Origin of the sequence: Bifidobacterium sp. B4142 (assembly GCF_026537325.1) — a bacterium.
GTDB lineage: Bacteria > Actinomycetota > Actinomycetes > Actinomycetales > Bifidobacteriaceae > Bombiscardovia.
Map to the genome: position 1 here is coordinate 57,672 of NZ_JAFNMJ010000004.1, position 57,671 is coordinate 115,342.

Genomic DNA, 57,671 nt, shown 5'->3' on the forward strand with positions numbered 1-57,671 from the left:
AGGAGGTCCGGCCGAAACGGTTCGGATCCGCCCATCCGACCCGTTGGGCCCGGGTCGAACAGGTCCGGGACTGTCGCAACCCCATGTTGCGGAGCGCTATGTGCAGTGTCACAGACAGGCAACCCGCCTGGATTCCGCCTGAGCGGAACTGGCCGGAACCGTCGTCATAGGGCTCTCAGGTCAGTCCAAGGAAAAGAGCAGTTATGGCGACCAGGCAGGGCGGAAAGGACAGCCCCTCCGCTTCCACCGACCGGGTTCAACGCAACCTTAAAACCCGACACGTCACCATGATCGCCCTGGGCGGCTGCATCGGCACCGGCCTGTTCATGACCTCCGGCTCCACCATCGCCAAGGCCGGACCAGGAGGCGCGCTGGTGGCCTACGCGGCCATGGGCCTCATGGTCTATTTCCTGATGACCAGCCTGGGCGAGCTGGCCACCCACCTGCCCACCTCCGGCTCCTTTGCCGCATACAACGCCCGCTATGTGGATCCGGCCCTGGGATTCGCCATGGGTTGGAACTACTGGCTGAACTGGGCCATCACCGTGGCTGTGGACATCTCCACCGCCGCCCTGCTGATCCAGTACTGGCTGCCCAACACCCCAGGATGGGTCTGGAGCCTGCTGGTCCTAGTAGTCATCTTCCTGATCAACGCCCTGACCGTGTCGGCCTTCGGCGAGGCCGAGTTCTGGCTGGCTCTGATCAAGGTGGTAACGGTGATCGTCTTCCTGGTCATCGGTCTGGCCATGATCTGCGGCATCATGTTCCGCCCAGCCGTGGGCCTGGGCAATTTCACCTACAAGGACGCCCCCTTCGTGGGAGGATTCCCCGCCATCCTCAACGTCTTTCTGATTGCAGGCTTCTCCTTCCAGGGCACTGAGCTGATCGGGGTCACGGCCGGCGAGTCCGAAAACCCTGGCAAGGCGGTTCCCAAGGCCATCAACGACGTCTTCTGGCGGATCCTGCTCTTCTACGTGCTGTCCATCTTCGTCATCGCCGCCCTGATCCCCTACACCAGCTCCAATCTGCTGAGCTCCGCCGAGGGGGACATCGCCATGTCACCCTTCACCATGGTCTTCCAGCGGGCGGGCCTGGCCTCGGCAGCCAGCGTCATGAACGCCATCATCCTGACCTCGGTCCTCTCGTCCGCCAACTCGGGTGTCTACGCCTCCACCCGGATGCTCTACGCCCTTGCCAAGGACCATTACGCCCCCGCCTTCTTCGGGCACACCACCCGTCACGGCATACCCATGGCCTCGCTGATCGCCACTCTCGTGGTCTCCCTGGCCACCTTTGCCGCCAGCATCTTCGGCCAGCAGATGTACATGTGGCTGGTGGCCGCCTCGGGGCTGACCGGATTCATCGTCTGGGTCGGCATCGCCCTGAGCCATTACCGCTTCCGTCGCGCCTGGGTGGTCCAAGGCCACCGGGTTGAGGAGTTGCGCTACCATGCCAAGCTCTTCCCCCTGGGGCCCATCCTGGCCCTGATCCTGTGCATCATCGTCATCGGCGGGCAGAACATCGAGGCCTTCGTCAACTGGAACTGGCAGGAGATCGGCATCACCTACATCAGCGTGCCCCTGGTGCTTGCCCTCTACCTGGGTTACAAGATCCGGTACCATACCCGGATCGTGCCCCTGAAGGAGATGGATTTGAGCGGGGATCCGGAATCGCTATGACAGATCTGTCAACTACCATGACACATTGTGACCACGGGAGCCGAAAGGCCATACCAATGGCATAGACTCCCTAAGCGTTCGAGGACCGGCTCAAGGACCCGGCCATATGAATCCATTCCGGCATCCAGCCGGCATATCAGGAATCGCAATTTCAGTACGACCCCGGACTCCCCGGTGCGTCGCCCAGCCAAAAGGAGGAGGATCATGACGCAGAACACCAGCAATGCAGCGTCGAACACCAATCAATCCGACCGGGCCGGGCAAGAGCATCATGGCTACGGCAGCGTCAAGCGCAACCTCAAGACCCGCCACATCTCCATGATCGCCCTGGGCGGCTGCATCGGCACCGGCCTGTTCATGACCTCCGGCTCCACCATCTCTACAGCCGGCCCCGGCGGCGGACTTCTGGCCTACATAGCCATGGGCGTCATGGTCTACTTCCTGATGACCAGCCTGGGCGAGCTGGCCACCCACCTTCCAGTGTCGGGATCCTTCGCCGCCTACAGCGCCCGCTATGTGGATCCGGCCCTGGGATTCGCCATGGGCTGGGACTACTGGCTGAACTGGACCATCTCGGGTGCCGTGGACATCTCCACCGCGGCCCTGCTGATCCAGTACTGGCTGCCCAACACCCCAGGATGGGTCTGGAGTCTGCTGGTCCTGGTCATCGTCTTCCTGATCAACGCCCTGACAGTCTCCGCATTCGGGGAAACCGAATTCTGGCTCTCACTGATCAAGGTGGCCACCATCATCGTCTTCCTGGTCATCGGCATGGCCATGATCTGCGGCATCATGTTCCAGCCGGCGGTCGGCCTGAAGAACTTCACCTACAAGGACGCCCCCTTCGTGGGAGGATTCCCGGCCATCATGAGCGTCTTCCTGATCGCCGGCTATTCCTTCCAGGGCACCGAGGTAGTGGGCGTGACTGCCGGTGAATCCGAAAACCCCGGCAAGGCGGTCCCCAAGGCCATCAACGACGTCTTCTGGCGGATCCTGCTCTTCTATGTGCTGTCCATCTTCGTCATCGCCGCCCTGATCCCCTACACCAGCCCCAACCTCCTGGGAGCCTCCGACGGGAACATCGCCATGTCGCCATTCACCCTGGTCTTCCAGCGGGCCGGCCTGGCCTCGGCAGCCAGCGTCATGAATGCTGTGGTGCTGACATCCATCCTCTCGGCCGTCAACACCGGGGCCTACGCCTCCAGCCGCATGCTCTACGGACTGGCCAAGGATCACTATGCTCCGGCCATCTTCGCCAAGACCACCAAGAGGGGCATCCCCCTGGCAGCTCTGGTGGCCACGGTATGCATGTCTCTGGCCACCTTCGCCTCCAGCATCTTCGGCCAGTCCTTCTACATGTGGCTGGTGACCGCCACCGGACTGACCGGATTCATCGCCTGGATCGGCATCGCCCTGAGCCACTTCCGCTTCCGGAGAGCCTTCAAGCTCCAGGGGCACGACCTGAGCGAGCTCAAGTACCACTCCAAGCTTTACCCGTTCGGCCCGGTCCTGGCCATGGTGCTCTGCGTCATCGTCATCGCCGGACAGGACATCCCCTCCCTGATCAACCTGAACTGGTCGCACATGGCCATGACCTACTTCAGCGTGGTACTGGTCCTGGTCCTCTACCTGGGCTTCAAGTTCGTCAACCACACCAAGATCGTGCGCCTCAAGGACATGGACGTGTCCGGCGCCGAATCCGCCCGCTGAAGCAGCAGGACACGGCGGACACCTTGTAAAAGTGCCCCGCAGATGATCTGTTCCATCTGCGGGGTACCATCGGGCCAAGCTCAAGCCTAGGTCAACGACGATAACATCGACCTTCTGACCGGAATGGCCACCATCAAGGCCAGCGAGACCATGAGCAAAGCCGCCAAACTTACTGCAGCGACATCCGCCCCGGTGGAGGACAAACCACCGCCCCCGACCGATGCATCACGGACAGGGTCGTGACGACCATGCCCGCTGGCGCCGGCAGAGATCAGACTGGTACCTTGTCCTATACTGCCGTCCTGCGTCCCGTTTCCGCCCGGTCTGCTGAGGGGAACCAGGGCCTTGACAGCCTCCTGAAGACCCTTCAGCGCCTCATTAACAGCAGCCTGGTCGGCATCGGGATCGTCATAGACAGCCTGTGCCCGCATTCGAGCCGCAGTGAAAGCCATCCAGGAACCGGACTCATATTTGCCTTGATCCAAACCATCGGCCTTCTTCAAGGCAGCAGAAAGACCGGATTTGTCGACCTTGGCTATGGAATCAACCACCTTGACCCGGACTTTCACATCAGGGTGGGCGAGTTCTTCATCCGCATCCATGTCCAGCACAGGCAGACCATCCGCTGCCCAATGTACTCGGCGCACGAAAGTATCCCGCCCGGAATAGTTGCGGTAGCCATCCGTCTTGTTGGCGTATGCGTGGAAGACGTAGATCTGATTGCCGTCCTCGTCCTCGCTCCACATGCCATGGCCCGTGCCCAGCTGCCATTTTCCGTTGAAAATGCCTGAATTCTGGATGGGATAGTTAAGGTTGCTCCAACTGGCTGGATTGGTCAGATCGGTATTGCCTGATCCGTCGGCCACGGCCATGCCCGTGGTGTAGGTCTTGCCGACCGAGGAACCGGAGTACATCAGATAGAGCTTGCCCTGGTGCAGGGTTACATTAGGCCCCTCGGCGATTGTGGCGTTCCAGGCGTAATCTGGGGCGACAATCCTCACCGGGTCGGCTGTGACGTGAGCAGGGTCGGCAGGATTCATCCTGGCCAAATAGGTGGCGCCCAACTGCTGCCAGACATAATAGGATTGTCCCTTCTGATCCTGGAAGTAGCTCATATCCAAGGACATGCCGACACTTCCATCAGCGGCAAGGGCCAGGGGACGCCCGTCGGAACGAGTCACGGCTTGCGGCCGCTCCCAGTTGGAAGCAACGGTCGGGTCGAGGTCATGACCTCCGGCATCCTGCTTGAGCTGCATATAGACGGCCTTGCCATTGGTCCACTGGTTTCCGTATCCCGCCATGAACAGGACTGTCAACCTGCCGTTGATCTCGTGAATCTCGGGCGCCCAGAAGCTGTGCATGATCGGCTGCCCCTCTGCATCAGGATCCCCCGCCTTAAGGATGATGTGTTCCTTGGCGTTGTACCCGTTGGCATCAATCAACCCGGAATCCTGGCCAAGGGTGTCAGCCAGATCGGCGATGGCATCGGCCATCCGCAGGGGCATATGGGGACTGCCATGCTGCCAGGTGCAGTCTCCTTCAATGTCGTTGGTGGCGATCATGAGGTACTTGGTATCCACCCGTTCATGACCGTCCACCTGCCGCTTCCACTGCCACTTATAGATGGAGGGGTCAGCGCGCTCCTCAGCGAAAGGAACTCTGTAGGAGGTCTGGCCAATGGTGCCGGTGACCTCATATTCCCCGACTTTGTTCAAGTCAAGATGCGAGGTATCCCAGTCTTTGATGGGCAGTGAACCTGTGGAACCATCGGAATAGGTCAGTCGAGCGGTTTTCGGCAGCTTCAATCCGTTTGCTGAACTCCCCTTGGTCACGGTGATGTCCTTGAAATCGTTCACGCCGGTGTTGGCCAGACGACCGAATCGGGTTTGCAGGGCCTTGACACGGTCCTGATCAATGACGATGGACGAACCGTGGCGATAGTCATCAATACCCTGAACCTTTGACGCCGGTTGGCTGCCGCCGACTGTGGCGAACCGCCCAACATGAACAGGCCCATGCGCGGAATCCTTGTCCTTGAGCTCAGCGAAACTGGTGTACTTGGGCACTCCGTTGTCGTCATACCACCCGATCATGGTGGTCTTGGACGCCGTATCGTAGACCCCGTAGGGGCTGTTGACCCCGTTGGTTTCGCCCAGGTCAATCAGGCCTGCGGAATTCGGGGACTCCTCATAGGCAAGCAGGTCAGCAGACCGGGCAAAAAGCAGATGACCGGGACTGTCCGGCACATCCGTCCCCCGGTTGGTGCGCACGGAGAGGATACCGTAAGACCCATCCCCCATCATGAAAATCGAGGGATCCTTGAGGCTGCGCGCGTAGTCCCTGGTGTTCTGGTTGACGGGCTGCGAGGCGTAACCCAGTGGGAAGAAGATGCCATAGTTGCCGTTGTAGGGCTGGTACCGCCCCGAAGCTTCGTCCTTGAGGGCCAGATGCATGCTGTGCGCGATATCGCCGTTGTTGGCAGTATCCGCCGAGGTCGCATTACGGTCGTAGGCAAGGAGGGTGCTGGCCTTCGACTTGGGAAGGACTTTCACCTCGAAGTCTTTGACAATAGGTTCAGCAACTCCCGCAGCTGTGATTGTGGCAGTGATCCGTCCAGAGACAGGTTTGTCGCCAGCTATGGAGACCAGTCCCCCGTCTTGGATGGAGATGCCGGAAGCGGCCTTCAGCTGCAGAGTCGTATGATCCGGAGCCACAGGAAGCTTGGTCCCCGAGGCGATCAGGGGCGGGATGACGTAACCGTCAGCCGCCTCCTGCAACCTCTCGGCCTTGGTCTTCGTACTCGGTTTTACGGTGATGCGGTAGCTCTTGCTGCCGGTCAATCCACGCACTGTGGTGGTAGCCGTCATGGTTACCGTTTGATCCTGAGCGCCGGAGGGCGGCTGGTTGACCATACCTGTATCAGTGATGACCGAAGGATCCGATGAGGACCAGGTTACCGTGCCTCCTGCTGTGGGAAGTGCCAGGTAGTCGCCGTCCACGCTCTGGTCATGGAAGCCCAGGGCATCGATGCGTCCGTCCACCAGTTCGCTCCTGTGGATGTTGGCGTCGACAGTGCTGATGCTCTTGACCTTTCCAGCGTCCAGAGCCCTGCCGTAGACGCGGAAGTTGGCCACCTGGCCCTTGAAATTCACATCCTTCCAAGGCGAGTGGCCGATGGTGTTGAGGCTCTGGTCGCCAATGTCGGCAGTCGTGACGGGAACCTTGCCAGAGGCGACCTCCTCGCCATCGACATAGAGCTTGGCCATACCGTCCGACCCGTCCAAGGTGGCCGTCACCGACATCCACTGGTCGGCCCGGACTGCACAAGAACCCGACTGGACCAGATGCTCGGTCCCCTTCGCCTTGATGCCTACCAGGGGCTGGCGTCCGAAGGCGCAATTGAGGGAGCTGAACAGGTATTCCTGGTTGGAGGCGTTGCCGATGTTCCACATGAAGTGGAAGCTCTTCAGCATGTCGGGATCCGCCTTGACCTCCATCTGGACGGTAGCGGAGGACTTGCCGGAAAGCAGATCCGCAGGCAGCCGAACCCAGCTGCCCCCTCCGCTCCAGTCCCCACCGGAGAGGAACAGCGATTGATCCTTCCACAGATCGTCTCCCGGATTCTGCACCTGGGCCTCACCAAAGGCGCTGCCAGAGGCGGTATTGGCGACCGTGTGCCCGTCCGATGGCTTGCTGGCAAAGGAGTACTCGGCCAGCAAATCCTCGGTGGGCAGGGTTTCAACAGCACTTGCTGCTGCAGGGATGAAAGCCAATCCGGCCAAGGCGGTCAGAATCGCCATCATCCAGGCGATCATTCTTCCACATCGTTTCACTTCTGCTCATCTCCGTCCATGGCTGTTGCCGGCCCCTGTCGACGGACGAAAAACCTACAGACGGCAATGAGAACCAGCCCCAGGCTTGCTGCCAGCAGGAGACTTGGAACCTTTGACAGGTCCACACCTGTGGCGGAGAGGGAGGGGCGAGCCTGTGCCTGCGGGTTCGCAGTACCGGATGGATTGCCGGATGATGAATGCCCCGGCTTCTGAGTGTTGTCTTTGTCGGGTGCAGGCTGGGCGCTGCGAATCTGGGTCAGTTTGACCTTGTAGGTCCTTGTGGTGGCCTTATCGGCTGCTGTGACCGTGATCGTCAGCATCCTTTCAGCTGATCCAGAAGAGTCCAAGGTCAAGGCGACAGTAGCCTGATCATCCGTGGCGAGAGCGGCGATGTCAGTCTCAGTCAGTCCATGCAGGTCGGCGAGCGCCAGCGTGGCAGTACCCGCCAAGGCCTGCGCCAGGTCCACTGGTTGGCCGGCCACGGTCAGAGACTTGAGGCTGGCGTCATTGGAGAGGACCTTGACCGTGACCTCCACGGGCATCCGAGAAGCATCTGCAGCGATTCCGCTCACTCGGAAGGTTCCGGGGTGGTTGTAGGAGGACGGATCCACGGCATCCCAAGCCACCTTCACCTGCTCCTTGCTTCCGTCAGCCTTGGTCAGCTCCACCTGGGCAGGAAGATTCGGCGTGGGATCCTGACCGACCTTCGTCTCTACAGACATGGCCGGAACCGAGGCGACCGCCACATGGGGCGCATAGGCCTCCAGGACCTTCTGATACTGAGCCCTGGTCACTGGCAGGACAGTGCCGTGCCGTGGTTTGCCGCCGTCCGTATTGGTCGGGAAGTTGGCCTCGGGCATCTTGTCGCCGATCACCTTCCACTGGTCGGCCTTGGATATATTGTTCGTGGCCATCGGCACATAGTGGTTGGGGCCACCGTGGTAATTGGGCTGATCGGCAAAGAGGTAGTACTGATATCCGTTGACATCCCCATCGTTCGCCCGGAAAAGCGATGGGCCTTCGCCGGCGCTGAAAGTACCGCCGTAGCCGTTGGCCTGCCCGCCGCCGATGCGCTCCCCGACCAGGGACCAGTCGTTGGCATCACCGGATGCGGCAGTCGGATAGGATCCGGCAACCTTGGCCAGAAGGTCCTTGGACTTCTCCTGACGCAGGGTCATGGTCTTCTCGTCCTTGTAGACGCGATAGTAGTTGCCATCCTTCTTCTGCACGGTGGCATCGATGGATCCCGAGCCGGGCTGACCCCTGCGGTCTGCATCGATCCAGACCTGGGGCTTGGAGAAGTTGATGAAATCGTCAGTGGTGACATACATCATCCGGTTGTAGGTCAGCGCGGTCCTTTCAGCCGGATCGGTGCCCGGATACAGGTTGGAGGCCCAATAGACCACGTACTTGCCGATCTCGGCATCGTAATAGGCCTCAGGCGCCCAGGTGTTCCCGGCATAGTCGGTGCTCACCTTGACATGCCGCTCCTGGGACCAGTGGGTCAGATCATCCGACTCCCAGATCTCGATGTATTTGGATCCGTTGGCCTGGGCACCCATGAAACCGCTCAGGCTTCCGGGCGCATTGGGACGTCCGGATATCTTCAGATCGGTGGCCAGCATGTAGAACTTGTCACCTTCCTTGGACCTCATGATGAAGGGATCGCGAAGTCCCTGCTCGCCCTTGCTTGAGGTGAAGAGTGGCGAACCGTTGTTCAGCGTGTTCCAGTCCAAGGCATTGTTGCCCTTGGATGCAGCCAGACTGATCTTCTCGCCGCCGACGCCCTCGCCGGTGAAGAATGCCCAGACATAGGCCTGATCCTTGGAGTTGTCGGCAGGCATGGGCTGCACCTTAAGGGTGAACTCCTTGACCAGCCTGCTGTCGCCATGCCTGACCTCCAAGCTCAGGACCACGGTTGCAGCCGGCTTGCCAGCGGCGGGACGGTTGACCTTTACCGTCTTGGAAGAGCCGTTGACGCCATCGACAATGACCGCGCCGGCCGTTCCCGGATCCTTGACGGACCAGGTGAAGGTGGAGCCGTGCTCACCGAGCGTAGGTATGGAGACATTGGTTCGCACATCGTCGGCATTCTCAATGCCCACGGCATCCAGATCAGCCTGCGCCTGCTCCTGATCACTCGGAAGATGGGGAACTAAAACCTGATAGGCCTTGGTGCGAGTGACCCCGTTCAGGCTGAAAGTGGCCGTCAGAGTCACCTGCGCGTCCGGCTGCCCGGAAGCAGGCCTGTTCACGGTGACTGACCCGTCACCAGCTACTGCCAGGGCCGGTGAATCGGATGCCCAGTCCAGATGCACGCCCGAGAGATCCGTGGGAAGGGTGAAGTTCTCACTCGCCTGAGCAGGGACCGCTACCGTCGGCATGATCTTCTCCAAGGCCTGGCTGGTATAGAGCCCCTTGACCGCAGCGGAATCCATGGCCTGATCGTAGATGGCGTAATCATCGACCTCGATCTTGCTCTTGGGATCGGGATAGGAGGATTTGCCCAGGTAGGCGACCAGATCCCCGTAATTGCCGAGACCGCCTTGAGGTATGGAGTAGGTGGAAGAACCCAGCGGAGCGCCATTGAGATAGGAGCTCATCGTTCCTGTGGAGCCGCTGATGACTGTGGTGTACAGGGCCATGTCACCAGTGGATTTGGAGCCGGATGAGGGAGCCCCGGTGGATCCCGGACCCACTTCGGTGCCCCATGGGGACTGGTTGGGCTGATTGGCGGTCGCCGTGGTCATTACCGCCTTGACCCGCCCCGCAGGGTTGGACGAGTTGAGCAGGAAATACCCTTTGGTGGTATCTGCGTTCCCTATGTAGGCCGCTGAAGTGTTCATAGATCCGGAATTATTCTTCAGCCAGATCGAAACAGTAAGGTCCTGCTTATCCTTCAAGGCACCGGTGGGAATGACTACGTCCTGGGTGCCGGTCAGCACGAGGCGACCATCCTTGACGGAAGCATCGCCTTCCAGAGTGGCGTCACTGTGACCGTCAGAGCCCTCGTTGGCTATGGTCCGGCCGCTGGGGGCAACATCGAAGGAATAATGGATCAGCGGTTTCTCTGCCTCCTCACCCGATGCGACAAGGGGCAGCAACAACCCCGATGCCAGTGTTACACACCCTAGGAGCAGCCCCAGGGCCCTCTTTCCATGTCCGTTCATTAACGGGCCTCTTCCTGTGTAATGCCATCACATCATTGCGGTGGCTCTTGAATGCTCCCAAGAACAGCTGATTCCAGGAGCCTTTTGTCTTGGACTGCCAATGCCGGCCATTCCTCGAAAACCCATAGGAACAGCCGGTCAGAACAGTCATCGCCTGGATGCCGACCTATACCCGGCCGATCGCAACCAGCAGATTGCCAGGACTGCGCATGCGAGCGCAGCCAAGGCAATGACGCCAACGGATGCACCTGTTTGAGAAAGCCCCGGATGCTGTGAAACCGACCCAGCACCTCCTGCCTTGACTTGTTCAATGGGAGATGTCTGGGAGGGGTGGGTATCCGACGTGCCAGGCACGCCAATGTCTGCAGCCTTGGTGACAAGCCCGGTCACCTTGGTCGAGGATGGCTTGACCAGCTTGTCGGTGTACCCCTGATAATCGACTCTGATATCTCCGGAAACCTCATCCGGCACAGTCAGCGCCGCCTTCCCATCGGCCCCCAGTTTCACATCGGCCGTCCAGGACTGACTCAGCCTTGATGCCGGGCTTTGCGTGATGCTCACGGTGCCAGCCACATCACCCTGGTCTTCGGCCTTGACGGTCACGCTCAGCTTGCGGCTGTCCGGGGCATAATCAGCCTGGGTCGTAGAGGCGACCGGTTCCAGATGTGAGGGATTGGCTGTGGTGTACCTATGCATGGCTTCCAGAACATTCCGAGGCACGGCCACGAAAGCCCCATGCCTCTTTGGGGTGGGCATGCCACCATCCGTGACATACCCGGTGACGCCCTTGCCGGGCTTCTTCTGAGTAAACCATCCCGGCGTCTGCGAAAGCCTGTGGGACCAGTCTGTTTTGCTCAGATCCGTCTTGCTGGTCATGAAGGGTTGATAACCCCCCGAATCAGCCATGATGACCATGGCGTCACCGGCTTCGTTCTGGTTGACGTCATCCTTGTTCAGAGCTATGGATTCCGGCCCCTCAAAGGGAAGCAGCCGCTGGTCGAGCAACCGCCAGGTGCTGGTCTCATCAGCATCGGGATCCGAACTGGACGTGGTGCAGGTCAGGCACTTCGACCGTTCCAGGAAGGTGGACTTGCCATCCACCACGTAGGATCCTGCGGCACCGTTCTCCTCGTTTTTGGTCATTCGGTAGTAGTAGCTGCCGATTTTGAAAACCGTGGAGTCAATGCGCGAGTATCCGGTGTCCTGCCAGTCCTTGGCGGGGGTGAAGGTCTTGAAGTCCCTGGTGATGGCATAGCGCACGATGTTGTACGGGGAACCCTTCTTCCCGGTGACGGCCGTCGAGCGTGAGCCGTCGGTATAGGCCCTTGAGGAGAAGAAGACCACATAGGCGTTCAGCGCGTCATCCCAGAATGCCTCAGGAGCCCAGGTCATCCCCTGGTTGGGGGAGTTGACGACGATGCCTGCATCCGAACCGTCCTCGGCGTTGGTCCGCGTCCAATTGACCATGTCCTTGGATTTCCAGGCTTCGATCTTCAGCGAACCATATTGCTGGTTCTGACCCCAGCCCTGGCGCGAGACCTTCAGATCGGTGGCGATCATATAGTATTCGTCGCCATCATGCGAGCGCAGCACATATGGATCGCGCAGGCCGGTGGTGTCCGTCTTGGAAGTGATGACGGGGTCACCGTTGTTAATGGGGCTGAATGAGAAGAAGTCATTGCGCTTGGTAGAAGTCGCCGATTCATACAGAGCCTCGCCGATCTTTCCTCCTGTCTTGTCCGCGTCAGAGAGAAAAGTGACCGCGGCGTACCCGACATTCGGCGCAGACCGTGGCTTCTCCTTGACCACGACATCAACGCTGCGCGATACGGTGCGCCCATTGCCCGCCTTGGCGGTGGCCGTCAGACTGACCTTCTTGGAATCGCCCTGCCCATAAGAGGGTCGGGTGACGATTCCGGCGCCCCGATAGGGGTCAGCTGCACCATTGGCTGGTGCCTGGTAATTACTGTCCGTCGGACTGATACGACCAGGATCGGAAGAGGCCCAGGTGACGTCAACATCATGTCTAGGTCCCTTGGCCAGCAAAGGCAGGTTCCCTGTCGCCTGGGACGGAATCCCGGCGAGCAGAGCATCCACATCATCTTGGGCGGCCGTTTCCGGATCCAGGGGTTTGACGGTTACGTCGACTGAACTGACCAGTCTGCCAGCCCGGCTGGTGGCGGTAATGGTGCTGGTTCCAGCCTTCACAGCCTTGACCTTGCCCTTGGCATCGACCGTGGCTACAGAGGGATTGGACGAGGCCCAGCTCACCTCCTGGCTGATGGCATTCTCAGGCGTGATTGTTGCGGTCAGCTGCCGCTCATCGTTCTCCGTCAAGGCCAGGGATCCGTTCACCAGGCCGGTTCCGGTCACGGTTATCCCAGTCGGCATGACCAGATCGGCCCCCTTGTAGATCTTCAGGTCATCAATAGCGCCATTCCAATAGGCATCGCCCTGATAGAAGGATTTGCCGATGTAGGTGGTGGAGCCCCCCAGATCGGAGAGCTTGATACCGGTCTTGGCCTTGATTCCCACCAACTTATTGTCCCTGAGCAGGGCCATGGAATCATCCTTGATGATGATTCGGAAGTCATGCCAGATTCCGTCATTGTTGTCGAGCTGCTCCTTGAAGGAGGGCTCATTGTGCCAGCCATTTTCCGCAACAGCCAATTTGGCGCTGGTCTTGCTCAGATAGAAGAAAAGGTAATGCGAAGCATCCTTGCCGATAGCCAGCGAGAAGTAATTGCCATCGTCAGCATGCCTCGACTTGGCAGCGAAGTCGATGGTCGCCTCGTTGCCTATAGACTCGAAGATCTCCGAAGGCAGCTGAGCATATTGAACGTTTTTTGAAGCATCCGACTGACCGTTCTGCAGATTCAGCGCCTCGTTTCCGTTTCGGTCTCCGAAGGCCCCAATGGATGCCCCGCCGTGAAGAGTCATGGCATAGCCATTGACTGAATCCGATAAGTTTCCCTGGCTAAAGTCATAGGAGGCAACCGGGGTCAGTGATCTGGTTTCCTGCCCTTGTGCCTCAGGACGCTCAAGGGCATATGCCGTACCTCCCGCGAAGGACAGCAACATCGGCAGGGTCACCATGACCGACACCAATGTTTTCATTTTTTTCATGCACTCCACCACCTTTGGCTCATCGGGATACCACAATCCCGCCTGCAGTGTCATGCCGACTACTGGCTTGGCTTCGATGACTACCCTTGAGCCGACACGACAAGTATTCATAGATGGGTCATGACTCATGATTGATCATCACGTCAGCACCTATGCCAAAATCCATTCTGGCATCTGCGATTAGCCACTGTCCCTGAAAAGAATAACGATTCAATAACAATAGATTCTCAGTATTAGCGAATACGAACAGCAGGCATTCCCCTACCGTACGGATCGAGGAACCATGCAACTGGGGCTCGACGCTGAAACCCGATGCCTCAAATAAAAAAACGCCGCAGACCGGATTCATATCGAATGCTGGTCTGCGGCGATGCCAGGAAAATAGCAGCCGATACTCAGAACCTAGCGGTCACTGCACCTGGGAACGGGCAATCTTGCCGGTGAAGGACTGGGCCTCGTCGGCATCCTTGACGTCCTTATTCCAGGAGAACATGGCACGCAGCTTGGGGCCGACCTCCTCGATCTTCTCGTGGGAGTACTTCTCTTGGAGCTCCTTGAACTTGGGGGCACCGGCATCCTGATCATCGATGAACTCCTTGGCGAAGGAGCCGTCCTGAATGCGTTGCAGCTGGTGACGCATCCTGTCCTTGGTGGACTCATCCACCACGGTTGAGGTGAAATCGCCGTACTGGGCGGTGTCGGAGCAGGACCACCGGGCCTTGTTCAGGCCGCCCTCGTTCATCAGGTCGACCAGCATCTTGAGCTCGTGGCAAACCTCGAAGTAGGCAATCTCCGGCTGATAGCCAGCCTCAGTCAGCACCTCGAAGCCAGCCTCGACAAGGTGGTTGACCCCGCCCATGAGCACATCCTGCTCGCCGAAGAGATCGGTCTCGGTCTCCTCCTTGAAGGTGGTCTTGATGGCGCCGGCGCGCAGGGCGCCCAGAGCCTTGGCATAGGCCAGGGTGATGTCCCAGGCGTCGCCGCGCGGATCCTGCTCCACGGCCACAACCACGGGCACGCCACGACCAGCGACATACTCACGGCGGACGATATGGCCCGGACCCTTGGGGGCCACCATGAAGACCGGATGGTCCGCACTGGGCTTGATGTAGCCGTAATGGATGTTGAAACCGTGCGCGAATCCGACTGCCGCGCCCTCTTTGATGTTGGGCTCGATGTCGTCCCGCCAGATGTTGCGCTGGTACTGGTCGGGGGCCAGGATCATGACGATGTCGGCCTCCTTAGTGGCCTCGGGCACGGTCTTGACCTCCAGCCCCTGCTCCTTGGCGAAGGGCACCGACTTGGAATTGGCACGCAGGCCGACCACCACATCTACACCGGAATCACGCAGGTTCAGCGCATGAGCATGTCCCTGGGAACCATAGCCGATGATGGCCACCTTCTTGCCTTCCAGAACCGAAAGGTCCCCATCCTTCTCATACCAGATCTGTGCTGCCATTATCTACACTCCTTCATGTGCGGTCCAACCGGGCCGGTTCTTCCAGGCCGGGGACTCAAAATACTGTGAATTCCTGTCGTTGTTCCAGGCGGACGATGCTCTTTCGACCGGGGCAACGGATTTTGTCCTTGGCCCCGATCCGTACCCAATGGATACGGTATGCCTCCAACCATACTCGTGATATGGCCAGATGGACTGTCCGCAATTCGTTGTTTGGACACCGGCGCAATGCGAAGAAGCAGCCGGCGGGATGCGTCCATGGCTTACTTGGTGAAGTCCACATCCTTGGTTTCGTGGCAGGTCAGCGCTGCCACCAGGCAGCAGACCGCCATAACGGCCAGGTAGAGCCCGACCGAGCGCACTCCCCAGTGGGAGGAGAGCCAGGTGGCGATGGTAGGCACGAAGGCCGCGCCCACAATGGCCGCCAGGTTGTAGCCGATGCCGGAACCCGAGTAGCGCACATTGGCGTCAAAGAGCTCCGGCAGGAAAGCGCCGATAGGCCCGAAGGCGATGCCCATCAGGGCGAACCCGACGCAGAGGAAGACCATGACCTGGAAGGTGTTGTGATGGGCCATGAGCAGGTAGGGGAAGACCAGGCTGAAGACCACCAGCATGACTGAGCTGCCGATCAGCACCCGGCGACGGCCGATGCGATCCGCATAGACGCAGGCCAGCACGATGAAGAGGGCGAAGACCAGGATGGAGACCATGAGCATGAGCAGGTACTCCTGGTTGGTGAAGCCCAGTCCGCCGCCGCCCTGAGACTTGGGCTTGGTGCCGTAGGCCAGGGACCAGGTGGCCAGGGTGTAGAAGAGGGTGTAGGTGACCGCGACCAGGAAGGTGGCCTGGAGCACCTGACGCCAGCTCTTGCGGAAGACCTCCAACAGCGGGGTCTTGACGACCTTCTGCTGGTCCAGAGCCATCTGGAAGATGGGTGTCTCCTGCATGGAGACGCGCACGGCCAGCCCTACAACCACCAGGATGGCGGAGAGCAGGAAGGGCACACGCCAGCCCCAACTCAGCATCTGCTCGGGAGTGCAGAACATCTCCAGCAGGAAGTAGGTCCCGTTGGCCAGGAAGAAGCCGATGGGAGCGCCCAACTCAGGGAAGGAGCCGTAGAGAGCCCTCTTGCCTTCCGGGGCGTTCTCAGTGGCCACCAGGGCTGCACCGGACCACTCGCCGCCCAGGCCTATACCTTGCACGAACCGGCACAGGCAGAGGACCACTACGGCCCAGAGCCCCCAGGTGGCGTAGGTGGGCAGGACGCCGATCAGGACTGTGGAGCAGCCCATGGTCAGCAGGGAGACCACCAACGTGGTCTTGCGCCCCTGACGATCCCCGAAGTGTCCGAAGACCAAGGACCCCAAGGGCCGCGCGATGAAAGCGATGGCGAAGGTCAGCAGGGATGCCAGCAGGGCCACGGTCGGATCGGTCTTAGGGAAGAAAAGCTTGGGGAAATAGTTGGCCGAAGCCGTCCCGTAAGCGTAGAAATCGTAGAACTCGATGGCCGTGCCGACCATGGAGGCCCCGATGACTGTGCGGACCGAGCTGCGGGTCACACGGGTGCTACCGGACGCGGACGCTGCCGGGGTCGGGGAAGCAACACTGACGTCGTTTGCCGTCACTTCATCTCATCTCCTTATAGAAAAACCCCGCTGTCGGCAGGGTCTGATGCGATGAAGCCTATGCGTCCAACCCCGCCTTCCGACGGGGTCGAACAATAAAGATTGTCGAGTCAGTCCGCCGGTGAGGACGGGCTAATAATTCGTGCGGACACGGTGCCGAATCGGCGGGTGTCTGTCAAGCTGGTCATCACGGCGAACCTCCCTTCATCATTCACGAATTGGATGTGTGCTCTGCACATCTGCATTGGTGCCGACCATAGGCCTGGCATCGGCTTGCTCAACGAGACAGGTCCACTATGTGGACGGATGGATGTTGGAGCCCATGAAGAACCGACCTGGAAATTCGTGGGAGATCACAGCCCGTCGGTCGGCATACATCAGGGCGCAGGAGAAAGGGAACCGGGCCGCCAACGCATCCGGCGGCACCAGGAAGAGGGCGGTGGCCAGCCCGTCAGCCAGGCCCGTGGGATACTCGTTGTTCTTTTCGCCGATCACTACCCAGGAAGCCAGCACGCGGTCGACCGGACGACCATCGATGGCATCCACAATATGGTGAAGCGCTGTCAATCCCGCCGCTGCAGCATCCTCGGACCGGTCGGTCCAATGGCGACGGCTGGGTGCCGAGGCACACAAGGAGCCGCAGGACAGCTCGATCCGACCCACGCCTGCAGACAGATCAGCAGGGTCCTCCATGGCGATGGAAATCGGACGAGAGGTCCGCATACGCATGTCGCCGCCGGCATCGATCAGGTACTCTTTGACCCGCGGTTCGAGCAGATCAGCAATGAGGTCTACCAGATAGCCCTTGCCAACTGCCCCGAAATCAAGGCTGACCGGACCGGTAGTCATAAGGACGGCACCCTGACGCCTGAGGTCATCACCCCAGGTGGGTCGCCCATGGATCCGTCCCAGATGACCGGCGGCGTCGACCTGCAACCGGAAGGTGGGCTGTCGGCCGTAGCCCAGACGGGTCAGATCCTCGCCCACCATGGGATCCAGGGCCCCGTCGGTGACGGAATACAGCCTGTCATATAGATCAAAGAGCCCTTGGCAGTAGTCCGGAAAGACGAACCTTCCCCCATGACAGGCCTGGGCCATTTGCGCAGGTATGGCATCCTGCCTGAACCGTGACAGGGCACCTTCGTAATCCTCGATCAGACCAGCGATAGTCCCGTGCAGTCGTTCTCCCAGAGGCCTGTCCGTGGAGATGATGATTCCCGTACCCACCGCCCCGGGGAAGGCGGTTAGGCAGGGCAGCCCCATGGAACTTCCCTACTCGATCAGAGAATGGATCTGCACGATCTGGTCGCGGCCCGGGCCCGAGCCGACGGCCGAGATGCGGCAGCCGGACAGGTCCTCCAGACGATGGATGTAGTCCTTGGCCTTGGTCGGGAACTCCTCGAAGCTCTTGGCGCCGGAGATGTCCTCGCGCCAGCCCGGCAGCTCCTCGTACACCGGCTGGGCCGATTGAAACTCGGCCTGGTCCACGGGCATCCGATCCACCCTGACCCGGGAGCCGTCGGACCGGGTGACGTCGTAGCCCACGCAGACCGGGATGGTCTCCAGGCCGGAGAGGACATCCAGCTTGGTCAGCACGATGTCGGTCAGGCCGTTGATCTGCACCGCATAGCGGCTGACCAGCGCGTCGAACCAGCCGCAGCGGCGGGAGCGACCGGTGGTCACCCCGTACTCGTGGCCCTGACGGCGCAGCCATTCGCCCTGCTCGTTGTCCAGCTCCGTGGGGAAGGGCCCCTCGCCCACGCGGGTCACATAGGCCTTGGCCACGCCGACCACCCGGTCAATCTTGGTCGGGCCCACGCCGGTACCGGTGCAGGCGCCCCCGGCCGTGCAGTTGGATGAAGTAACAAAGGGATAGGTGCCATGATCCACGTCCAGCATGGTGGCCTGTCCTCCCTCGAAGAGGACGTTCTTGCCCTGCTCCAGGGCTTGGTTGAGCATCAGTGAGGTATTGGCCACGTAGGGCTTGAGCTGCTCGGCGTATCCCGCCAGCTCTTCAACGGTGGCTTCCACCTCAATGGCCCTGCGGTTGTAAAGCTTAACCAGCATCTGATTCTTCTGATGAAGGCTGGCCTCCACCTTGTCGCGCAGATGGTCGACATTGAACAGGTCGTGCACGCGAATGCCCACGCGGTTGATCTTGTCAGCGTAGGCCGGGCCGATCCCACGGCCTGTCGTGCCGATCTTATGCTTGCCCAGAAAGCGCTCGGTCACCTTGTCCAGTGTCCGATGGTAGGGGGCGATGACGTGCGCAGACTCGCTGATCCTCAACCGGCTGCAGTCCACGCCGCGGGACTGGAGCCCGTCGATCTCCTCGAAGAGGGCGGCCGGGTCGACCACGACGCCGTTGCCGATGACCGGAGTGATGGCCGGGTGAATGATCCCCGAGGGCAGGAGGTGGAGGGCGTACTCCTGGTCGCCCACGACCACGGTATGGCCGGCATTGTTGCCCCCGTTGAACCTGGCGACATAGTCCATATGCTCGCCGATCAGATCCGTTGCCTTGCCCTTGCCCTCGTCGCCCCACTGGGCCCCAACGATCACGATTCCAGGCATACGATGCTCCTTATCCACTGGTCGCCATCCAAGGAAATGACGGCAGACCATCCATAGACGAGCCTAACCCTACGTATGGAGCGCAAGACCGACCGACCCAGGCACCATAAGGCCTGAACGGGCTCAGCAGCCAATCGTGGCTTCCACGCCCGCAAGATCCTCCTGGTACGGCCGGTTGTCAGTCATCTCATGGCACGTCCCGCGCTGCCCAACTGCTGGCAGGCCTCGACTACACGAGCCGCCATCCCGTCCTCGGCCTGGCGTCCCCAGGAACGGGGGTCGTACTCGCTCTTGTCGCCGACCTCTCCATCCACTTTGAGGACCTTGTCGTAATTAGCGAACATGTGCCCTGCCGCGGCCCTGGTGAAGGCGTACTGGGTGTCGGTATCCACATTCATCTTGACCACGCCATGAGCGACGGCGGAGGCGATCTCCTCCGGCTGCGAACCAGAACCACCATGGAAGACCAAAAGGAAGGGCTTATCGGCAGGGGAGCCCGGGGAGGGTATGCCGCCAACCTCTCCCTCGGATACGGCTCTAGCGGTCCTGGCTTGGATCTGCCCCAGCAGGTCGGGCCTCAGTTTGACCACACCGGGCTTGTAGGATCCGTGCACGTTACCGAAGGTGAAGGCCACCATGTAGTGGCCGCGCTCGCCCAGACCCAGGGCATCAACCACCTTGAGACCGTCCTCGGGCGAGGAATAGAGCCGCTGGTCGATAGCGGCCGAATGACCATCCTCCTCGCCACCGACAGTGCCTACCTCGATCTCCAGAATGGTGTGGGCGGCCCGGGACTGCTCCAGCAGCTCTGCCGCCGTGGCCAAATTCTCCCGCAGAGACAGGCTGGAACCGTCCCACATGTGCGACTGGAAGAGTGGATCCTGACCGTGGGCCACCTGGTCCTTCTCGTAGGCCAGCAGAGGCCGAACCCATTCGTCCAGGTACTTCGGGGCACAGTGGTCCGTATGCAGGGCCACGGTGATGCTCGGATAGCGGGCGATCACCTCATGGGCGAATCTGGCAAAGGCGATGGAACCAACCACCCGGTCGGCCAGGCGCTGTCCGGAGAGGTAGGCGGCACCTCCCACCGAGACCTGGATGATCCCGTCGGACTGAGCGTTATCCAATCCCTGCAGGGCCGCGTTCAGAGTCTGCGTGCTGGTCACATTGATGGCGGGATAGGCGTAGGACCCCCGTCTGGCCGCATCGAGCATCGCCACATACCGTTCAGGAGTCGCTAAAGTCATACCCTCATTATCGTCGGCTGCAAGGAAAATCGGCAAAAGACCCGCTGCCGCAGACACCACCGATAGATCGCAGGTCTCTGCCCTGATGGCGAACACACCACGACGCACTTTGACAAGCCTCCAAGCCGCGGGTAGTTTAGCTCCGTACAGTTTGATGAAACGTTACATCAAACAGGTTGTTTGTTTCACAGCAGTAACGAATCAGCCTAGGGAAGGCACGACATAGGTAAGCAGAAGGTTGGTGCTGCCCATCCTTCTGGGAAGGAGACCAACGTGTCAGCAAGTAAGGAAACCGTCCGCAAGATCATTCTGGATCTGGACACTGGCATCGATGACACGCTGGCTTTGTCCTACGTCCTGGGTTCCCCGGATGCCGAACTGATCGGGATCACCGGCACCTACGGCAACGTGGTGCTCGACCAAGGCGTCGACAACGATCTGCGGCTGCTGGCCATGTACGGCAGGGAGGATATCCCCGTCTTCAAGGGGATCGACCACCCCAGCACGACCGACTCCTTCAGCGTTCCGCCGGACTCCGAGATCTTCCACGGGGCCAACGGCACTGGAAATGTTGAAATCCCAGCACAGACCGATCGGCAGGCCAGCCAGCAGAGCTCGGTGGACTTCATCATCGACGCAGTCCGCCGTTACCCCAAGGGCGAGCTGGCCGTGGTGCCCACCGGCGCCCTGACCACCATCGCCGCCGCCCTGGAAAAGGCCCCCGACATCGTCGACCGCATCAGCATTGTTATGATGGGCGGCACTCTGACCCAGCCTGGCAACGTGGGACCCTTCGCAGAAGCCAACATCAACCAGGATCCTGAGGCAGCCAACCGGGTCTTCGCCACCACCGCAGACATCACCATGGTTGGTCTGGACGTGACCACCCAGGCTCTGATGAGCCGCGAGGACACCGAGGCCCTGCGCGCCACAGGCACCAGCGCCGGCCGCTTCCTGGCAGACATGACCGACTACTACATCGACATCAGCGAAAAAGAGAGCGGGGTCTACCTGGGGGGCTGCAACCTGCACGACCCCCTGGCCGCCGCCGTAGCCATCGACCCCAGCCTGGTCACCACCTTCGCCACCAACCTGATGGTCGAGACCGAAGGACCACAGCGGGCCCGTACCATCGGTGACCCCAGCAGGCTCCTGGACACAGTCAAGAACACCAAGGTTGCCCTGTCGATCGACACCGAGCGGTTCACCCGGCGCTTCATGGACAGGCTTCTGACCCTGGTGCGCAAGACCGAGAACGAACGTTAGAAAGACGGCAGTCATGAGCGAATCCATCACCACCGAGACTACCGAAGCGACCGTTGATGAAAACCGCCGCAGCACTAAGCGGGCCCTGCCGGCCCTGCTGACCATCTTCCTGCTGGGCACACTGATGATCCAGGCCTTCAACCTGGTCTTCCAGAACGTGGGCGACTCCTTGGGAATGTCCGCCAACGCCTCGCTGATCAGCACCCTGCCTGGCATCGTCCTGGGCGTGGTCTGCATGCTCTACGGAACCCTCTGCGACTACATCTCCCCTCGGAAGATGACCCTGTTCGGCGTGGGCGCCCTGATCATCGGCAGCCTCCTGGGCTTCTTCGGCGCATCGAATTTCTGGGCCGTGGTCCTGGCCCGCATGATCCAGACAGCGGGTGGCCAGGTGGCCGGCTCGGTCTTCCTGGTCATGGCCATGAAATACCTGAGCGACAAGGAGCGCGCCTTCTATCTGGGTATCTTCAACGCCGTCTACTACGCCTCCTCTGCGGTGGGCATCTTCGCCGGCGGCCTGATCACCTCCATCGATTGGCGCTACCTCTTCCTGGTACCGCTGGTCTCCATTCTCCTGATCCCTCCGGTGCTCAAGTACACGCCTGACACCGGCATCAAGGGTGAGCGCATCGACGTCTTCGGCATCGCCCTGTTCGCGCTGATCGCCGGGTTCGTGGCCGTCTACTTCTCCTTCCCAGCCACCTGGATGCTGGGGGTGCTGGCCGTCCTGATCCTGATCTTCGCCGGCTATGTCTGGAAGGGCGCCAACCCCTTCCTGAGCCGAGGGTTCGTGACCAACGGCGCCTACATGGCTGTCCTGCTGGCCCTCTTCGTCTTCTACTTCTTCAACTTTGCCTGCGTGCCCATCTACAACGTGATCGGCGACCGGATCTACGGGATCTCCCTGAGCCAGGTCTCCCTCTGCCTGACAATCGTCTACATCGTGGCCACCCTGGTGGGCTGCCTGTCCGGAGTCATCATGAACGCCATGGGACGCCTGCCTATGCTGATCCTGTCCGCACTGCTCATGATCGCCGGAGCCGTAGGGTCGGCCCTTTCGCTCACCTCGGGCTTTTGGGTCCTGACTGCGCTGGCTTCGGTCTTCATCGCCGGCATCACCATGTCCTACACACCCCTCTACGATTCCTTCTCGGCCACCCTGCCCGTGGACCAGAACGGACGCGGCATCGGCATTGGGGATCTGATGATGAATACCTCGGCCTCCATCGGCATGGCTGTCTACAGCGGACTCATGGCTAATCCCCAATTCGGGTCACATGCTCTGGGGGGTGTCAAGACCGGCATCCAGGCTCAGGTGGCCAACATGTTCTGGGTCATGGCGCTGACCGCCCTGCTGGCCCTGATCATCGTGACCGTCTTCCACAAGGCCATGTCAGCCAAGGCTCCCCAGGAGTAAGGCTGGTGTGACACATACATACTTGGTCGGATAGCTGCACGGCCCGGTCCGCTCTTCCCAGTCTTGGGAATGAGTCAGGCCCAGACCCGGCACCCGGCCGCGCGAACCGGGGAGGGAGCGGGGTTCGGACTGCTTTCGGCATTGTGATAGTCCCCCTCTTCCCTCAGCCGCCGAAGGCGAGAAGTTCGCCGTCCCTCCCCCCGGTGGAGAACCCCCGTCATAGCCATAACTGACGGGGGTTCTTCCATATCGTCGGCCCCTACCTTCAATCCTTTGCCTATAAAACACAACTTATACAGACGCCAGAGAAGAGGAGTCCCAGAATGCGGCTCCATGAAACTTTTCATCCCATTTTGGTATCCGTCAACCTTTCGTCTCACATCCAGAGAAGCAGAAATCCAAAGGGCAGATGACCGGCCCAGCCAAGCACGAAGCGACTCATTGATTTGCAGGACTCATGGGTTTGCAAACGCCTGACCGTCCCGCAATAGACCTTAACGAGCTCAATCGAGCCATTGGCCGTGCGGTTTCACGTGAAACGTCGACACACTGATACTTCCCCACAATGAAGAGAACCCGACGGTGCGTGAACATCGCCGGGCGAGAGAGAAGAAAGGGAAATCAGTTGTCGGACGGAGGTCAGCCGCCCGTTCGGTTTTTGAGCCGACATTTATAGTAAAGAATAGCTACCTTATGGCGACGATAGTGTTATCTGAGAATTCTCTGTGAATCCAGCGAGATCAGAAGCGGGCATAGGGCCGGTTAGACTGGATTTCGGATGGTTTCCCGCCCAAGGAGAGACCCTCGACGAACGAGCCTAAAGGAGATACCTCGGCATGTTGCTCAGCGACCATGACATCCTGGATGCCCACCAGGCAGGACATCTGAATCTGGACCCGTGGACACCTGCCATGGTTCAGCCCTCCAGCGTGGATGTGCGCCTGGACCGCTACTTCCGGGTCTTCAACAACCATCAGTACACCTATGTGGATCCCGCAGAGGACCAGGGTGCACTGACTGAGCAGTTCGAGGTGCCAAAGGACGAACCCTGGATTTTGCATCCAGGCGAGTTCGTTCTGGGATCCACCTGGGAGTATGTCAAGCTGGACTCCACCCTGGCAGCCCGGCTGGAGGGTAAGAGCTCCCTGGGCCGTCTGGGCATCCTGACTCACTCCACTGCCGGTTTCGTTGATCCCGGCTTTGAAGGGCACATCACCCTGGAGCTGTCGAACGTGAGCACCCTGCCGGTCAAACTCTGGCCAGGCATGAAGATCGGCCAGATGTGCTTCTTCCAACTCTCCTCCCCGGCCCAGTACCCCTATGGATCCAAGCACAACGGCTCCCATTACCAGGGCCAGCGCGGTCCAACCCCTTCCCGCTCCTACGTCAACTTCTACAAGGCCGATGTCTCGGACTGACGAAGCAACACGACTGAACTTGCATGAAGTCTGCATGGCGCCATTGACGTAAAGAGCCAGAATGCCGCTACATGAGCTCAACGGCCTGTTCATGCATGGTTTTCATAAGGCTCACTCATTGGGATTCAAATACGTCCTCCAGTTATGGGGCGTATGAGCAAGGCAGACATAGACCCGCGTTTTCTACGGACTCGTCCGCAGAATAGAATCGGCATCTCACTCAACGAAGTACCCGGCTTGCCCGATATCTCACTTGAGAATTGCATACAATCTGACCATGCAGAAGGCTAATGAATTGCGGCCAGGCTTCAGGCTGGAGAGGGATGGCGCCAAAGACCTCGCCCATGTTGGAGCAGAGTGGTAGCGCAGGAACTTGCAGATATCATTGAAAATGCCGCAGTCCTCCCGCACAGCCTTGACAATGTCCTGGTCCTGGCCATGCCCACGTCACTTGACTTCAAGCCCACTTGAAGGCGTACAGATAAAGAGACGATTTACCACAAACAACTCGCCACGGGAGAATGGATGACCAATCTGCTGATACTGGGCGCCAACGGTCGTATAGCCCGCCTGGTCCGGAAGGACCTGCTGACCGGTGAAAGCGACACGCACCTGACCGAGTACCTGCGCATCGCCGACCGACTGCCCGTCCTTGACCCGACCAGGGAAACCACCATCGAGGGGGACGTGAACGACTATCCCCACCTTGTTCATGCAATGCAGGGCCAGGATATCGTCCTGGCCGATCTTGGCGGGCAATTCGAGCCCATGGCCGACAAAACGGTCCGGGCCATGGAACAGGCAGGGGTCAAGCGCCTGATCTGGATTACCGGACTCGGGCTCTACCATGAGGTGCCGGGCGAATTCGGCCGTTGGGTCGAGGAGTCCTGCGGCCATGAGGTCATGGAGGACACCCGTCGGGCAGGACGTCTCATCGAAGATTCCGACCTGGACTACACGATCATCCGCGCCGCCTACTTGGATGACCAGCCCGACCGTGACTACGAACTGACTGAGAAAGGTCAACCGTACAGAGGGACGACCGTGTCCCGGAACTCTATAGCGGACCTGATTGAAAAGATCCTGGCCGACCCGGCCGAGCACAGCCGAGCCAGTCTGGGCATATCCCGACCAAGCACCGATGGCGACAGGCCGGTCTGGGTGGGCTGACGGCGTTCCAAACATCCAGGTGCTCTGACCCGCAGCAACCAAAAGACCCGAATATCGTAGATATGCCAAAATGACGGCGGACATGAAAGAAGGAGAACTATCATGGCAATCAAACAGACGGCTGGGCACGATCAGCTCGGCGACTTCGCACCCCTCTTCGCCCACTTCAACGACGACGTGCTTTTCGGCCAGGTTTGGTCCCGCGAGGAGGAACTCTCGGCCCACGACCGGAGCATGATCACCTGCGCCGGGCTGATGGCCATGGGCCTCTTCCCCCAGCTGCAGAGCCACATGAACCTGGCCAAGCGCAATGGGGTCACCAGATCCGAAATGGTGGAACTGATCACCCAGCTAGCCTTCTACGCCGGCTGGCCCAAGGCCTGGAGCGCCTTCAACCTGGCCAAGGAGATCTTCGGCGATGAGGAAGCAACGGCGGACGCAGGCCGATCAGAGGCCATGAACCAGGCAGACGTCCTGCCCGACTCCGGCTTCTACCCCCTAGGGGACCCTGCCGATGGCCCCAACTTCACCGGTCATGCCTGGCTGTACCACCTAACCGAACCAGATGTGGAATGCTCAGCAGGCAACGTCACCTTCGCCCCCGGCTGCTTCAACCGCTGGCACACCCACCCACATGGCCAGCTCCTCCTGGTTACGGCCGGTTTGGGCTGGGAGCAGGAAGAGGGCCGGAAGCCTCGGCAGCTCAAGCCAGGCGATGTGGTCTTCTGCCCCGCAGGCGTCAGACACTGGCACGGGGCATCGAGGAACTCATCCATGACCCACGTCGCCGTCACCCCGACCCGGGAAGGCCAGTCACCGGTCGAGTGGCTGGACTTCCCCGATTCCGAACAGGTGGCCGCCCTGGGTTGAACCGCCTTATAAATAAACCTGGGTGGATAATATCTCCAGCGGGAAGGACGATAATTCCAACCGAATCATTGCTGTTTCACCCTTACTGCACGACCAGGCCATACTGCAGCTGATAGCCGCCGTTGGCTCAGCCGGTACCGACGGACACGTGGCGACGGCAGACGCTCCACCCAGCCTTTCGGCCGGGCCATCTTGGGCTCTTCGGACGAGGACAAATCCAGCAGCGTATCCGCAGGAACCTTCAGATGGCCTCCCTTCTCACCTTCCGGCGCGTGGATGCAGGAATGCGAGGTTGGTTGGCAGACCGGCCGGTTTCCGCCTGCCCCTAGTATGGAGAGCATGGCTAACAAGAAAGGCCCGACCAAGGGTTCGGGCGGCAAGCACCGCAACAAACTGCGCGGCCGAGGGCCTACCCCCAAAGCTGAGGATCGCGTCTACCACAAGGCCTACAAGGCCCGGCAGGCGGCCCAGCGCAGACAAGCGGCCGATCCACGTCTGGCTGCCCGCCGCCGGGCCGACCGATTCACCTCTGATTCCGACGATCTGGTTATCGGCCGCAACGCAGTCCTGGAAGCCCTGCGTGTAGGCGTCCCGGCCAGCCAGCTCTATCTGGCCGCCCGGATGGACCATGACGATAGGACCAGAGAGATCGTGCGACTGGCCGGGCAGGAGGGACTCAACCTGCTGGAAGCCGACCGCCTAGAGATGAACCGCATCGCCCGGTCCAGCAACCACCAAGGTGTGGTCCTCAAGGTGCAGCCTTACCAGTACGCCTCCCTGCAGAGCCTGGTCGACAGGGCCGAAAAGCACGCAGCCGCCCTAGACGGGGCCGACCAGGAGACCAAGGTTGCCGCCCGCCCGCTGTTCATCGCCCTGGATGGAGTAACCGATCCGCAGAATCTAGGGGCCGTGATCCGTTCAGCCGCAGCCTTCGGAGCCTCGGGAGTGGTTCTGCCCGAGCGCCGCAGCGCCTCGGTCACAGCTGCGGCCTGGAAGGTGTCTGCCGGAGCCGCCGCCCACCTGCCCGTGGCCCGTGTGGTCAATCTGACCAAGGCCATTCAAGGGCTTAAAGAGCGCGGCTACTATGCGGTTGGCCTGGACGGCGCAGGCAGCGCCATAGTAGGCGAGACTGGCTTCGAGACTGATCCTCTTGTGGTGGTCCTAGGGTCCGAGGGCAAGGGGCTGAGCCGCCTGGTCCGAGAGAACTGTGATGCCTTGGCCTCCATCCCCATCTCCAGCTCGGTGGAATCCCTGAACGCCTCGGTTGCAGCTGGCATCAGCCTTTACGCCGTAGCCATGGCACGCCGACGGTCCGCGCACCAAGCCAAATAGCCCTAGGTAGGCACCGGCAATCTGAAGACGGACAGTCCCAAGCGGCAACAGTCTGCGTGCAGCGGCCGACATGCAGCGGACCCTTGCCGCACAAACTCAAGAGTCAGCTGGAGGCCCAGACCGCGTCATCCTGGTCATCCTGGTCGGCAGCCGCATCCAGGCTGCCGGGGGCGTAGACCGATCTCAGCGAGCTTCGACCGCCATTCGTGTCTTCAAAGACTGGTTGCGACGGCACCTCCTCGCCTGCCCGGTCACGGTCCTTCTGCGTGCCCGCTCCGGTCTGGCCTCCAACATCGGTTTGTTCAGTCGCCCTTGTGTTAGCTGCGTCATGGCCTTTCACTTCATGGCCATTTGCATCCTTGTCGGTCTGATCACGGGTGACTTGCTTACCCTGACCAGCCTGGGCATGGGCACCCTGCCAGTTCATCTCGTCATCGACCACGCCGGCGTCCGCCTCTTCGTTGATGGTCTTCATGTCCTCGGAATCCAGCCGGTACTCTGGCAGGGACTCACTGATGTAGCTCTGCACGGCCTCGGCCATGGGCACGTCGTGGCCGGCCTTCTCGGCCATCAGCCAGCGGTGGGTCAGCACCTCGTGGAAGAACTGGGCCGGTTCGATCTGCGATCGGTATTCCGGTGGAATCATACGCACAGTGGGCTCGAAGACCTCGCGCATCCAGTCGGTGGCCACGATCTCCAGGTCCTCGCCCTGCCGCCAGGTAGATGCCCGGTAAGCATCCAGATCGTTGAGCAGCCGCCGGGCCTGATTCTCCTGCACATCCAGGCCGGTCAGCCGCAACAGCTTGCGGGAGGCGTAGCCGGCATCGACCACCCTTGGGCGCACCAACACCCGGTTGCCGTTCTCCTCGGTCTTCATCTCCAGCTCGTCCACGTCAAAGCCTAGATCGTTGAGCCGGTTGACGCGGCGCTCGATCTTCCACATCTCGTCCGGATCGAAGCTGTCCACGTCCGTCAGAGCGCTCCAGAGGGAATGGTAGCGGTCCACCAGCCGGTTGCCCACGCCAACCTCGTCCACCTCGCCGGCCAGAAGATTGCCGGAGTCCAAATCCATGAGCTCGCCGATGATGTTGGTCCTGGCCAGGTCGATGTCATACTCGCGCTGGCCGTCAGTCAGGCTGGGGTGCAGATCACCAGTCTCGGCATCGACCAGGAAAGCCGAGAAGGCGTCGGCATCACGCAGGAAGAGCACATTGGACAGGGAGACATCGCCCCAGTAGAACCCTGCCAGATGGAGCCTCACCAGGAGGACTGCAAGGGCATCGATCAAACGCTCTGCCGTATCCGGACGCAGATTGCGGGCGAAGAGGGCGCGATAAGGCAGCGAGAACTTCAGATGCTGAGTGACCAGCATGGCCTCAAGAGGCTCGCCCTCACGAGTGTGGCGACCGGTGACCACGGCGATGGGATTGACCGTGGGCAGCTCCAGTTTTTGCAGCTTGCGCAGGAGCTCATACTCACGCTCAGCCACCCGCTGGGTGATTTCCTTCATGGCGTAGACATCATCGCCCACGTGGACGAAGCGCACCACGTGCCGGGAGATGCCTCTGGGCAGGTTGGCCAGCAGATCCCGGGGCCAGGTGGCCAGCGGCCGCTCCCAGGGCAGGGTAAACATCCTGGGGTTGGAGCTGGTGGCCGTGATGTGCAGGGCGGCCGGCTCCTGCTCGGAGGAGGGATCGGCCGTGGTCTTTATCGAGGTGGCTTTCATGGCGCGAGGGTCCAGAGAGGAGGCCGTCGCCCGGTTGATGTTCACGCTAGTCATGCTTCATCCATCCCATCGCCGCCCATCCTATACGGGAAGAGCCCCGCACGGATCCGCCGCGCGGGGCTCCTGGTCACCCGGTCAACAAGGAGAGGAAGGAAAATGATATCAACAATCGATACGGGCCCTGCGGATCGGCGGGAAACCATGGCCGAGCCACAGGGTCGCAGGGACGCTCAGTTCAGCCGGAGCTCGCTGGCCGGGGAGAACAGATGCATCTTGGCGGGGTCGATGTGGATCTTGACCACGTCGCCCACCCTGGGCAGGTCGCGCGGGTTGACGCGGATGGTGGTCAGCTTGTTCTGGTCGGACATGACGATGGCCTGCTCAGCCACGCTGTTGTCGGTCAGGATGTTGCCGTAGATGTAGCCGTCGGAGCCCAGATCCTCCACATTGGCAACCTTCAGAGAGAACGCTTCAGGCTCGTCTGCACCAGCCAGGGAGGCATCCTCGGGACGGAAGCCGACGACGATCCTGCCTTGGTCCTCGGGGGTCAGCTTGTCCACAGCCTCGCGGGGCAGGCTGATGGTGTCCTCGCCGATCTTGGCCTGCCCATTGGCCACTGGGTGGATGTTGATGTTCATAGAGGGCGAGCCGATGAAGCCGGCCACGAAGACATTCTCCGGCCGGTCATAGAGCTCGGTAGGCGCCCCCACCTGCTGCAGGACACCCAACTTGATGACGGCGATCCTGTCGCCCATGGTCAGAGCCTCGGTCTGATCGTGGGTCACATACAGGGTGGTGACGTTGAGCTGACGCTGCAGAGCGGCAATCTGAGTACGGGTCTGAACACGCAACTTGGCATCCAAGTTGGACAGAGGCTCATCCATCAGGAAGACCTTGGGCTGACGCACAATAGCGCGACCCATGGCCACACGCTGACGCTGGCCGCCGGACAGAGCCTTGGGCTTGCGGTCCAAGTACTCGGTCAGATCCAGCACCTCGGCGGCCTTCTCCACCCGCTGGCGAATCTCATCCTTGGGGGTGCCGGCGATCTTCAGGGCGAAGCCCATGTTGTCGGCAACGGTCATATGGGGGTAAAGGGCGTAATTCTGGAAGACCATGGCGATGTCGCGGTCCTTGGGCTGCATGGTCGTCACGTCCTTGTCGCCAATCATGATGCGGCCCTTGTTGACCTCCTCCAGGCCGGCCAGCATGCGCAGGGTAGTGGACTTTCCGCAGCCGGAAGGCCCTACCAGAACAAGGAATTCACCGTCTTTGATGTCCAGACTGAGGTCACTGACCGAGGGCTCATCGTTGCCCGGGTAGATACGAGTGACGTGGTCGAATACCACTTCTGCCATTGTTCATCCTTTCATCGGCAGGTACGTGCCGAACGATCCGTAGTGAAGGGTTGATTTTCACTGTGGTTTCCGTCCCGGGGCCAACACCGACATCGGCATGACCATACGACGGTTTTCTATTTTTGGTTAAGAGAAACTCTCCCTTGAGCCAGTGCCCACTATACACCAAAGACTGAATTCGGCGTGCGAACCCTTGCCGGCTCAATCCTTGGTCTTGTCGGAAACTTCGGAGCTGGGCTCGAAGACCGTCCTGGCCACGTTGATCGCGTTGATGACACGCGGGAATCCCACGTAGGGAGCGCATTGGAGTATGGCTTCGACCACAGCCTCCTTGCTCAGCCCGACATTCAGAGCTCCCCGTATGTGAACAGCCAGCTGCGGAGCCGTGTCACCCTGCGTAACCAGACTGCCTATCGTGACCAGCTCACGCTGCTGAAGATCGAGCCCTTTCCTGGTGTATATGTCGCCAAAGGCGAACTCGACAATCCAGCGACCCAGGTCCGGCGCTATATCCTGAAGAGAGTCGATGACAGCTTGGCCTCCCTTGCCGTCAATGGCAGCCAAAGCTTTAGATCCCTTTTCAAAGCGCGAAGCTTCCATGAAGCCCCTTCTTTCTGTTGCTTTGCATATTTCCCAGCCGAGAATATTGTATCAACGCCTGTTTACGCATTATGCCGCCGGCAGTCGAGCCATCTGCGACGATCACGGACGCGAGGAAACGGCAGAGGCCGCAATCAGGCCCTTTTCAACGAGTCGGAGCACAATGGGAAGCATGAGTGATCTTGAGGGACTGGATCTGGGGCCGGGACGGCTGGTCGGGGGCTACACCCTGATTGAGCCCCTGGGCGGCGGCGCCATGGGGTCCGTCTGGCGCGCCCGGGATGGCGGTGGCCAGGACTACGCCATGAAGATTCTACGGGAATCCCTGGAGGAGGACCAGATCTCGTCAGACAGCCTCGACGAACGTGACCGCGCCTCGGCACGCGAGCGCCTGCGACGCGAGGCCCTGGCCCTGCAACGGATCCGTCATCCAGGCGTCTGCCGAATCGTGGATATGGAACTTGATGATGCTCTGGCTTTCATCGTGACCGAGCTGATCGAGGGGCGCAACCTGCACGACGACGTGGCTGTCAACGGTCCCTATCGGGGCGACGACCTGGAGCGGCTGGCACACAAGCTGACCGATGCCGTCGCAGCCGTCCACCGGGCGGGCATCGTCCACCGGGACATCAAACCCACCAATGTCATGATCTCGGTCTCGGGGCCGGTGCTGGTGGACTTCGGCATCGCCATGGGCCAGGGGCAGAGCCACGTGACCCGGACCGGGCTGGTCATGGGGACCCCTGGCTTCATCGCCCCGGAGATCATCGATGGAGCCGAGGCCGACCAGGAAACCGACTGGTGGAGCACGGCAGCCGTTCTGGCCTATGCAGCCACCGGACGGGCGGTCTTCGGCGACAAACCCATGATGGCGGTCCTGGAGCGGGAGGCCTCAGGCAATGCTGACCTGTCCGGGCTACCCATGGGCACCATGAGAGCCCTGCGCTCGGCCCTCTCCCCCGATCGAGGCGCGCGTTGCACACCTCAGGAGCTCCTGGAGGCCATCGGTCGGGATGCCATGGATCCGCAGGCCTGGCAGGGTGAGCAAGACGACCATGATGCGGGAGGGCAGCAGACCGGCAAAGGCAGCCAGGAGACGATGCGCCCTTTTGGCGGCGGCTCTTCGGAAGCTGAGGGGCAGGCCGACTCCCCCACCATGGTCGTTGAGCCGGCCACCATGCCCATGCCGCCGATCGCGCGGGCCGATCCAGACAGTCCGCGGACGGCCTGGTCACAACCCCCCGCAGACAGCGAAGCAGATGAACAGACGACCCTCCTGCCCGACTCGGAGCAGCCCATCAGCCTCTTGGATCCCCTTCCTGCAGCCGAGGAGCAGCAAGAGCAGACACAGACCTGGCAGGATCGGCAACCCTTAGCCGATCGCCAAGATCTTCAAGCCACCGCCGTTCAGGATTCGCTACCGCCGGCACAGCCCCTGCCCAGCGGATACCGCAACGAGGCGAACGCCCACTGGCTGGGAGACCAGCCTCCCGCCCAGATGCGACGTCTGCGCTACCTGAAAGCGGGAACTCCCTGCCTGGTCTTGCTGGGAATCCTTCCCGCCCTGCTGACAGCACTGGCCCCGGTCTCGGCTCTGGCGACCGCCGGAATCCTCCTCTGGGCCCTGAGCACTACCGGATGGAGCATAAAAGCCCAGATCGAACGCGAGCTGCGCCGTAACGGACCTCGGCGGGGCACCGATCGTCTGCTAAGCGCAGCCGCCCTTCCCTGGCACCTGCTCAAGGGCCTGGCAGCCGCCCTGCTCCGCCTGCCGGGCATGATCCTTGTCCAAGTCCTAGTCGCCCTGCCGCTGACCTGGGCGGGCGCCCTCACAACCGTTCGCGCAGGCCTGACCCTAGGCGAGCATCTGCTGACCTTCCCCCTGCCAGCGGCCAGGCCCCTGTCTGTCGGCGGACTGGCCATGGCCCTGGCAACGCTGGCCGGATGGCTGTTGGCGACCCTGCCCACACAGGACCGTTCAACCCCCAAAGCGAACAGCGGCAACATGGTCCTACGTCTGGCAGCGGGCCGTATTCCCCTTGGTCGTCAGGATCCCGAGGCGCCGAGCAGCCCCTGCCGCAGGTGGATTCTGCTCCTGATCTGGCTGCTGATTACTGCCGTCCTCCTGGCCGGGCTGATTGCCCAGCCCTCCATGGACTGGGCCCCCATCCACCTCCTGCGCGCCTAAGACCGACCTCCACCCCTGGCGGCTACACTATGCTCAGTATGCCAAGGAAAGGATCCAGGTCATGTCCAAGGGCAAGCAGAACCGCAAGGCCGCGCTCAAGGCCCAGGAAGAGGCCCGGCGGCTCCAGGAGGCCAAGGAGCGCCGCCAGCAGACCATGATCGGCGTCATCGTCACCGTGGTGCTCATCGCACTGATCGCTCTGGGCGGATTCCTATACTGGCGCAGCCATCGCCCGGTCAAGACCCAGGACCTGGAGCAGGCCCGTCAGGCCGTCGCACGAGTCAAGGAAAAGCCCTCGGCCGCCAATGACCAAGGCGGCTTCCTGATCAGTTCCAAGGGGCTGGGCAAGCCGGTGGCCAAGGCTCCGACCGTGGAGATCTACATGGACTTCATGTGCCCAGGCTGCGGCGCCCTGCATCGCGGGCTGGACTCCACCCTGACCAGTCTTGTGGACGCCGGGCAGATCAACCTAGTCATCTACCCCATGAGTTTCATGGACCGGCTCTCCACCGACAACTACTCGAGCAGAACGGGCACGGCCACCATCTACGTGGCCCAGCACGACCCCGACCACCTGCTGCCTTTCATCGCCAATCTCTACGCCAAGGACTTCCAACCGGATGAGTCCGACTATCACCCCATCAGCAACGACAAGATCCGCCAACAGGCCATCAAGGCCGGGGTTGATCCCAAGGTTGCCGATCAGGCGGTCAAGGGTCACTACCGGGCTTGGATCAAGGCCATGGATGCCTATACGCCCCTGCGCAAGGAGCTCTGGAATCCCTCCGGATCCAACAAGGGGCAGATGACCACGCCTACGGTTCGCATCAACGGCAATTACTGGGAACTGGGCAACCTGTCCCAGGCGGGCTTGGACTATCGTTCGGGCCTGCTCAAGACTCTGGGCCTGGACCAGTCCAAGGTGGGCGTCAAGGGTGCCATGCCGGCCATCGGCGCCTCCGGCCAACCGCGCTCGCTGAACTGAACCGGACAGGTCGAGAAGAATTTCGCGCCCAGCGTCCCCTTGGGGACACGGTGATGGTAGGATATCATTCCGTACCGCGGCCTGGAATGCTGTCATGGACCACCGGGACCGCCTCCTTAGCTCAGTTGGCCAGAGCAGCCGCCTTGTAAGCGGCAGGTCGTCAGTTCGACTCTGACAGGAGGCTCTACGCCAGGAATGAACCCCCTATTCCACATATTCAGCTTCGTCTCGGGACAGGCTATAATAATGGACATTACCTGGATAATTACAAATACTTCCCTCGAGTAAGTCATTTCGGAGGCTCGTTCTCCGAAGTACGAACGGAGCTTTTTCCCCAACCATCTCCGTTCGTATTCGAGGACGGGATCATTCCCCTTCATTCCCGTCCTCTTGACGTTGATCCGCCGGCCCAAGGCCCGGGTCTTGAGAAGCCGACTGACCGATGACGGCCAGGTCGGCTTTTTTGTTGCCACCCATCTGTAACAAATGTGGATGTTTGCCCGACCTTGCGGATTGTCTGGCTTAGCTCCATGCCCGCGCCGCTAGAATTACCAGGTACAGACAAGGCAGGAACGGGGAGGCGAGCACATGGCCAGACGCTGGACGCCGCGGCGTTTTGTCATGCTCAGAAGGATCCGCGTGGCCTCCTGCGCGATCCTGGTCGTTCTGGCCATGGCCTTGGCCTTCGGCATCACTGCACGCAAGAGCGTGGCTTTAAGCGTCAACGGGCAGACCAAAACGGTGACCACCTACGCCTACAGCGTGGACGGCCTGCTGCGCCAGCAGGGAATCAAGGTCAAGACCCACGACCTGGTCGATTCCACCTCCGGAGGCCAGCTGAACAACCATGCGGCAGTCACTGTGCGTTCCGCCTATCAGACCACCATCGTCATCCAGGGCCAGCGAGTGCCTTTCTGGACCACAGCCACCAGCATGGACCAGTTGCTGGGATTCTTCGAGGAGAACCGCAAGCAGGCCATGAAGGTCACCGTGGATATAGGCAACGTCTACAACCAGCTGACTGGCGGTCTGGTCATCAACCAGGCGGGGCCGGTCACGGTCGTGGCCGACGGGAAGACCTCGGTGGCCCCTGACGGCAAGCTTCCGGCTGCCTCCATCCTGGACTCCAAGGGCATCGTGCTGGGCAAGGAGGACCGCGTCAGCGTGGAGCACGACCAGGGCGCCACCGTTCTGCGTGTCCGACGGGTCACCCACGGGAACACCCAGAAGACCATCCCCTTGGCCTTTGCCACACGTACCGTGGTCGACCCGAACCTGGCGCCAGGCCAGACCCATATCCGACAGGAGGGCGTAGCCGGCCAGCGTCTGCAGACCATCCAGGTCACCTATGTGGACGGACAGGCAGAATCGGAGCAGGTCGTCAAGGAGGAGACCGTGGCCATGCCAGTGGATCAGGTGGTGGCCGTCGGCCCCGACAAGCCAAAGGAGGGGCAGAGCAGCGGGCAGCAGTCCAAGGACAAGGGGTCCGATCACGCCAAGGACACCTCCTCTCCAAGCTCCTCGCCAAGCAAGGATGCGCAGTCGGGAAAGACAACTACCACGCCCTCGCAGACATCACAACCATCAGGCTCGAATACAACGCCCAAACCAGACCCCCCGAGCCAGAACGAAAACACACCAGCCCCGTCGCCAGCACCAAGTCCATCTCCAAGCGGCCTCTGGCATGCCAGCGCAGAGCTTGCCCAGACCTATGCCTCGGGCGCAGCTGCTCAGCGCGGGTGGACAGGTTCGCAGTTCGCAGACCTGGTGAAACTCTGGAACAAAGAATCAGGATGGCAATGGGATGCCGAAAACCTCTCCGGTGCCTACGGCATCCCCCAAAGCCTGCCGGGCTCTAAAATGAGTAAGTTCGGTGCCAACTGGCATGACGATGCTGCCATCCAAATCGATTGGGGCCTCTGGTATATCGCCCAACAATACGGGAATCCCAGCACGGCCTGGCGTCACTCGGAACAGTACAACTGGTACTGACTCCCTACTACATTCACGAGCAGCGAACCGACATGAACACGAGAACCGAGAACGACCGCCTTCTGGGCGCCGCCGATATCCGACGCATTGCCGACCAGGCCGGCATCCATCCCACCAAGCGCCTGGGCCAGAACTTCGTCATCGATCCAGGCACTGTCCGCAGGATCGTCCGCCTGGCAGAGGTGAAGCCCGGTCAGTCCGTCTTGGAGGTGGGTCCAGGTCTGGGATCCCTGACCCTGGGGCTACTGGAGGCAGGCTGTCTGGTGACCGCCGACGAGATCGACTCCGGGCTGGCCCGGCGCCTGCCTCAGACCGTCAGCCAACGCATGCCGGAAGCCCTGGACCGGCTGACCGTGATCAACCGGGATGCCCTGACCCTGACCCCTCAGCTGGCAGGCGACGCGGGCAGAACCGCCGACCTGACCCTGGTAGCCAACCTGCCCTACAACGTGGCCACTCCCATCATCCTGACCCTTCTGGCCCGGTTCGCCAATCTGAACCGGTTCCTGGTCATGGTCCAGAAGGAGGTAGCGGATCGTCTGACGGCTGGCCCGGGTTCCAAGGTCTACGGCACCCCCAGCCTGAAACTGGCCTGGTACGGCCGTGCCACCCAAGCGGGAAGGATCGGACGTCACGTCTTCTGGCCCGCTCCCAATGTCGACTCGGCACTGGTCTGCTTTGTCCGTAACGAGGAAGGACACATCGGCGAGGACGAGCGAACGCGGATTCGGGTTTTCGCTCTGATCGACGCTGCCTTCGGCCAGCGCCGCAAGACCCTGCATGCTGCCCTGAAGGGCCTGGTGTCTCCCGAGGCCTTCAAAGCGGCAGGTATCGATCCGAGCCGACGTGGAGAGACCATGACCATTGCGGAATTCGCCGCCCTGGAGCGGGCCGACCGCGAGGTGGCCGCGTGAGCCCGGCCGTCGGCAGGGAGGGGATCGCCCTGGACTGCCCGGCAAAGATCAACCTGCTACTTCGGGTAGGACCCGCCCGAGCGGACTGGGGTGGCCGTCACCGCTTGGACACCATCTACAGCGCCGTAAGCATCCTTGACAGAGTGGAGCTGCGTCCAAGAGAGCCTGGCAGCGGTTTCAGGCTGCACATGGAAGGCGAGCATCTGGGTGATCTGGCTGACAATGACGCCGATCCCCATGCAAACCTGGCCGTCAAGGCCCTCCTAGCCATGACCCAGGCCACCGGGCATCAGCCGGATGCGGACATCCGCATCATTAAGCGAATACCGGTGGGTGCCGGTCTGGCCGGGGGCTCCACGGATGCGGCCGGAACCATGCTGGGCCTGAACCGGCTCTGGGAGCTCGGGCTGAGCGCAGCTGAACTGGATGAGATCGCCGCCGGGCTGGGCGCAGACCTGCCCTTCTGCCTGCATGGTGGTCTCAGCCACGGCTCGGGTTTCGGCCAGGTTCTGGAGCCTTTGGATCCGGCTGGCGCAGAGGCTCGAAGCTTGCGCAATGCCGGACTGACCGGTCGCCTGCTGATCGGCGCCTATGAAGATCAGCTGAGCACGGCCCAGGTATACAAGGCCTTCGACGCGATCGGCCCCAGCCCCGGCGACCTGAACGACCTGCAAAAAACCGCCTGCGCTCTTCACCCACGCTCGCTCCTGGCTCTGGATCTGGCCCGGCGGGCAGGGGCAGGGCCAGCTTTCGTCTCGGGATCTGGCCCATCGGTGGTGGCTATGGTTCCTCACTTGGACCAGGCGGCAACACTGATAAGACTCTGGCGGGAGCAGAATGCCGTGGACAGAATCATTGAGGCTGACTCGCCAGTCCTGCCCAGGATGGTTCCCCTGCGAGTCACCCATGGACAGTAGAGTAGGCAACATGACGAATCCCGAACCACTCGACGAACGCGAGGCCCGCAGGCAGTTCGTACGACGGCGGCAGAAGATGGTCTTCACTATAGCCGTCAGCGCCCTAGTGGTCATCCTGGTCATCTGTGGTCTGATCATCTTCGGATCCATCGGGCATACCGCCAAACACGCCACCATCGCCAAACCCAACTATGGGGTCGCCGTGCCCTGTCCGCCCGACAAGTCCAAGCTGGTCAACCACCCCGACATCCGTGTGCGGGTGCTCAACGGAACCAACAAGTCCGGTCTGGCCACTGCCCTGGCGTCGGCCCTGCGCAATCGGGGATTCAACATGCAGGATGTGGCAGACTATCCGGGCAAGACCGAGACAGCGCGCACCCAGATACGCTTTGGCGCCTCGGCCATTGATCGCGGCTACACGGTGGGGTCCCAATTCAACGATGCCGTTCTGGTCATGGACGACCGCGGCGACGATCTGATCGACGTGGTCATCGGGGCCACCTTCACCGATCTGAACGACGAGGACAGCACCTCGGGCGTTGGCCGCAGGATCCAAGCCGTCAAAGGCTGCCTGGCCGACCCCTCCTCCCTGAAAAACCTGCCCAAGGCTCCCAAGGCCTGACGCCGCAGCAATGTTGCTGGCCTGGCATACCGCCCAGGAGCACGGACCCGGCTGTTGCGGAACCATCAACCGGAGGCGTTTGCGCTTGTAGTACAACGACAGGCACAACACCAGGCGTGGTGACACCCGGCGGCAGGGAGGGATGTTTGCGCGCGTGATATGGTAGTCGGTGCAACGCCTTTGGGTTGTGGGTGTTCGCGCGCTTGTTACAGTTTTGAGTGCGATGTCCGGGGGAATGCTGTAGCAGGCTCTGCGAAGGAAGGAGTCAGCTCATCATGCGTCAGCGTTTGGGCATGGTAGCCGCCTTGGCCTTTCTTCTCGCCTTGTCCTGTACACCCGCTTTGGCTGGGGGCACCAGCAGCCCAGACGGCACCGCCGTGCCCGCTACCCTGGACAAACAGCAGGGGGAGAACCCTTACAGGGATGATAGCCCGCAGGCTGCATCGTCATCCTCGCCTCTGGCCACGTCCTCACCCCTGAGCCACACGACCCCAAGCCCAGCCGCCGCGCCCGCCAGGACCGGCCTGACCGACACCACAGGCAGCCGGCCGCAGGCCCAATCCTCCCAAACCTGGACGGTCAGCTTCGACCCGGCCGGCGGCAGCAGCATCGGCGGGCAGACCATCCCCGACGGGGGGCAGGCCAGCCGGCCCAGCCCCGACCCGTCCAGGGACGGGTACCTGTTCGACGGCTGGTTCCAAGGCGATGTCGCCTACGACTTCAGCCAGCCCGTCACCGGGAAAGTCACCCTGACCGCCCGGTGGACCAGAACGGACACACAGCACTGGACCATCAGCCCCACCCAAGGACCCGCAGCCGGAGGCACCAAGGTCACCCTCACCCCACCCAAGCCAAGAGGCATCCGCTTCAGCCAAATCAGTCTGAACGGCTTTCACTCCGCTGCCATCAGATCCGACGGCAACCTCTATACTTGGGGAAACAACAGCAGCGGCCAGCTGGGCGACGGCACCACCAGCAACCAGAAAAGGCCAATCCTGGTCGACAAGCCCGCAGGAGCGCCGAACGGATTCACCTGGAAACAAACCATCCTAGGCAGCTATTATTCCGCGGCGTTCGGCTCGGACGGCAACCTCTACACCTGGGGAGACAACAGCAACGGCACGCTTGGAGATGGCACCACCACCGACCGGAGCAGGCCAGTCCTGGTCGGCAAACCCGCAGGCGCGCCCGACGGATTCACCTGGAAACAAGTCAGCTTAGGCGCTTGGCATTCCGCAGCCATCGGCTCGGACGGCAACCTCTACACCTGGGGAAGAAATAGCAACGGCCAGCTGGGCAGGGACACGAACATCACGCCCGCCAACCGGCCAGGCCTGGTCGGCAAGCCCCAAGGCGCGCCCGATGGATTCACCTGGAAACAAGCCAGCCTCGGCTGGTTTCATTCCGCAGCGATCGGCTCCGACGGCAACCTCTACACCTGGGGAAGAAACGACTCCGGGCAGCTGGGCGACGGCACCACCACCGACCGAAACAAGCCAGCCAAACTCAACGGGATCACTTGGAAACAAATCAGCCTAAACAACAATTTTTCCGCAGGGATTGGCTCCGACGGCAACCTGTACGCGTGGGGAGGCAACAGCAGCGGCCAGCTGGGCGACGACACCACCACCAACCGGAGCAGGCCAACCCTGATCCGGAAGCCCACAGACGCACCCGACGGATTCACCTGGAAACACATCAGCCTAGGCGAGACTCATTCCGCAGCTTTGGGATCGGACGGCAACTTATTTGCCTGGGGGCGCAACAACACTGGTCAGCTGGGCGACGGCACCACCACCAACCGGAACCGGCCGGTCATGGTCGTCTTCCCCGGCGCCACCACGCCTACTGATGTCCTGTTCGGCCAGGCCAAGGCCATGGGTGGGATCACGGCCAACTCTGACGGCACCTGGCAGGCGACCACGCCCGCGCATGCCCCGGGGGCCGTGGACGTGACGGTCGTCTGGAACAGGAACGGGCCGCAGCCGGACGCGCACCTGCGATACACGTTCATCGCCCCCGAATACCAGGTCGGCTTCACCTCCAAGGACAGCTCCTGCCCCGCCCCCACGGGCATGCCCCCCAGCCAGGCCGTCACCCAGGACGGACAGGCGGAACGCCCCCAGCCGGACCCGAAGGCCGACGGCTGCCTGTTCGACGGCTGGTTTCAAGGCGATGTGGCCTACGACTTCACCCAGCCCGTCACCGGGAAAGTCACCCTGACCGCCCGGTGGACCAAGGGAGACGGCCGCTGGACCATCAGCCCCACCCAGGGGCCCGAGACCGGCGGCACCGAGGTCACCCTGACCCCGCCCGCACAGCGAGGCATCAGATTCAGCCAGATCAGCTCAGGCGAATACCATTCCGTGGCCATCGGCTCGGACGGCAACCTGTACGCGTGGGGCGACAACCAGTACGGCCAGCTGGGCGACGGCACCAACACCAACCGCAGCACGCCGGTCATGGTCGGCAAGCCCGGAGACGCGCCAGACGGATTCATTTGGAAACAGGTCAGCTCAAGCTTCCGGCATTCCGCGGCCATCGGCTCCGACGGCCAGCTGTACGCCTGGGGAAGGAACTACTACGGCCAGCTGGGCGACGGCACCACCACCAACCGGACAAGGCCAGTCAAGATCGGCAAGCCCCAAGGCGCGCCAGACGGATTCACCTGGAAACAGATCAGCATGGGCAGCGACCACTCCGCGGCCATCGGCTCCGACGACAACCTCTACACCTGGGGATGGGAGGATGCCGGCCGACTGGGCAGGAGCACAAGCATCACGCCATATGACCGACCAGGCCTGGTCGACAAACCCACAGGGGCTACTGACACGTTTGCTTGGAAACAGATCAGCATGGGCGGCCACTCAGCAGCGATAGGCTCCAACGGCAACCTCTACACCTGGGGATACAACGCTTATGGCCAGCTGGGCGACGGCACCACCACCGACCAGGCCAGGCCAGTCAAGATCGGCAAGCCCCAAGGCGCCCCCAACGGATTCACTTGGAAACAAGTCAGCTTAGGCAGGTGGTATTCCGCAGCATTAGGCTCCGACGGCAGCCTCTACACTTGGGGAGACAATGCTTACGGCCAGCTGGGCGACGGCACCAAGGTCGACAAGCACACGCCGACCCCGGTCCAGAAGCCCCAAGGCGCGCCAGACGGATTCACCTGGCAAAAAGCCAGCCTAGGCTACAGTTCCAGCGATGGACATTCCGCGGCCATCGGCTCGGACGGCAACCTGTATTCCTGGGGGAGCAACGGCAACGGCCAGCTGGGGCGCGAGCCCGCTGAAGCCTGGCCGGCCAGCCGGCCCGGCCCGGTCGGCTTCCCCGGAAAACCGCAAGCCACCAGAATCTGCTTCGACCAAACCCGGCAGCAAGGCGTCTGCTCCGCCGCCGGCAAAAACCTGACGCCCAACCCCGACGGCACCCGGAACGCCACCACGCCCGCCTACACGCCAGGCCCCGTCCCTGTGGCCATCGACTGGACCCAGGACGGCATGCCGCAAGAAACCGACACAAGCAACACCTACCGGTACCTGTCCATCGCCAGCCTGCCCCTGACCGGAGGAAACGGCATGCTCATCCTGCTCGCCACAGGACTGCTCGCCGCAGGAGCCGCCACAGCAGCCAAAAGCCAGAGACAGCAGGCGCGCACAGCCGCATGAACACCTCACACGAGTAAGCAACAACCTGGGCCACACCCCCCAAGAAGGCCCAGGCCGACAGGCGGCCCCGCCACCCCCAACACGACGGGACCGCCACCACACCCATCAACCCTACAAACCACAACCAGACACCAGCCGGACCAACCACACACCGCCAGCAAACAACCACACAACAATCACAGCCAATGCCACCCTGGCACCTGATGACCATGCAAGCATCTTCCACATATAAGACGGCGGCATCCGAACCCGCAGAATGCAGACCAGGGATACTCAGTCAGAGCTAGGCCAAATCAGGCCTGGCCCTGACTCTGCCACCATTCCCGCAGCTCCCGTTCAGCCGTCCCCCGGTCGGCCGGACCCTGATCCAGGCGGTAGTCCAGCATGTGCCGGTAGGCGCGCCCCACCTGAGGGCCGGGCTTCAGGCCTAGGATCTGCATGATCTGTCGTCCATCCAAGTCGGGCCGGATGGCGTCCAGGTCTTCCTGCCGACGCAACTGAGCCACCCTGTCTTCCAGTTCGTCCATGGCGGAGGAGAAGACCTGGGCCTTGCGCTTGTTGCGGGTGGTGGCATCGGCCCGGGTCAGACGGTTGAGCCGCTCGTAAAGGGGCCCGGTCTCCCGGGCATAGCGGCGTACGGCCGCATCGGTCCACCGCTCGTCCACATAGCCGTGGAAACGCAGGTGCATGAAGATCAGGTCGCAGACGTCAGCGATCAGGTGGTGGTCGAAGCGCAAGGCCTTGAGCCGCTTGCGGGCCAGCCTGGCTCCGACTGCATCATGGTGATGGAAGCTGACCTTGCCGCCGGGCTCAAAGCGCCTGGTAGCGGGTTTGCCGATGTCGTGCAGCAGGGCAGCCAGGCGCAGGGTCAGATCCGGGGCGGGCACAGGTCCGTCAGGTCCGGTCTCCAGGGCAATGGCCCGGTCCAGCACCATCAGTGTGTGCTCGAAGACGTCCTTGTGCCGGTGGTGCTCGTCTATCTCCAGCTGCAGGGCCGGGACTTCGGGCAGCACGATGTCGGCCAAGCCGGACTGCACCAGAGCCTCGATGCCCTGGACGGGATGATCGGCCAGCATGAGCTTGGTCAGCTCGTCGCGAATCCGCTCGGCCGAGACGATGCTGATTCGGCCGGTCATGCGGGTGATGGCCTCTGCGGTCTCCGGAGCGATGGTGAACTCCAGCTGGGCCACGAACCGCACGGCCCGCATCATCCGCAGGGGGTCGTCGTCGAAGGATTGGCGGGGATCCACTGGGGTCCGCAGCACCTGCTTAGCCAGGTCGTTGGCCCCCCGGTAGGGGTCCACGAAGACCAGATCGGGCACCCGCAGGGCCATGGCGTTGACGGTGAAGTCACGCCGGGAGAGGTCGCCCTCAAGACTGTCCCCGTAGTCCACCTCGGGCTTGCGGGAGTTGGGATCATAGGTGTCTCGCCGGTAGGTAGTCACCTCCACCTTGACCTCGGTGCCGTCGGAACGCCGCCGAAGAGCGCCCAAGGTGCCGAATTTGCGCCCCATGTCCCAGAATCCCGACCCCCAGTGACGCAGGATGGGCTCGAACTGCTCGGGCCTGGCCGAAGTGCAGAAATCCAGGTCGTGGGAGGGCCGGCGCAGGAGCAGATCGCGTACAGGGCCCCCTACCAACGCCAGTTCAAATCCCTGCTCGGCGAAAAGGCGCCCGAGCTCGATGGCCTCCGGCCAGACTTGGAAATCCACGCTCACCCTTTCCTACGGAGTTGATGCGCCTACTAGCATACCGTTACCCCACCTGCACATTACCTTACGTAGAGTTGAAGTATGATTACGCCCGCGGACATGGCGCGCATGCTTGCACATAGCGCCGACTCTGCGGACATCCATGCCCGCGGCCAGCAGAGTCGGGGCCATCTTGTGGAAACCGTAAGCGAACGTCTGGATCCGCAGGTCCGCGAGCGTATACAGGTCGAGGATGACGCTCCCACGCCTGCCCTCATGCCCCGGCACAAACACGATTCCGGTCCTTCCACTTTTGCCTCCCTGGATGCCCAGGAGCTACCGGTGGTGCGCGAATATTCGGCGGGTGGGCTGATTTTCGATCGGCATGACCGAGTGGCCATCATCGCCCGGCACTCCCGCTCGGGCCACCTGGAATGGTGCCTGCCCAAGGGGCATATCGAGAGGGGGGAAACACCCGAGCAGACGGCGGTGCGCGAGGTCCATGAGGAGACGGGAATACTGGGTAAGGTGACCGATTCCATCGCCACCATCGACTACTGGTTCACCGGGACCAACCAACGGGTCCACAAGCTGGTCCACCATTTCGTCCTGCGGATGATCGGCGGATCCCTGAGCGTGGAGGGCGACCCTGATCACGAGGCCGAAGATGCCATCTGGGTGGACTTTTCCGACCTGACCTCGGTGCTCAGTTATCCTAATGAGCGTAAAATAGCCTGGCTCTACGCGAGGAAGTATAAAAAACAGCCATGATCCAGACCCCCCTGCGCCCGAGCGGGCGCACCAGCCAGCGCACCCATGCCTTCAATCGATGGGCCGGGTGGGCTCGAATCCTACCGGCGATCGTCCTCCTGCTAGCCCTGGTGGTGACTCCCTGGCTACCAACACCGGCACTGGCTGCCCCCAATCATCAGAACTCGGCCGAGGTGGCTCTGCGCTGGTCGACGCCTGTGGTGACTGACAAATCCGGTTATGCCCTGCGCGCTACGGTGACCAACACCGCGAACCAGCCTATGGAAAATACCCATCTGAGCGTGTCCACCAGTGCTCTGTACTCCTTCAGCTCCCGGGCCGACATGCAGGCCTGGTCCGAAGGCCACGCCCGCATCCCCACCCCGGACGTGCTGGGTACACAGACCGTACCGACAATCCCGGCCGGGCAGAGCGCTGAGGTTTCAGTCAATGTGCCGGCTGACCAAGGCGCGATCAAGAAGATGACCAGCTGGGGGCCCAAACCCATCCGACTTTCCCTAAGCGACGGTCAGAATCGGGTTCTGGGCGACGTGTTCACCTTTCTAACCCGGACATGGGATGGACTGCCCACTGCTGGCACCCCTGCACTGTCTCTGACCATGGTCATGCCGCTGATCTCCTCGGACTGGAACATTGACGACAAGGCCATGACAGCGCTGATGACCCAGCCCGGTACCGAATCCGAGTCAGGCCCGGGCAAGAATAAAGACCAGAGCGTGACACTGACCCGTCAAGGGGACCGTCGCCAGGAAGATCAGAGCCAGCTGCTGGCTAAGCACGGGTCCCTGCAGGCCTTGGGCGATCCGATCTACCTGTCCGCCTTCGCCAACCGTCCCAAGATCCAGGGGCTGATCCAGCCAGCCGACTTCGACATCACCGGATACGCCTCCCAGAACCAGGATCGCTACGCCAAGGCCGGGGTCACCCCCGAGTCCTGGAACGCCCAGACCGCAACCAAGCTCTATCCTGATGCCGCTTCCGGCACATACGCCTGGCAGGGCAAGCAGGAGTGGACCATGGAATCCATCGCTGCAGCCCGCCGCGCCGGCTACCAGACGGTCATTGCCCCACAGGGCTTCGAGGTAGGAGCCGGCACATCCGCCCACACCGGCAAGTACACCATCGACACCCAGGCCGGACGGGTGACCGTCCTGTCGGCCCAGCGCGAACTCAGCAACCTGGCAAGGGGCAACCCCAGCTCCACGCGGGCCACCGGGGAGCAGACCCAGGCGGGGCAGACGGCACGCTTCATGGCCCAGAGCGCCTTCTATCAGATGGAACAGCCCTACGCCGAGCGCTCCCTTATGGTCTGCTTTGATGCCGATCAGGACACTCAGCAAGCGGACAGGATCATGACCGAGTTGGAGCACGCTCCCTGGATCCATCTGGAACCCATGGACAATCTGATGCGAGCACCCGACTTCACCGGCGGCTCATCCGGCCTGCTCAAGGCCCTCGAAGCCGATGACGGTCAGGGCGGCGCCAAGCATGGCGACAGCTCGGCAGCCACCTTGGACTCCCTGATCGCCAGCAGGGCGGACATCGACCGGTTCGCTTCCTCCATTCTGGCCGATGATCAGCAGACCGCCCAGCCCTCTGCCAGCGCCACGGCCGGCAAGGCCGACAGCCAGGCCTTGGCCCGACAAGATGCTGACACCACGGCCCGCCAGCCCAAGGATCCACACCAGTGGCTGAACCGGCTGACCGCCGCCCACGACGATCTAGCCCTGAAGTCCCTGGGCGGAACCACAGCCGCCGCCGGCCTGGCCGATCAGGCCGGCGCCATATCCCACCGGCTCCTGGACGGCATCAGCATCACGCCCAGCGAGTCCCTGAACGTGGTCAGCGAGACGGCCTCCATGCCCGTCACCGTCAGCAACAGCCATCCCTACCCGGTCCACGCCCGCATCAGCGCTCGCACCGATTCCATGGAGATCGTTACCTCGCGCCTGGCGGATGTGGTCATTCCCGCCCGATCCGAGGCCCAAGTGACCTTTAAGGTCAGAGTGGCGACTGCCGGCAGGGCCAACGTGGACATCGGCCTGCTGGACAGCCAGGGCCGTCCCTTCGGCCAGATGCGCCGGGCTCAGATCACCAGCAATCTGCGTCTGAGCGACATGAGCGGCCTGCTCATCATTGTCTTTGCCGTGCTTCTTGGGCTCCTGGGGCTCTGGCGGCAGTTCCACCGCACGAAGGACCCGGACGAATGAGCTCCGTAGGGCGCAACTCCGCCATCATGGCCACGGGCACCGCGGCCTCCCGGGTGACCGGGCAGATCCGCACCATCCTGCTGGCAGCCGCCATAGGCACCACCGGGATCGCAGCCGACGCCTACCAGACCGGCGCCATGATCCCCCAGGTCATGTTCACCCTGATCTCGGGCGGCATCTTCAACGCCGTCCTGGTCCCGCAGATCGTACGCACCCTCAAGGAGAGGGACGCGGCTGACCGGCTGAACAAGCTGATCACCGTCGCCATGGTTCTCCTGGCCCTGCTGACCCTGCTGCTGATGCTGGGCACCCCGGTGCTGACCACCATCTATCTGAACTCCAAATGGAACCCCGCACAGCGCGCTCTGGCCAACTCCTTCACCCTCTGGTGCATGCCCCAGGTCTTCTTCTACGGGCTCTACACGGTACTGGGTCAGATCCTGGCCGCCAAGGGCCTTTTCACCGCATACGCCTGGAGCTCGGTGGGCGCCAATCTGATCAGCTGCCTTGGCTTCCTGGTCTTCATCCTCCTGTTCGGCAACGCCCGCAGCCAGCCGGTGGGTTTCTGGGACAACGGCAAGGTGGCCCTGACCGCCGGAGCCTGGACCCTAGGAGTGGCCTTCCAGGCGCTGGTCCTCTTCATCCCCCTGATCATGAGCGGCTTCCGCTATCGACCACGCTGGGGCCTACGGGGCATCGGCCTGCGATCCATGGGCTCGGTGGCGGCCTGGAGCATGGGTGTGGTGGTCATCGACCAGCTGGCCAACGTAATCAACGCCCGCATCAACAATGGCGCCCCTCTGGAGGGCAACCCCTTGGACATCGCCGGCAACGGCTCCTACCAAAACGCCTATACCCTCTTCATCCTGCCATACTCCCTGGTGGCCGTTTCCGTCAGCACGGCCATCTTCCCCAAGTTGTCCAAGGCGGTTTCGGACGGCCGCATTGGGGATGCCCGCGAGGATCTGAGCCAGGCCCTGCGCAATGTCGGGCTGATGATGTTCTTTTTCACTGCGGTCATGCTGGCCATTCCTGTGCCCATCACCCGTGCCCTGCTGCCCTCCGTGGGCGTCCACGAGGCAGTCCTGATCTCGGGACCCCTGATAGGCCTGTCCCTGGGGCTGGTGCCCATGAGTGCCTTCCTGCTCATTCAGCGCACCTTCTACGCCTTCGAGGACGGAAGGCATCCCTTCATCTTCGCGGCCGTCTCCAACACCATCCAGGTGGTGTTGGTCCTGGCAGCCATCCGCCTGGCCCCTCCCCGCTATTGGGCGGCCCTGGTGGGACTCAGCCTGTCCTTGAGCAACATCCTCAGCTTCCCCATGCTGGCGGGCATGCTGCGCAGACCCTTCCAGGGATACTTGGATGGTCGGCGCATCCTTGGCACCTACGCCAAGGCTTTCCTAGCGGCGGGTCTGGCACTGGCGGCCTCCCTGACGGTCAAGACTCCACTGACCCGCCTGGTCGGCGCCTGGGTCCAGGACCGGCAGGGCCACATGAGCTGGGTGCAGGCGCTCTTTATCTGCATGGTCATCACCCTGCTGACAGCGGCCATCTACGCCGTGACCCTGGTTGCGCTACGCACCGAGGAATTCACCCAGCTCATGATCGACCTGGCCCGCCGTCTGGGCAGGACGGCCCGACACCCGGTCCGCAGCCTGGACGCCTTGGACGGACGGCCCTCCCGGCTGGCCGACCGCTCGGTCAGGGTGGTGCACTCCTCCTCTCCTGATTCCACCCAGCCTGGCATGGACACGGCTCTGGAGAACTTCGAAGAGACCCGCGAGCCCGGCACTGATGGAGAATCCGCGACAGCCGGGCCCCCTCCAGCCCCTCCGGCCCCGCAACCCGTTAGAATTGTGCCTAGGAACAGCACGGTCCACCACGGCGTCGCCAACCACAGGCGACGCCCCACTTCTGATGAGAGCTCGGCAAGCATGAACGCGCATATCGGAGACACCATCCTCGGCAGATACACCTTGGTCACCCTGCTCCGCCGTGCCAACGGCTTGAGCGTCTGGCGGGCCAAGGACAAGGTGCTGGACAGGGACTGCCAGCTCTTTATCGCCGGCGATTCGACCTGCACGGATCTGATCAACGTCAACGCCTCCGGCCTGGCGCTGAGCAAGGACCGCCGATTCACTCCGGTCTACCAGCTGCACACCAGGGATGGGGTCTCCCTGATCGTCACCGCTCCCGATGCCGGCATGTCCCTGAGGGACTACATGCACGGGCCCGCCGGCGAGACGCTGAGCAACCGGGCCATAGGCACCATCATGGGTGAGGTCACCGAGGCCATGCGTACCCTGCATGCCGCCGGCATGGTCGACTATGCAGTCTCAACCAGTACCATCAGGCTGGCGCCGGCCTCTATCACCCTGGCCGATGCCCCCATCTCGCCCATGATCGCACACCCGTCAGTCCCGAACGAGACGGGATTGGCTGACGAGGAGCATGCCATACGCGAACTGGCTGGCGTGCTCTACGCCATGCTGACCCGCCGACCCGACCAAGACGGACGACAGCCCAGCCTACAAGAGCTTCCCAAGCACACACCCGGAGAGTTCAGGATCATCTGCATGCGCGGACTGGGACTGACTGATGATCAGGGGGCCAAGCCAGTGCCCCTGGTCACCCTGGCCGAGCTGTCGGCACTGCTCAGCCCCTGGATCCCTCCCGAGGAGCTGACCGACAGCGATCTGATCTGGCCTGAGATGGACGGCCGCGCCTCCATCGAGACCGTGGCTCTGAGACCGGTGGATCCCAAGGATGTACTGCCCCTGCCCGATGGGCTGACCTCCTCAGCCCTGCCTGCCGCACAGACTGTGACCCATCATGAGCCGCACTGGAAGACCAACCAACTGCTCTTCCCCGGCCGGAGCGAAATCGAGATGCTCAATCCCGAAGACACGGACACCGACCTCTTCTCGCTCTTCGACGAACGTCAACGGCTACGCTCCTTGAGCAGCCGCTCCCGCAAGACCGCGGCCATGGATGTGAGCGCACTCAGGACGACGACTGCCAGGCCCGCTGCCTTGAATGACGAGGAGTCCAAGGCAGTGACCGGGCGGATGCCGACCGTGGGAGACGATGAGCATCGGCCGCCCGAGGCCATCAGCGGCAGCGGCGTGACCGCCGACAACCCCGTGGAGCGCGGCTTCACCCAGTGGGACTTCGACAAGTCCAGCGACAAGAAAAGCCATGAGACCGGCGGTCGTCAGGCCAGGGCAGCATCCAACCGGACCGCCTCACAGACCGTCCCACAGAGTAATGGAGAATCACATGCCCGGCGCGAGGATGACGCCGAGGCACACGACAGAACCCATGCACGCGTGGCCAGCGGCTCGACCGATCAGACATACGAAGAGCGGCAGAATGACCACTCGAATCAGGATGCCGAACGAGCGCCCCGATCCTCCAAGAAGCGCGATTTTGACGAAGAAGAGCAGCAGACCACGGTCATGGAGCCTCTGCCCCCCAGCTTCACGCCCGAAATTCACTCCATGCCAGCGCCGGTGACCTATTCGGAACTTCCGGACGATAGCCAAGACGAGGATCTGGATGACGAGACAGACATGGCCGACACGCGTCTATTCGGCCGTTTCACGACTCGCTCCGTAGTCATTGCCGTAGCGGCCGCAATCATCGTAGTGGCCTTGGTGTGGGCGATCTCAACCATCTCCGGCTCCCGACCCAACGTCGGCAAGGAGGAGGGCGGCTGGCCGGTCATGTCCAACGTCCCCTTCCCCGGTGGGACTGATGGGGACGAGGAGGCGAAAACTACCAACAATGGCAAGGCCAAGGCCAACGGCAAGGCCAAGGCTGGTACCGACAAGGTCAGCCATGCTGACAAGGTGGCCAAAAAGGTTCCCAATCCGCCCAAGCCCAAGAACACCACAGCCTATCAGTCGGATCGGCAGCTCTTCCTGAACAAGCCCGCCGGCCTGCAGGGCTTCGGATGGTACATGCACCTGACCAAGCCGGAGGAAGTCTCCCGCCTGACCATCGTCATGCCACAGAGCGGCGGCCATGCCCAGATCTACGCGAACTCCACAGCGGCCCAGCCCAACCAGGGGCAGCCGCTGGCCGACTTCAGCTTCGATCCCTCGGGCACCACCCAGGTCACCCTGCGTGAGCCGGTCACGACCCAGGATCTGGTCGTCTGGGTGCCCATGGACGGCATGCCGGGCAACTCCCTACGCTTCACGTCCGTCCAGGCCTTCTAAGCAGGTCCTCCACACGTCCCTGGCTGGAACACTTGGCTGTCCATTCTTGCTGCTGTCTTGCTGTTGCCGATCCTCAAAGCAGCTAGGATTGAAAGTTCCTGGAAAATGGGAAGGAATCCCAGGCGGGGTTCCGACCATGGGTGTACCGAAATGGTAATGTGTTGGATTTTTCCTCCAACAAAGCCCTTGCAGGTAATACAGTTTCCTTAGACAACGGCGGCAGGAAGGCGGAAGTCAGTCATGGCGGATGATCCCAATATCGCACCCAAGGTCATCAAGAACGATCCCTGGTATAGCTCCTATGCAGCACGAGCCGAGCAGATGCGCGCCTCCGAAATTCGCGCCCTCTTCGCTGTCGCCAATCGACCCGAAGTGGTCTCCCTGGCCGGCGGCATGCCCTACCTGGGCCGGATGCCTTTCGATAAACTGGCCGACCAGCTTGGCGTCATGCTACGGAGCAAGGGCCAAGTGGCCTGGCAGTATGGGTCAGCACAGGGCGATCCCCATCTGCGCGAGGACGTGCTGCCCATCATGGAGCTGGAAGGTATCAAGGACGTCCAGCCGGATGACGTGGTCATCGTCAACGGCTCCCAGTCGGGACTGGACCTGATCACAAGAATCATGTGCGATCCGGGCGATGTGGTGCTGGCTGAGGCACCCAACTATGTGGGCGCCCTGGGCGTCTTCCAGTCCTTCCAGGTCGATGTGGTCAACGTGGCCATGGACGGAGACGGACTGATTCCCGAGGCTCTGGAAGAGACCATTCTTGAACAGCGCCGTCAAGGCAAAGCGGTCAAGTTCCTCTACACCGTGCCCAACTTCCACAATCCCGCCGGCGCCACCATGAGTGTCGAGCGGCGGCCGCGAGTCATCGAGATCGCCAGAAAGTACCATGTGCTTATTGTCGAGGACAATCCTTATGGACTACTGGCCTTCGACGGCCAGACCTATCCGGCCCTGCGCTCTTACGATTCCGAGGGCATTGTCTACCTGAGCAGCTTCTCCAAGATCATCGCCCCGGGCATGCGCGTGGCCTGGATGGTTGCGCCTCCTGGCATCCGACAGAAGCTGGTTCTGGCCAACGAGTCAGCCATCCTTTGTCCTTCCAACATGAGCCAGATGACCATCACCACCTATCTGGACAACTTCGACTGGAAATCGCAGATCAACGATTACCGGGGAATGTACAAGGAGCGCTGTGATGCCATGGACGAGGCTTTGAAGGAATATTTGCCCTACTGCTCATGGCTGAAGCCCAAGGGTGGCTTCTACATCTGGCTGAAGATACCCCAGGGGCTCAACGCCAAGGACATGCTGCCCAGAGCGATCACCGCCAAGGTAGCTTACGTGTCAGGCACAGCCTTCTACGATAATGGGGAGGGCGCGGATCATATGCGCCTGTCCTTCTGCTACCCCACTCCCGATCGGATCCGGGAAGGAATACGCAGACTGTCCACAGTCATCGAGAACGAACTCGCCACCGTCCGGCTGTTCGAGCCTGACAACGACAAGAAAAGGGGCTGAATCATGGCGGCCAAGCACAGCAAGACACCTCGGCAGCAGACCGGCGGCAAAACCGTGGCAACCGGCAAGGCCAAGACAATCGCGAGCACGAAGACGACCACGGTCGCAAGTCCGACCAGCACTGCGGCCACCACTTCAGCCACAGGTGCCAGCGAAGTGGCCAAAAAAGCCAGGCGGACCTCACATCGCTCCATCCGTGAAGCCACACCAGTCACCATGGACGATGTCACCTCCCTGGCCAGCAAGACCACCAAACGTGCTGACAAGTCGCTTCTGGTGATCTGTGGTGGCCTCAGCCATGAGCGCGATGTCTCCATCAGCTCGGGTCATCGAGTTCAGGGATTCCTGGAGGAGGCAGGGTGGACAGTCCACGTCCACGACATGGATGGCTCGCTCCTTCCCTACCTGACCGACGAGTCGACCCGCCCTGATCTGGTCTGGCCTTTGCTGCATGGCGCCAACGGCGAGGACGGTTCCATCCGTGACGTCTTGGAAATGGCCGGATTGCCTTACATCGGATCCCGGGCCAAGGCCTCCCGGACCGCCTGGAGCAAGCCCATCGCCAAGAACGTCGTCCGCATGGCCGGCTTGCACACTCCGCATTCCGTGACGCTGCCCGAGTCCATGTTCCGCGAGCTGGGTGTCGAACCCGTTATCGATATGCTTCTAGGTTCGCTAGGACTTCCACTCTTCATCAAACCCACCATGGGTGGCTCAGCCATGGGTTGCACCATGGTGACTGAACAGAGCCAGCTCACTCAGGCGCTGATCAATTGCTTTGCCTACGGTGATGTAGCCCTGATTGAACAGGCTGTCACGGGCGCCGAGGTCTCTGTGTCCATCCTCGAGTTTGACGGACACCCCCTGGTTCTGCCTCCGCTTGAAATCTGGACTCCCTCAGGCACCTACGACTTCGAGGCTCGCTCCACACCTGGCCCGACAGAGTTCTATGTTCCAGCCCGACTGGACGCCAAGACCACACAGGCTGTCAGCGATGCCGCACTGACCGCTCACCGGGCTCTGGGGCTCCGCGATATTTCACGAACCGATTTCATCGTTGATGCCCAAGGTCAGCCGCAATTCCTGGAGTCCAATGTGGCACCCGGTATGACGGACACATCGCTTCTGCCACAGTCAGCCCAGGCCGCTGGCTACAATCTGCCAGAGCTATACACGGCATTGGTTCAATCAGTTTTGAATCAAAAGCGAACCGATTGAGACCTTAAAGCCCCTCTGGTTCTGCCTATCGTTCGGCTAGCACGTACAAGGTCCGCCTGATGCATGATGTGCAATTTGTACAATATGCGTCAGGCGGATCTGCAATATACGCCGATTGTAATACAGGCACAGCAGATAGCATACAGGGCGGGCACCAGATTCTCATTAGCATTCTTTCCCAGCCATACAATGGCAGTGGTTCATTGTTCGCCACTCATCATCGATTATTTCTCGCCTTCTATTCGATATGCCCAGCTCCCCACTTCTGATGTACTCTCCACTTCTCTTTTGCTACTCAGCCAAAGCCGATATTGATCGAAGGGCATGTTCAGTCAGATCACGGTTTTATATTGTCAACCAAACCGATTTGCAAAATCGACGCAGACCAATGGATTGCCGATGCTGCAATGACTGGTCGTCCTCCGAGACTCAACTCACAGGAAACCGCGGTATTCGTTCACACCCTTGAATGCAATCGCGGTCGGTATCCAATGTTTCACGTGAAACATTCTGGGGTGATCAACTTACTGCACGAACTCCAGCGAGAGCCTCAAACGGTATAACGGCCTATGACCGACAGCGAATCCTGCACCTTAAAAGTGCGAGTCGAATAAAGAAATGGTCGACTGAAAAAGAAGACGACCCTCGCAGGATTGCAATCACTACGGATGCTGCCTGATTTTGCTGAAGATGTTATACCAAGTTTTTCTATCAAAGTACGCGTAATTGCATGTAGGTTTTGCTGCTTTTATAGCGTCGAGAATCGATCCATTTCAACTATGCCAGCAAGAACTTCGAGCGAGGGTTGAGTCTTCACCTGCAAACTATCATTCGGTCACCGGCATAGTTTTCCCGGTTCATTTGCCCCTATTTGTCCTTCCTCATCGCTGAGAACACATCTTCCGATCAGATTTCATTTATTAAGCCATCTTGCTGACGCGGTTTGCTCCCCCCACGCACTCTAGGGCTCATAGATAAATGCCCATAGATACCCTGCAAATCAGTGGATTAATATATCCAAGGGGATCCATCCTTGTTCAAAGGCCATACTTCATAAGATCAAACAAGCGATTAAAACCGCACCCTACTACAATTGGGCAGTCCTCGGCCTTGCTCAATATGCCTTACTCGTCTCTGCTGCTTTCCTCGCTCTTGTTCGATCCGCGCGAGGAACTTTCACCAAGTTCTTCCTGAGTTGAGGATGCATACCGGTCGGTAGACCTAACTGACATGTCATCATCAGCGACAAGGTTTTTATCTGTTACCGGAGAATCTGCGTCCAACTCGTCTTCATTGTCATCAGAGCTTGGAGGATTCCAAAAACGCCAGCTATGCCAGCTGTCATCCTCACTCTTATTATCTGTTTGATGACTAGGATGCTCCCGCAGCAACCGATCAACTCGGAGCATAAACCAGATCAGCACCAGAATCGTCCCAAGATTGGTTACGATGGCCACTATCACGGTTTTCTCCATAGTTTAAGAATAACCTGCTTCTGTCAAAAACAGACCTACTGTGAGATAAGTAGCGCCCTTTTCGCCCACCGCGTGTGCCCCAGTCATCCTGCATGGATACAGTAACGTTATGAAGCAAACTGTTCATGATGCAATTGTTATAGGGTCCGGACCAGCAGGTTACACGGCCGCCATTTATCTTGGAAGAGCCGGATATGCTCCACTAGTGATTGCTGGAGCCCTAACGCCCGGCGGTCAGCTTATGAACACGACAGAGGTAGAGAATTTCCCTGGATTCCCAAAAGCGGTATTGGGTCCGGATCTGATGGATCAGATGCGCGAGCAGGCCGAACATTTTGGTGCTCAGATCGAGTACGACGATGTCGTCTCAGTTGACTTGAGTGGAGATATCAAACGGATCACTACCGATGGCGGTGAAGAATACCAAACTCGAGCAGTCGTTATCACCACTGGTTCGCAATATCGAAAATTGGAGATTCCTGGAGAGCGCGAGTTTTCTGGGCGAGGTGTTTCCTACTGCGCCACATGTGACGGATTTTTCTTCAAGAATAAGCCGATTGTGGTCGTTGGCGGCGGCGACTCTGCCATGAGTGACGCAGACTTTCTAACCCGTTTCGGTTCTTCTGTCACCTTGATTCACCGTCGCCAAGGCTTCCGCGCTTCAAAAATCATGGTGGACCGAGCCAAGGCCAATGACAAGATCAACTTCCTTCTCGATTCGGTCGTCACGCAGATCAACGGTGACGGTAGCGGTGTAACCTCTTTGGATGTGCGCAACACAGCAACTGGCCAGCAGTCAAATATTCCAGCAAATGGAGTTTTCGTTGCCATCGGATTCACCCCCCAGACTGCTTTCTTTAATGGACAAGTCGACCTGGATCAGGACGGCTATATCCTGGTCAAGGGCGGTTCAACCAAGACCTCCACACCCGGAGTCTTTGCCGCTGGTGACGTAACCGACAAAGTCTATCGTCAGGCCATCTCTGCTGCTGGCATGGGTTGCCGTGCAGCCTTGGATGCCCAAGAGTATCTTACGAGTTTGGATAACCGCTAAGACCTGATACGCCCTGCAAACAAGAATTTACGTGCCTGGCAGTTTAAGATTGCCAGGCACTTCGTTTATCGACTATTTCAGCAGCTTATTTAGTTGCACTTAATTGTCTATTGGTTACGACGAAATAGCCCGCTCAACAGAAACATCACTGACCCTACAGCTTTTTCTATCGTCTCCTGCTGATATAACTACTCTCTGCTAAGGAGACATTACAGAACCCAGCCCTCCCCCCAACGCCGCGTCGAAAATCCTACAGACCTTGCTAGCTTAGGTATGCTACTTCCCTGCCAAGAAAGGAACCTTGTTTCATCTAGAACCACATCTAAGCGGAGACTTACTTCTTAGCCGACACACAGCACAGACATAAGCAACCACTCCAGTACGCCCAACTAAATAGCCAGCTTAGTCAACGACTCACCACATGCCCCACACTTGGGCGCACTCATCCACCCATGACAGCTAACCAGTTGAGATACCGATCGGACCGGATGTAGTTAACCGACAACACGACTTGGCTGATCAGTTAGCAGTTATTCAGAACCGAACAGTCTGCCAACATAGGTATATTGCGCACAGCCTTTCAGCACAGATATATCTGGACAGTGACTGGCACTTACTAATGATGGTTTAATC

The 57,671-nt window shown here is 61.0% G+C and carries 33 protein-coding genes, 1 tRNA gene, 1 pseudogene and 1 riboswitch (1 of these 36 only partly in view); of the genes and pseudogenes, 22 read left to right on the top strand and 13 right to left on the bottom strand.

What is annotated here, in order from left to right:
- Positions 1–107, top strand: a riboswitch (Lysine riboswitch) (it extends 72 nt beyond the left edge of the window).
- 180 nt (positions 108–287) lie between these two features.
- Both J3U06_RS07270 and J3U06_RS07275 read left to right on the top strand, forming a co-directional pair.
- A complete protein-coding gene (locus J3U06_RS07270; protein ID WP_416378950.1) occupies positions 288–1,679 on the top strand; it encodes an amino acid permease in 1,392 nt (463 codons plus the stop codon).
- A gap of 204 nt (positions 1,680–1,883) precedes the next feature.
- Positions 1,884–3,389 carry an amino acid permease gene (locus tag J3U06_RS07275; RefSeq protein WP_267444773.1) on the top strand — a complete coding sequence of 502 codons (1,506 nt, stop codon included), beginning with the start codon at positions 1,884–1,886 and terminating at the stop codon, positions 3,387–3,389.
- Positions 3,390–3,475: 86 nt separating this feature from the next.
- On the opposite strand, the gene J3U06_RS07280 is transcribed toward J3U06_RS07275, so the two are convergent.
- The 8 genes from J3U06_RS07280 to fbaA all read right to left on the bottom strand — a co-directional run bounded on the left by J3U06_RS07280 (position 3,476) and on the right by fbaA (position 20,423).
- On the bottom strand, positions 3,476–7,192 hold the full coding sequence (locus tag J3U06_RS07280; RefSeq protein WP_267444774.1) for a family 43 glycosylhydrolase: 3,717 nt from the start codon (positions 7,190–7,192) through the stop codon (positions 3,476–3,478).
- A gap of 26 nt (positions 7,193–7,218) precedes the next feature.
- Positions 7,219–10,392 carry an immunoglobulin-like domain-containing protein gene (locus J3U06_RS07285; protein ID WP_267444775.1) on the bottom strand — a complete coding sequence of 1,058 codons (3,174 nt, stop codon included), beginning with the start codon at positions 10,390–10,392 and terminating at the stop codon, positions 7,219–7,221.
- A gap of 147 nt (positions 10,393–10,539) precedes the next feature.
- On the bottom strand, positions 10,540–13,518 hold the full coding sequence (locus J3U06_RS07290) for an Ig-like domain-containing protein (protein WP_267444776.1): 2,979 nt from the start codon (positions 13,516–13,518) through the stop codon (positions 10,540–10,542).
- 409 nt (positions 13,519–13,927) lie between these two features.
- Positions 13,928–14,977 (bottom strand): ketol-acid reductoisomerase, encoded by a 1,050-nt coding sequence (gene ilvC / locus J3U06_RS07295; protein ID WP_220236529.1) that lies wholly within the window; start codon positions 14,975–14,977, stop codon positions 13,928–13,930.
- Positions 14,978–15,240: 263 nt separating this feature from the next.
- Positions 15,241–16,497 carry an MFS transporter gene (locus J3U06_RS07300; RefSeq protein WP_267444804.1) on the bottom strand — a complete coding sequence of 419 codons (1,257 nt, stop codon included), beginning with the start codon at positions 16,495–16,497 and terminating at the stop codon, positions 15,241–15,243.
- Between the two features lie 399 nt (positions 16,498–16,896).
- Complete coding sequence (locus J3U06_RS07305; RefSeq protein ID WP_267444777.1) at positions 16,897–17,865, bottom strand: FAD:protein FMN transferase; 969 nt, start codon at positions 17,863–17,865, stop codon at positions 16,897–16,899.
- A gap of 9 nt (positions 17,866–17,874) precedes the next feature.
- The gene (locus tag J3U06_RS07310) at positions 17,875–19,176 is read right to left on the bottom strand and encodes an adenylosuccinate synthase (RefSeq protein WP_220236532.1); all 1,302 of its coding nucleotides are present in this window, start codon (positions 19,174–19,176) and stop codon (positions 17,875–17,877) included.
- 182 nt (positions 19,177–19,358) lie between these two features.
- On the bottom strand, positions 19,359–20,423 hold the full coding sequence (fbaA, locus tag J3U06_RS07315) for a class II fructose-bisphosphate aldolase (protein ID WP_267400862.1): 1,065 nt from the start codon (positions 20,421–20,423) through the stop codon (positions 19,359–19,361).
- Positions 20,424–20,696: 273 nt separating this feature from the next.
- Between fbaA and J3U06_RS07320 the strand changes: the two genes are divergently transcribed.
- The 6 genes from J3U06_RS07320 to rlmB all read left to right on the top strand — a co-directional run bounded on the left by J3U06_RS07320 (position 20,697) and on the right by rlmB (position 27,896).
- Positions 20,697–21,689 carry a nucleoside hydrolase gene (locus J3U06_RS07320; protein ID WP_220236534.1) on the top strand — a complete coding sequence of 331 codons (993 nt, stop codon included), beginning with the start codon at positions 20,697–20,699 and terminating at the stop codon, positions 21,687–21,689.
- Between the two features lie 13 nt (positions 21,690–21,702).
- Complete coding sequence (locus tag J3U06_RS07325; RefSeq protein ID WP_267431381.1) at positions 21,703–23,106, top strand: MFS transporter; 1,404 nt, start codon at positions 21,703–21,705, stop codon at positions 23,104–23,106.
- Between the two features lie 836 nt (positions 23,107–23,942).
- Positions 23,943–24,524, top strand: coding sequence for a dCTP deaminase (gene dcd, locus J3U06_RS07330; RefSeq protein WP_024627087.1), 582 nt, complete (start codon positions 23,943–23,945; stop codon positions 24,522–24,524).
- A gap of 525 nt (positions 24,525–25,049) precedes the next feature.
- Positions 25,050–25,694 (top strand): NAD(P)H-binding protein, encoded by a 645-nt coding sequence (locus tag J3U06_RS07335; protein ID WP_267431380.1) that lies wholly within the window; start codon positions 25,050–25,052, stop codon positions 25,692–25,694.
- 102 nt (positions 25,695–25,796) lie between these two features.
- Positions 25,797–26,564, top strand: coding sequence for a carboxymuconolactone decarboxylase family protein (locus J3U06_RS07340; RefSeq protein ID WP_267431379.1), 768 nt, complete (start codon positions 25,797–25,799; stop codon positions 26,562–26,564).
- 339 nt (positions 26,565–26,903) lie between these two features.
- Positions 26,904–27,896, top strand: coding sequence for a 23S rRNA (guanosine(2251)-2'-O)-methyltransferase RlmB (gene rlmB, locus J3U06_RS07345; RefSeq protein WP_220236540.1), 993 nt, complete (start codon positions 26,904–26,906; stop codon positions 27,894–27,896).
- 418 nt (positions 27,897–28,314) lie between these two features.
- Here the strand turns inward: rlmB and J3U06_RS07350 are convergent.
- The 3 genes and pseudogenes from J3U06_RS07350 to J3U06_RS07360 form a co-directional block, all read right to left on the bottom strand.
- Positions 28,315–29,676 (bottom strand): annotated as a pseudogene (locus J3U06_RS07350) (DUF4032 domain-containing protein); the annotation flags it as partial.
- A gap of 176 nt (positions 29,677–29,852) precedes the next feature.
- Complete coding sequence (locus J3U06_RS07355; protein WP_267400880.1) at positions 29,853–30,980, bottom strand: ABC transporter ATP-binding protein; 1,128 nt, start codon at positions 30,978–30,980, stop codon at positions 29,853–29,855.
- A 201-nt stretch (positions 30,981–31,181) separates the two neighbouring features.
- A complete protein-coding gene (locus J3U06_RS07360) occupies positions 31,182–31,580 on the bottom strand; it encodes a carboxymuconolactone decarboxylase family protein (protein WP_267400881.1) in 399 nt (132 codons plus the stop codon).
- 163 nt (positions 31,581–31,743) lie between these two features.
- Between J3U06_RS07360 and J3U06_RS07365 the strand changes: the two genes are divergently transcribed.
- From J3U06_RS07365 to J3U06_RS07400, 8 genes are all read left to right on the top strand, one after another.
- Positions 31,744–33,768, top strand: coding sequence for a serine/threonine-protein kinase (locus tag J3U06_RS07365; protein ID WP_416378949.1), 2,025 nt, complete (start codon positions 31,744–31,746; stop codon positions 33,766–33,768).
- Positions 33,769–33,829: 61 nt separating this feature from the next.
- The gene (locus J3U06_RS07370) at positions 33,830–34,753 is read left to right on the top strand and encodes a DsbA family protein (protein WP_267400883.1); all 924 of its coding nucleotides are present in this window, start codon (positions 33,830–33,832) and stop codon (positions 34,751–34,753) included.
- A gap of 110 nt (positions 34,754–34,863) precedes the next feature.
- A tRNA-Thr gene (locus tag J3U06_RS07375) sits at positions 34,864–34,937 on the top strand.
- A gap of 404 nt (positions 34,938–35,341) precedes the next feature.
- Positions 35,342–36,745, top strand: coding sequence for a G5 domain-containing protein (locus J3U06_RS07380; protein WP_267400884.1), 1,404 nt, complete (start codon positions 35,342–35,344; stop codon positions 36,743–36,745).
- 32 nt (positions 36,746–36,777) lie between these two features.
- Positions 36,778–37,659: a 16S rRNA (adenine(1518)-N(6)/adenine(1519)-N(6))-dimethyltransferase RsmA gene (rsmA, locus tag J3U06_RS07385; protein WP_267400885.1), complete on the top strand. Its 882-nt coding sequence runs from the start codon at positions 36,778–36,780 to the stop codon at positions 37,657–37,659.
- The gene (locus J3U06_RS07390) at positions 37,656–38,576 is read left to right on the top strand and encodes a 4-(cytidine 5'-diphospho)-2-C-methyl-D-erythritol kinase (protein WP_267400886.1); all 921 of its coding nucleotides are present in this window, start codon (positions 37,656–37,658) and stop codon (positions 38,574–38,576) included. Before rsmA ends, J3U06_RS07390 begins: the two co-directional genes overlap by 4 nt.
- 10 nt (positions 38,577–38,586) lie before the next feature.
- Entirely contained in the window at positions 38,587–39,198 is a 612-nt protein-coding gene (locus tag J3U06_RS07395; protein WP_267400887.1) for a LytR C-terminal domain-containing protein, read from the top strand.
- Between the two features lie 275 nt (positions 39,199–39,473).
- A complete protein-coding gene (locus tag J3U06_RS07400; RefSeq protein ID WP_267444780.1) occupies positions 39,474–42,869 on the top strand; it encodes an InlB B-repeat-containing protein in 3,396 nt (1,131 codons plus the stop codon).
- Between the two features lie 293 nt (positions 42,870–43,162).
- Here J3U06_RS07400 and J3U06_RS07405 read toward each other — a convergent pair whose 3' ends face one another.
- Positions 43,163–44,581, bottom strand: a complete 1,419-nt coding sequence (locus J3U06_RS07405) for a CCA tRNA nucleotidyltransferase (protein ID WP_267444805.1) — start codon at positions 44,579–44,581, stop codon at positions 43,163–43,165.
- Between the two features lie 108 nt (positions 44,582–44,689).
- Between J3U06_RS07405 and J3U06_RS07410 the strand changes: the two genes are divergently transcribed.
- The 5 genes from J3U06_RS07410 (at position 44,690) to J3U06_RS07430 (ending at position 54,509) form a co-directional block, all read left to right on the top strand.
- A complete protein-coding gene (locus J3U06_RS07410) occupies positions 44,690–45,331 on the top strand; it encodes an NUDIX hydrolase (RefSeq protein ID WP_416378870.1) in 642 nt (213 codons plus the stop codon).
- Positions 45,328–47,541 (top strand): DUF6049 family protein, encoded by a 2,214-nt coding sequence (locus tag J3U06_RS07415; RefSeq protein ID WP_267444781.1) that lies wholly within the window; start codon positions 45,328–45,330, stop codon positions 47,539–47,541. The genes J3U06_RS07410 and J3U06_RS07415 overlap by 4 nt, the downstream gene beginning before the upstream one ends.
- Positions 47,538–51,767, top strand: coding sequence for a murein biosynthesis integral membrane protein MurJ (locus tag J3U06_RS07420; protein ID WP_267444782.1), 4,230 nt, complete (start codon positions 47,538–47,540; stop codon positions 51,765–51,767). Before J3U06_RS07415 ends, J3U06_RS07420 begins: the two co-directional genes overlap by 4 nt.
- A gap of 240 nt (positions 51,768–52,007) precedes the next feature.
- Positions 52,008–53,291: a PLP-dependent aminotransferase family protein gene (locus J3U06_RS07425; RefSeq protein WP_267444783.1), complete on the top strand. Its 1,284-nt coding sequence runs from the start codon at positions 52,008–52,010 to the stop codon at positions 53,289–53,291.
- A gap of 3 nt (positions 53,292–53,294) precedes the next feature.
- Complete coding sequence (locus J3U06_RS07430) at positions 53,295–54,509, top strand: D-alanine--D-alanine ligase family protein (RefSeq protein ID WP_267444784.1); 1,215 nt, start codon at positions 53,295–53,297, stop codon at positions 54,507–54,509.
- 1,124 nt (positions 54,510–55,633) lie between these two features.
- Here J3U06_RS07430 and J3U06_RS07435 read toward each other — a convergent pair.
- The gene (locus J3U06_RS07435) at positions 55,634–55,972 is read right to left on the bottom strand and encodes a hypothetical protein (RefSeq protein WP_267444785.1); all 339 of its coding nucleotides are present in this window, start codon (positions 55,970–55,972) and stop codon (positions 55,634–55,636) included.
- 121 nt (positions 55,973–56,093) lie between these two features.
- Here J3U06_RS07435 and trxB point away from each other — a divergent pair, with 121 nt between their 5' ends.
- Entirely contained in the window at positions 56,094–57,038 is a 945-nt protein-coding gene (gene trxB / locus J3U06_RS07440; RefSeq protein ID WP_024627106.1) for a thioredoxin-disulfide reductase, read from the top strand.
- Positions 57,039–57,671 lie beyond the last annotated feature (633 nt).

Bases quoted from the DNA above. Each gene is read 5' to 3' on its own strand.
- J3U06_RS07280 (WP_267444774.1), bottom strand. From the start codon at position 7,192: ATGATGGCGATTCTGACCGCCTTGGCCGGATTGGCTTTCATCCCTGCA.
- fbaA (WP_267400862.1), bottom strand. From the start codon at position 20,423: ATGACTTTAGCGACTCCTGAACGGTATGTGGCGATGCTCGATGCGGCC.
- J3U06_RS07395 (WP_267400887.1), top strand. From the start codon at position 38,587: ATGACGAATCCCGAACCACTCGACGAACGCGAGGCCCGCAGGCAGTTC.
- J3U06_RS07410 (WP_416378870.1), top strand. From the start codon at position 44,690: ATGCTTGCACATAGCGCCGACTCTGCGGACATCCATGCCCGCGGCCAG.
- J3U06_RS07365 (WP_416378949.1), top strand. From the start codon at position 31,744: ATGGGAAGCATGAGTGATCTTGAGGGACTGGATCTGGGGCCGGGACGG.
- J3U06_RS07300 (WP_267444804.1), bottom strand. From the start codon at position 16,497: ATGGTCGGCACGGCCATCGAGTTCTACGATTTCTACGCTTACGGGACG.
- J3U06_RS07340 (WP_267431379.1), top strand. From the start codon at position 25,797: ATGGCAATCAAACAGACGGCTGGGCACGATCAGCTCGGCGACTTCGCA.
- dcd (WP_024627087.1), top strand. From the start codon at position 23,943: ATGTTGCTCAGCGACCATGACATCCTGGATGCCCACCAGGCAGGACAT.
- J3U06_RS07380 (WP_267400884.1), top strand. From the start codon at position 35,342: ATGGCCAGACGCTGGACGCCGCGGCGTTTTGTCATGCTCAGAAGGATC.
- trxB (WP_024627106.1), top strand. From the start codon at position 56,094: ATGAAGCAAACTGTTCATGATGCAATTGTTATAGGGTCCGGACCAGCA.
- J3U06_RS07360 (WP_267400881.1), bottom strand. From the start codon at position 31,580: ATGGAAGCTTCGCGCTTTGAAAAGGGATCTAAAGCTTTGGCTGCCATT.
- J3U06_RS07310 (WP_220236532.1), bottom strand. From the start codon at position 19,176: ATGCCTGGAATCGTGATCGTTGGGGCCCAGTGGGGCGACGAGGGCAAG.
- J3U06_RS07285 (WP_267444775.1), bottom strand. From the start codon at position 10,392: ATGAACGGACATGGAAAGAGGGCCCTGGGGCTGCTCCTAGGGTGTGTA.
- J3U06_RS07430 (WP_267444784.1), top strand. From the start codon at position 53,295: ATGGCGGCCAAGCACAGCAAGACACCTCGGCAGCAGACCGGCGGCAAA.
- J3U06_RS07415 (WP_267444781.1), top strand. From the start codon at position 45,328: ATGATCCAGACCCCCCTGCGCCCGAGCGGGCGCACCAGCCAGCGCACC.
- J3U06_RS07290 (WP_267444776.1), bottom strand. From the start codon at position 13,518: ATGAAAAAAATGAAAACATTGGTGTCGGTCATGGTGACCCTGCCGATG.
- J3U06_RS07420 (WP_267444782.1), top strand. From the start codon at position 47,538: ATGAGCTCCGTAGGGCGCAACTCCGCCATCATGGCCACGGGCACCGCG.
- rsmA (WP_267400885.1), top strand. From the start codon at position 36,778: ATGAACACGAGAACCGAGAACGACCGCCTTCTGGGCGCCGCCGATATC.
- J3U06_RS07425 (WP_267444783.1), top strand. From the start codon at position 52,008: ATGGCGGATGATCCCAATATCGCACCCAAGGTCATCAAGAACGATCCC.
- J3U06_RS07305 (WP_267444777.1), bottom strand. From the start codon at position 17,865: ATGGGGCTGCCCTGCCTAACCGCCTTCCCCGGGGCGGTGGGTACGGGA.
- J3U06_RS07270 (WP_416378950.1), top strand. From the start codon at position 288: ATGATCGCCCTGGGCGGCTGCATCGGCACCGGCCTGTTCATGACCTCC.
- ilvC (WP_220236529.1), bottom strand. From the start codon at position 14,977: ATGGCAGCACAGATCTGGTATGAGAAGGATGGGGACCTTTCGGTTCTG.
- rlmB (WP_220236540.1), top strand. From the start codon at position 26,904: ATGGCTAACAAGAAAGGCCCGACCAAGGGTTCGGGCGGCAAGCACCGC.
- J3U06_RS07355 (WP_267400880.1), bottom strand. From the start codon at position 30,980: ATGGCAGAAGTGGTATTCGACCACGTCACTCGTATCTACCCGGGCAAC.
- J3U06_RS07335 (WP_267431380.1), top strand. From the start codon at position 25,050: ATGACCAATCTGCTGATACTGGGCGCCAACGGTCGTATAGCCCGCCTG.
- J3U06_RS07370 (WP_267400883.1), top strand. From the start codon at position 33,830: ATGTCCAAGGGCAAGCAGAACCGCAAGGCCGCGCTCAAGGCCCAGGAA.
- J3U06_RS07325 (WP_267431381.1), top strand. From the start codon at position 21,703: ATGAGCGAATCCATCACCACCGAGACTACCGAAGCGACCGTTGATGAA.
- J3U06_RS07400 (WP_267444780.1), top strand. From the start codon at position 39,474: ATGCGTCAGCGTTTGGGCATGGTAGCCGCCTTGGCCTTTCTTCTCGCC.
- J3U06_RS07275 (WP_267444773.1), top strand. From the start codon at position 1,884: ATGACGCAGAACACCAGCAATGCAGCGTCGAACACCAATCAATCCGAC.